This is a genomic window from Spirosoma pollinicola (assembly GCF_002831565.1).
In the GTDB taxonomy this organism is placed as follows: domain Bacteria; phylum Bacteroidota; class Bacteroidia; order Cytophagales; family Spirosomataceae; genus Spirosoma; species Spirosoma pollinicola.
On sequence record NZ_CP025096.1, the window covers coordinates 6,141,307 to 6,198,977 of the forward strand.

The 57,671-nt window shown below is 48.9% G+C and carries 57 protein-coding genes and 1 tRNA gene (2 of these 58 only partly in view); 29 read left to right on the forward strand and 29 right to left on the reverse strand.

The features are described from left to right. On the forward strand, positions 1-1,247 hold the 3' portion of the coding sequence (locus CWM47_RS25720) for a heavy metal translocating P-type ATPase (RefSeq protein ID WP_100991260.1). Its footprint begins 1,105 nt before the window's first position; the window shows 1,247 of its 2,352 coding nt (coding positions 1,106-2,352); the start codon falls outside the window, past its left edge; its stop codon occupies positions 1,245-1,247. A 139-nt stretch (positions 1,248-1,386) separates the two neighbouring features. On the opposite strand, the gene CWM47_RS25725 is transcribed toward CWM47_RS25720, so the two are convergent. Together CWM47_RS25725 and CWM47_RS25730 are read right to left on the reverse strand one after the other, a co-directional pair. After that, positions 1,387-1,953 (reverse strand): 50S ribosomal protein L25/general stress protein Ctc, encoded by a 567-nt coding sequence (locus CWM47_RS25725; protein ID WP_100991262.1) that lies wholly within the window; start codon positions 1,951-1,953, stop codon positions 1,387-1,389. 70 nt (positions 1,954-2,023) lie between these two features. After that, on the reverse strand, positions 2,024-2,965 hold the full coding sequence (locus CWM47_RS25730; protein WP_100991264.1) for a ribose-phosphate pyrophosphokinase: 942 nt from the start codon (positions 2,963-2,965) through the stop codon (positions 2,024-2,026). Between the two features lie 179 nt (positions 2,966-3,144). Here CWM47_RS25730 and CWM47_RS25735 point away from each other — a divergent pair, with 179 nt between their 5' ends. From CWM47_RS25735 to CWM47_RS25745, 3 genes are read left to right on the forward strand one after another with little or no spacing between them, the layout of a single operon-like run. Continuing rightward, complete coding sequence (locus tag CWM47_RS25735; RefSeq protein ID WP_100991266.1) at positions 3,145-4,320, forward strand: acyl-CoA dehydrogenase family protein; 1,176 nt, start codon at positions 3,145-3,147, stop codon at positions 4,318-4,320. Beyond that, on the forward strand, positions 4,304-5,068 hold the full coding sequence (locus CWM47_RS25740; RefSeq protein WP_100991268.1) for a PIG-L deacetylase family protein: 765 nt from the start codon (positions 4,304-4,306) through the stop codon (positions 5,066-5,068). The genes CWM47_RS25735 and CWM47_RS25740 overlap by 17 nt, the downstream gene beginning before the upstream one ends. After that, positions 5,061-5,648 carry a class I SAM-dependent DNA methyltransferase gene (locus CWM47_RS25745; protein ID WP_100991270.1) on the forward strand — a complete coding sequence of 196 codons (588 nt, stop codon included), beginning with the start codon at positions 5,061-5,063 and terminating at the stop codon, positions 5,646-5,648. The genes CWM47_RS25740 and CWM47_RS25745 overlap by 8 nt, the downstream gene beginning before the upstream one ends. On the opposite strand, the gene CWM47_RS25750 is transcribed toward CWM47_RS25745, so the two are convergent. The 4 genes from CWM47_RS25750 to deoC form a co-directional block, all read right to left on the reverse strand. After that, a complete protein-coding gene (locus tag CWM47_RS25750) occupies positions 5,587-6,795 on the reverse strand; it encodes a glycosyltransferase (RefSeq protein WP_100991272.1) in 1,209 nt (402 codons plus the stop codon). The two genes, CWM47_RS25745 and CWM47_RS25750, sit on opposite strands and share 62 nt — an antisense overlap. 108 nt (positions 6,796-6,903) lie before the next feature. Further along, a complete protein-coding gene (locus CWM47_RS25755) occupies positions 6,904-7,479 on the reverse strand; it encodes a phosphatase PAP2 family protein (RefSeq protein ID WP_100991274.1) in 576 nt (191 codons plus the stop codon). Positions 7,480-7,482: 3 nt separating this feature from the next. Next, positions 7,483-8,397, reverse strand: a complete 915-nt coding sequence (locus tag CWM47_RS25760) for a sugar phosphate isomerase/epimerase family protein (protein ID WP_100991276.1) — start codon at positions 8,395-8,397, stop codon at positions 7,483-7,485. A gap of 109 nt (positions 8,398-8,506) precedes the next feature. Continuing rightward, positions 8,507-9,274: a deoxyribose-phosphate aldolase gene (gene deoC, locus CWM47_RS25765; protein WP_100991278.1), complete on the reverse strand. Its 768-nt coding sequence runs from the start codon at positions 9,272-9,274 to the stop codon at positions 8,507-8,509. Positions 9,275-9,454: 180 nt separating this feature from the next. Here deoC and CWM47_RS25770 point away from each other — a divergent pair, with 180 nt between their 5' ends. Continuing rightward, entirely contained in the window at positions 9,455-10,483 is a 1,029-nt protein-coding gene (locus CWM47_RS25770; RefSeq protein ID WP_100991280.1) for a hypothetical protein, read from the forward strand. Between the two features lie 33 nt (positions 10,484-10,516). Here CWM47_RS25770 and CWM47_RS25775 read toward each other — a convergent pair whose 3' ends face one another. The 5 genes from CWM47_RS25775 to CWM47_RS25795 all read right to left on the reverse strand — a co-directional run bounded on the left by CWM47_RS25775 (position 10,517) and on the right by CWM47_RS25795 (position 15,766). Beyond that, on the reverse strand, positions 10,517-10,750 hold the full coding sequence (locus CWM47_RS25775) for a response regulator transcription factor (RefSeq protein ID WP_100991282.1): 234 nt from the start codon (positions 10,748-10,750) through the stop codon (positions 10,517-10,519). A gap of 109 nt (positions 10,751-10,859) precedes the next feature. Then, on the reverse strand, positions 10,860-11,837 hold the full coding sequence (trpS, locus tag CWM47_RS25780; RefSeq protein ID WP_100991284.1) for a tryptophan--tRNA ligase: 978 nt from the start codon (positions 11,835-11,837) through the stop codon (positions 10,860-10,862). A 94-nt stretch (positions 11,838-11,931) separates the two neighbouring features. Further along, entirely contained in the window at positions 11,932-14,199 is a 2,268-nt protein-coding gene (locus CWM47_RS25785; protein WP_100991287.1) for an NADP-dependent malic enzyme, read from the reverse strand. Positions 14,200-14,275: 76 nt separating this feature from the next. Next, a complete protein-coding gene (locus tag CWM47_RS25790) occupies positions 14,276-15,304 on the reverse strand; it encodes a hypothetical protein (RefSeq protein WP_100991289.1) in 1,029 nt (342 codons plus the stop codon). 45 nt (positions 15,305-15,349) lie between these two features. Further along, positions 15,350-15,766 (reverse strand): hotdog fold thioesterase, encoded by a 417-nt coding sequence (locus tag CWM47_RS25795; protein WP_100991291.1) that lies wholly within the window; start codon positions 15,764-15,766, stop codon positions 15,350-15,352. A 68-nt stretch (positions 15,767-15,834) separates the two neighbouring features. Between CWM47_RS25795 and CWM47_RS25800 the strand changes: the two genes are divergently transcribed. The 5 genes from CWM47_RS25800 (at position 15,835) to CWM47_RS25820 (ending at position 19,779) form a co-directional block, all read left to right on the forward strand. Then, positions 15,835-16,470, forward strand: a complete 636-nt coding sequence (locus tag CWM47_RS25800; RefSeq protein WP_100991293.1) for a histidine phosphatase family protein — start codon at positions 15,835-15,837, stop codon at positions 16,468-16,470. Positions 16,471-16,644: 174 nt separating this feature from the next. Next, positions 16,645-17,733, forward strand: a complete 1,089-nt coding sequence (locus tag CWM47_RS25805; RefSeq protein ID WP_100991295.1) for a sensor histidine kinase — start codon at positions 16,645-16,647, stop codon at positions 17,731-17,733. A 66-nt stretch (positions 17,734-17,799) separates the two neighbouring features. Further along, the gene (locus tag CWM47_RS25810; RefSeq protein ID WP_100991297.1) at positions 17,800-18,537 is read left to right on the forward strand and encodes a LytR/AlgR family response regulator transcription factor; all 738 of its coding nucleotides are present in this window, start codon (positions 17,800-17,802) and stop codon (positions 18,535-18,537) included. A 67-nt stretch (positions 18,538-18,604) separates the two neighbouring features. Then, positions 18,605-19,402: a DUF3298 and DUF4163 domain-containing protein gene (locus tag CWM47_RS25815; protein WP_100991299.1), complete on the forward strand. Its 798-nt coding sequence runs from the start codon at positions 18,605-18,607 to the stop codon at positions 19,400-19,402. Positions 19,403-19,491: 89 nt separating this feature from the next. Further along, positions 19,492-19,779, forward strand: a complete 288-nt coding sequence (locus CWM47_RS25820; RefSeq protein ID WP_100991301.1) for a hypothetical protein — start codon at positions 19,492-19,494, stop codon at positions 19,777-19,779. Positions 19,780-19,785: 6 nt separating this feature from the next. On the opposite strand, the gene CWM47_RS25825 is transcribed toward CWM47_RS25820, so the two are convergent. Next, the gene (locus CWM47_RS25825) at positions 19,786-20,268 is read right to left on the reverse strand and encodes a group II truncated hemoglobin (RefSeq protein WP_100991303.1); all 483 of its coding nucleotides are present in this window, start codon (positions 20,266-20,268) and stop codon (positions 19,786-19,788) included. A 93-nt stretch (positions 20,269-20,361) separates the two neighbouring features. After that, positions 20,362-21,492, reverse strand: a complete 1,131-nt coding sequence (gene ald, locus CWM47_RS25830) for an alanine dehydrogenase (protein ID WP_100994051.1) — start codon at positions 21,490-21,492, stop codon at positions 20,362-20,364. Between the two features lie 175 nt (positions 21,493-21,667). Here ald and CWM47_RS25835 point away from each other — a divergent pair, with 175 nt between their 5' ends. The 8 genes from CWM47_RS25835 to CWM47_RS25870 all read left to right on the forward strand — a co-directional run bounded on the left by CWM47_RS25835 (position 21,668) and on the right by CWM47_RS25870 (position 27,636). Next, the gene (locus CWM47_RS25835) at positions 21,668-22,132 is read left to right on the forward strand and encodes an Lrp/AsnC family transcriptional regulator (protein ID WP_100991305.1); all 465 of its coding nucleotides are present in this window, start codon (positions 21,668-21,670) and stop codon (positions 22,130-22,132) included. A 175-nt stretch (positions 22,133-22,307) separates the two neighbouring features. After that, the gene (locus CWM47_RS25840; protein ID WP_100991307.1) at positions 22,308-23,273 is read left to right on the forward strand and encodes a Kelch repeat-containing protein; all 966 of its coding nucleotides are present in this window, start codon (positions 22,308-22,310) and stop codon (positions 23,271-23,273) included. A gap of 127 nt (positions 23,274-23,400) precedes the next feature. Continuing rightward, the gene (locus tag CWM47_RS25845) at positions 23,401-24,300 is read left to right on the forward strand and encodes a 3-keto-disaccharide hydrolase (protein WP_100991309.1); all 900 of its coding nucleotides are present in this window, start codon (positions 23,401-23,403) and stop codon (positions 24,298-24,300) included. Positions 24,301-24,399: 99 nt separating this feature from the next. After that, the gene (locus CWM47_RS25850) at positions 24,400-25,572 is read left to right on the forward strand and encodes a DUF1624 domain-containing protein (RefSeq protein ID WP_100991311.1); all 1,173 of its coding nucleotides are present in this window, start codon (positions 24,400-24,402) and stop codon (positions 25,570-25,572) included. Between the two features lie 70 nt (positions 25,573-25,642). Next, positions 25,643-26,224: a Uma2 family endonuclease gene (locus CWM47_RS25855; RefSeq protein WP_100991313.1), complete on the forward strand. Its 582-nt coding sequence runs from the start codon at positions 25,643-25,645 to the stop codon at positions 26,222-26,224. A 105-nt stretch (positions 26,225-26,329) separates the two neighbouring features. After that, positions 26,330-26,836, forward strand: a complete 507-nt coding sequence (locus CWM47_RS25860) for a hypothetical protein (protein ID WP_100991315.1) — start codon at positions 26,330-26,332, stop codon at positions 26,834-26,836. Positions 26,837-26,893: 57 nt separating this feature from the next. Beyond that, positions 26,894-27,082, forward strand: coding sequence for a PLDc N-terminal domain-containing protein (locus tag CWM47_RS40340; protein ID WP_394342025.1), 189 nt, complete (start codon positions 26,894-26,896; stop codon positions 27,080-27,082). Positions 27,083-27,096: 14 nt separating this feature from the next. Further along, entirely contained in the window at positions 27,097-27,636 is a 540-nt protein-coding gene (locus tag CWM47_RS25870) for a GNAT family N-acetyltransferase (RefSeq protein WP_240625476.1), read from the forward strand. Between the two features lie 80 nt (positions 27,637-27,716). Here the strand turns inward: CWM47_RS25870 and acs are convergent, their stop codons facing one another. From acs to pdxH, 10 genes are all read right to left on the reverse strand, one after another. Continuing rightward, positions 27,717-29,627 (reverse strand): acetate--CoA ligase, encoded by a 1,911-nt coding sequence (acs, locus tag CWM47_RS25875; protein ID WP_100991319.1) that lies wholly within the window; start codon positions 29,625-29,627, stop codon positions 27,717-27,719. Between the two features lie 116 nt (positions 29,628-29,743). Beyond that, positions 29,744-31,657, reverse strand: a complete 1,914-nt coding sequence (locus CWM47_RS25880) for a propionyl-CoA synthetase (protein ID WP_100991321.1) — start codon at positions 31,655-31,657, stop codon at positions 29,744-29,746. A 25-nt stretch (positions 31,658-31,682) separates the two neighbouring features. Further along, positions 31,683-32,072, reverse strand: coding sequence for a response regulator transcription factor (locus tag CWM47_RS25885; RefSeq protein ID WP_100991323.1), 390 nt, complete (start codon positions 32,070-32,072; stop codon positions 31,683-31,685). Positions 32,073-32,116: 44 nt separating this feature from the next. Beyond that, positions 32,117-34,870 (reverse strand): ATP-binding protein, encoded by a 2,754-nt coding sequence (locus tag CWM47_RS25890; protein ID WP_100991325.1) that lies wholly within the window; start codon positions 34,868-34,870, stop codon positions 32,117-32,119. Further along, a complete protein-coding gene (locus tag CWM47_RS25895; protein WP_100991327.1) occupies positions 34,863-35,075 on the reverse strand; it encodes a hypothetical protein in 213 nt (70 codons plus the stop codon). Before CWM47_RS25895 ends, CWM47_RS25890 begins: the two co-directional genes overlap by 8 nt. Before the next feature lie 135 nt (positions 35,076-35,210). After that, positions 35,211-35,429 carry a DUF6814 family protein gene (locus CWM47_RS25900; RefSeq protein WP_100991329.1) on the reverse strand — a complete coding sequence of 73 codons (219 nt, stop codon included), beginning with the start codon at positions 35,427-35,429 and terminating at the stop codon, positions 35,211-35,213. Between the two features lie 48 nt (positions 35,430-35,477). Further along, a complete protein-coding gene (locus CWM47_RS25905; RefSeq protein WP_100991331.1) occupies positions 35,478-37,058 on the reverse strand; it encodes an MFS transporter in 1,581 nt (526 codons plus the stop codon). 115 nt (positions 37,059-37,173) lie between these two features. Beyond that, entirely contained in the window at positions 37,174-38,529 is a 1,356-nt protein-coding gene (locus CWM47_RS25910) for a hypothetical protein (RefSeq protein WP_206170543.1), read from the reverse strand. A gap of 114 nt (positions 38,530-38,643) precedes the next feature. Then, positions 38,644-39,066 (reverse strand): IS1/IS1595 family N-terminal zinc-binding domain-containing protein, encoded by a 423-nt coding sequence (locus CWM47_RS25915; RefSeq protein ID WP_100991333.1) that lies wholly within the window; start codon positions 39,064-39,066, stop codon positions 38,644-38,646. 171 nt (positions 39,067-39,237) lie between these two features. Continuing rightward, positions 39,238-39,885: a pyridoxamine 5'-phosphate oxidase gene (gene pdxH, locus CWM47_RS25920; RefSeq protein ID WP_100991335.1), complete on the reverse strand. Its 648-nt coding sequence runs from the start codon at positions 39,883-39,885 to the stop codon at positions 39,238-39,240. Positions 39,886-39,979: 94 nt separating this feature from the next. On the opposite strand from pdxH, the gene CWM47_RS25925 reads away from it, so the two are divergent. The 10 genes from CWM47_RS25925 to CWM47_RS25970 all read left to right on the forward strand — a co-directional run bounded on the left by CWM47_RS25925 (position 39,980) and on the right by CWM47_RS25970 (position 50,184). Next, the gene (locus tag CWM47_RS25925; RefSeq protein ID WP_100991337.1) at positions 39,980-42,343 is read left to right on the forward strand and encodes a DUF349 domain-containing protein; all 2,364 of its coding nucleotides are present in this window, start codon (positions 39,980-39,982) and stop codon (positions 42,341-42,343) included. 178 nt (positions 42,344-42,521) lie between these two features. Beyond that, positions 42,522-42,605: transfer RNA gene (locus CWM47_RS25930), tRNA-Thr, on the forward strand. A 241-nt stretch (positions 42,606-42,846) separates the two neighbouring features. Continuing rightward, entirely contained in the window at positions 42,847-43,020 is a 174-nt protein-coding gene (locus CWM47_RS40680; RefSeq protein ID WP_240625477.1) for a hypothetical protein, read from the forward strand. Positions 43,021-43,027: 7 nt separating this feature from the next. Continuing rightward, entirely contained in the window at positions 43,028-43,360 is a 333-nt protein-coding gene (locus tag CWM47_RS25940) for a sensor histidine kinase (protein ID WP_100991338.1), read from the forward strand. Positions 43,361-43,481: 121 nt separating this feature from the next. After that, positions 43,482-45,482, forward strand: coding sequence for a hydroxysqualene dehydroxylase (locus CWM47_RS25945; protein ID WP_100991339.1), 2,001 nt, complete (start codon positions 43,482-43,484; stop codon positions 45,480-45,482). 18 nt (positions 45,483-45,500) lie between these two features. Beyond that, on the forward strand, positions 45,501-46,166 hold the full coding sequence (locus CWM47_RS25950) for a transmembrane-type terpene cyclase (protein ID WP_100991340.1): 666 nt from the start codon (positions 45,501-45,503) through the stop codon (positions 46,164-46,166). Position 46,167: 1 nt separating this feature from the next. Continuing rightward, complete coding sequence (locus CWM47_RS25955) at positions 46,168-47,571, forward strand: sensor histidine kinase (protein ID WP_100991341.1); 1,404 nt, start codon at positions 46,168-46,170, stop codon at positions 47,569-47,571. Between the two features lie 63 nt (positions 47,572-47,634). Further along, entirely contained in the window at positions 47,635-48,690 is a 1,056-nt protein-coding gene (locus tag CWM47_RS25960; protein ID WP_100991342.1) for an alpha/beta hydrolase family protein, read from the forward strand. A 70-nt stretch (positions 48,691-48,760) separates the two neighbouring features. After that, on the forward strand, positions 48,761-49,141 hold the full coding sequence (locus tag CWM47_RS25965) for a response regulator (RefSeq protein ID WP_100991343.1): 381 nt from the start codon (positions 48,761-48,763) through the stop codon (positions 49,139-49,141). After that, on the forward strand, positions 49,138-50,184 hold the full coding sequence (locus tag CWM47_RS25970) for an adenylate/guanylate cyclase domain-containing protein (RefSeq protein ID WP_100991344.1): 1,047 nt from the start codon (positions 49,138-49,140) through the stop codon (positions 50,182-50,184). Before CWM47_RS25965 ends, CWM47_RS25970 begins: the two co-directional genes overlap by 4 nt. A gap of 80 nt (positions 50,185-50,264) precedes the next feature. On the opposite strand, the gene CWM47_RS25975 is transcribed toward CWM47_RS25970, so the two are convergent. From CWM47_RS25975 to hemC, 3 genes are all read right to left on the reverse strand, one after another. Beyond that, on the reverse strand, positions 50,265-51,473 hold the full coding sequence (locus CWM47_RS25975; RefSeq protein ID WP_100991345.1) for an ABC transporter permease: 1,209 nt from the start codon (positions 51,471-51,473) through the stop codon (positions 50,265-50,267). A 159-nt stretch (positions 51,474-51,632) separates the two neighbouring features. Further along, entirely contained in the window at positions 51,633-52,070 is a 438-nt protein-coding gene (locus CWM47_RS25980; RefSeq protein WP_100991346.1) for a GNAT family N-acetyltransferase, read from the reverse strand. Beyond that, a complete protein-coding gene (hemC, locus tag CWM47_RS25985; RefSeq protein WP_100991348.1) occupies positions 52,067-52,996 on the reverse strand; it encodes a hydroxymethylbilane synthase in 930 nt (309 codons plus the stop codon). Before hemC ends, CWM47_RS25980 begins: the two co-directional genes overlap by 4 nt. A gap of 283 nt (positions 52,997-53,279) precedes the next feature. Here hemC and CWM47_RS25990 point away from each other — a divergent pair, with 283 nt between their 5' ends. Further along, positions 53,280-53,690 carry an Hsp20/alpha crystallin family protein gene (locus tag CWM47_RS25990; RefSeq protein ID WP_100991350.1) on the forward strand — a complete coding sequence of 137 codons (411 nt, stop codon included), beginning with the start codon at positions 53,280-53,282 and terminating at the stop codon, positions 53,688-53,690. A 128-nt stretch (positions 53,691-53,818) separates the two neighbouring features. Here the strand turns inward: CWM47_RS25990 and CWM47_RS25995 are convergent, their stop codons facing one another. From CWM47_RS25995 to CWM47_RS26005, 3 genes are all read right to left on the reverse strand, one after another. Next, positions 53,819-55,192 carry a PhoPQ-activated pathogenicity-related family protein gene (locus tag CWM47_RS25995; RefSeq protein WP_100991352.1) on the reverse strand — a complete coding sequence of 458 codons (1,374 nt, stop codon included), beginning with the start codon at positions 55,190-55,192 and terminating at the stop codon, positions 53,819-53,821. A gap of 45 nt (positions 55,193-55,237) precedes the next feature. Further along, positions 55,238-56,509: a hypothetical protein gene (locus CWM47_RS26000; RefSeq protein WP_100991354.1), complete on the reverse strand. Its 1,272-nt coding sequence runs from the start codon at positions 56,507-56,509 to the stop codon at positions 55,238-55,240. Positions 56,510-56,651: 142 nt separating this feature from the next. Continuing rightward, positions 56,652-57,671 carry the 3' portion of a SusD/RagB family nutrient-binding outer membrane lipoprotein gene (locus CWM47_RS26005; RefSeq protein ID WP_100991356.1) on the reverse strand. 624 nt of this gene lie beyond the right edge of the window, so only the last 1,020 of its 1,644 coding nucleotides appear in the window; its start codon lies off the right edge, out of view; it ends in the stop codon at positions 56,652-56,654.

The following is a 57,671-nucleotide window of genomic DNA, read 5'->3' on the forward strand; positions in this document are numbered from 1 at the left end:
TCCCTGTCGTATTGGGCATCGCTGTATTGACCTTTGTCGTCTGGCTGGTTTTCGGGCATTATTTAGCTCCTGATAGCGACCCGTTAACAACGGCTCTGTTAACATCGGTAACCGTATTGGTCATTGCCTGCCCATGTGCCTTAGGTCTGGCTACACCCACCGCCATCATGGTGGGCGTGGGGAAGGGAGCCGAAAACAACATCCTGATCAAAGACGCCGAAAGCCTGGAAATTGCCCATACGGTCAATGCCGTTGTACTGGACAAAACGGGTACGATTACCGAAGGTAAACCGCTTGTTACAGACCTGCACTGGACGGTTGACTCAGACGAACAGGTGTTCTTGCCGCCGATTCTTTATTCGTTGGAAAAACAGTCGGAACACCCGCTTGCTGAAGCCGTAACAGCCTTTTTGAACAGCCGTGAATCTGTTTTGCTTGATGCGTTTGAGAGCCTGACAGGCCGGGGTGTGAAGGCGAGTTATCGAAACGATACCTACTTTATTGGGAATCAGCGGTTGTTGATAGAAAATCAAGTCGACTTACCCGCCGGGATGGCTCAACAAACCGAAACATTACGGGCACAAGCCAAAACGGTCGTCTTCTTTGCCCGGCATGGAGGTGCCCGGCATGGAGGTGCCCGGCAAAAAGAGGGCGGCCTGAGTGGACAGGTCCTGGCCGTAATTGCCATTGCCGACCCTGTGAAAGCGACTTCGAAACAGGCTATAGCCACCTTGCTGAGTCGGGGGATTGAGGTGTACATGCTCACCGGCGATAATATACAAACGGCTGCAGCAGTGGCTAAACAGGTAGGCATTAACCAGTACAAAGCGGAAGTGATGCCGACTGACAAAGCTGATTTTGTGCGTCAGTTGCAGGCTGCCGGTAAGGTAGTGGCCATGGTAGGTGATGGAATTAATGATTCGCAGGCGCTGGCTCAGGCCGATGTAAGTATTGCTATGGGGAAAGGCTCTGATATTGCTATGGATGTAGCCCGAATGACATTGATTACGTCTGATCTTACCAGTGTTCCAAAAGCGATTTACTTATCAAAGCAAACCGTACGTGTGGTGCATCAGAACCTGTTCTGGGCGTTCATTTATAATCTCATCGGTATTCCCATCGCTGCCGGGGTATTGTTTCCTGCCTTCGGTTTTCTACTTAGCCCAATGATTGCTGGAGCTGCTATGGCCTTAAGTTCGGTTTCTGTAGTGAGCAATAGTTTGCGGCTGCGGGGTATGAAGTTATAACTGATTTCCGTTTACTGGCTGCGATCAATCAAGCCAATAGGCATTTACAAAAGTCATAAAACAAAAAAAATGCCCGCCAGATATCTGGTGGGCATTTTTACTAGATCTATTAGCCTTGATAATTGGTAAATAATACCAATTATTTGCCCACCGTACCACGCAACGCACGTGGAATTTCGATGCTGGCAACTGGGTTCGATGCTTCTTCAAGCATCTCGATGTTTTTTACTGTAATCTGGCCAACACGAACAGATTTGCCAAGGTCAAGGCCCGATACATCCACATCAATAAAGTCAGGGATGTTTTCGACCGTACCTTTCACACGCAGTTTCCGAACGCGGGTTACTAATTTACCACCTTTCTGAACACCGGGAGCTGTACCGATCAACCGAACAGGAACGGCAATCTTAATGGGCTTTTTGTCGGTGATCAACAGGAAGTCAGCGTGTAGTAACACGTCGCTAACCGGGTGGAATTGTGATTCCTGAAGGATGGCCCGGTACTCTGTACCTTCGATGTTTAGCAACACTTCAAAAATATTGGGCGTATAGATCAAATCGCGGAAAAGGATCGCTGGTGCATAAAAATGCACTTGATCGTCTCCACCATATAACACGCATGGAACATTGCCCTCGGCCCGAATCGCCTGTGATTCCGTGCGGCCGAGATTCGCTCGTTGATACCCTACAATCTCGAGTTTTTTCATGATAAATAGTGCCGAACGTCCACATCCGGCTAAAAGATGAATGATCCGGACGTGGACGTCCGGTACTTTGTTAATGCTTTATAAACAATGAACTAATAGATTCATGATCCCGAATGCGGCCTATCGCTTTGGCAAATAACTCAGCCACCGACAGCACTCTGATTTTGTCGTTTAGCTGCTGCATCGGCAACGTATCTGCAACGACTAATTCTTCTAATACCGAATTGGCAATGTTTTCGTGAGCCTTGCCCGACATGATCGGGTGCGTACATACAGCCCGGACAGACAGTGCCCCTTTATCCATAATAATCTGGGCGGCTTTGGCCATTGTACCACCTGTGTCGATCAAATCATCTACAAGCACTACGTTGGTTCCTTCCACATCGCCAATAACCTGCATGGATGCAATTTCATTGGCCCGTTTCCGGTGTTTGTCACACAGAACGATATCGGCGTTGAAATGCTTGGCAAACGTACGGGCGCGGTTGGCACCACCCACATCCGGCGAGGCTACCACCAGATTTTCCAGGTTCAGGCTTCGGATATACGGCACGAATACCGAAGTACCTTCCAGGTGATCGACCGGAAAGTCGAAAAAACCCTGAATCTGTCCGGCGTGAAGGTCAATGGTCATTAACCGATCGGCACCCGAAGCCGCCAGCATATTGGCAACCAGTTTGGCCGCAATGGATACCCGTGGTTTATCTTTACGATCCTGCCGGGCGTAGCCGAAATACGGAATTACTACGGTTACATAGTGAGCCGAAGCCCGACGGGCCGCATCGACCATGAGTAACAACTCCAGCAGATTGTCGCCGGGAGGAGGTGTCGACTGAATCAGAAAGACATCACAACCACGAACCGATTCCTCAAAACTGGGCGACATCTCACCGTCGCTAAACCGGCGGCAGGTATAACCACCTAGGTCTTTACCGTAATAGTGGGCAATTTTTTCTGCCAGATAAGTTGATTGACTACCAGAAAAAATCTTGACGGGGTTAAACGAAGCCATGAGTGCCGGACAAATTTCCCGCAAAGGTACGAAAAAAAAGGCCCTCTTGCTGGAATGCTCTCAACTTTCTTTAATCAATAAAGTCGTTAGCTTCCTATTTGACAGGAAATGAACCCTGAGTTGGCTATTTCATACGATAACTACAGAAAACAATTCGCCTTCCAACGGCTTAGCTACGTATGGATACGCTTTTACCGATGCCCCCAATTGGTTCTACGTCAACGTTGGCAGTAGATTTGGAATCAGACCAACTGAATAGCTTACTGGAAAAGATTGCTGATGCTGCCTCTCTAACAGATACGGATAAAACATTTCCCGAAGATGCCTTTGGCTGGATGGCTGATGCTGGTTTGCTGAACGTTACCCTTCCGGGCCATCAACTTGATAATCAACTTCCTAAGACAGACCTTTTACTACACCTGCTGAAACGGGTTGGCGCTGCAAATCTGGCTGTTGGGCGAGTCTATGAGGGACATATCAATGCTGTGAATCTGATTCATTTATACGCTACTCCGACGCAGAAAGAAGCCTGGCATGCCGATGTAGGTGAGCATAAACGATTGTTTAGTGTTTGGAACACACAGGCAGGCGACGGGGTGAAAATTCACGCAATTGGGCATGGCCGCTATCGGCTGGAAGGAGCGAAAACGTTCTGTTCAGGAGCCGGGTATATTCATCGGCCACTGGTAACCGGCCAATTGCTTGGCGCTCAGAAACAAGGGTGGCAAATGTGTATCATCCCAACCGAACGGGTGAAGCCGATACCGCAGGACGATAGTTTCTGGCAACCGCTGGGCATGCGGGCTTCCGTGAGTTATAAGCTTGATTTTACGGGTGTTGAACTGGACGAAAACGATCTGTTAGGACAACCTGATGACTACTATCGGCAGCCGTATTTTAGCGGGGGAGCTATCCGTTTTGCCGCCGTTCAATTGGGTGGGGCAGAAGCTCTTTATGAGGCAACACGGGCATTTCTGGCCTCGATGGGTCGTACAGACGATTCGTTTCAGCGTACCAGATTGGCCGAAATGGCCTGGCTTATTGAATCGGGAAATCAGTGGCTCAATGCCGCTGGTTCGAGAACGGATGCCTGGCAGGCGAGTGGAGACGAAGCGGATAAGATCGTTGCGTATGCCAACATGACCCGAACGGCCATCGAAGAAATCTGTCTGCGGGTCATGCCCCTTGCCGAACGTTCTGTAGGAGCGCGGGGTCTTATGCGCCCGCTGCCTTTTGAGCGTATCCACCGCGATTTAACCTTTTACTTACGACAACCCGCTCCCGATGCCACCATTCTGGATATTGGACGGTATGTGCTCGATACTAAACAGCCTGCAAATGACCTCTGGCGTTGATAAAGCTCACTATTTAGACGACATGGCGCGTGTGGCCGAATTAGCCCAGATCGGCAACGCGCTGGTGATTGCCCCGCACCCTGACGATGAATCGCTGGGATGTGGCGGCACGATTGCGTTGCTACGACAAAGAGGCTATTCCATCCATGTGCTGTTTGTGAGTGACGGCACCATGTCGCATCCAAACTCACCGGCCTACCCGGCTGAACGGTTGCGGAAAGTACGGGAAGCCGAAGCATTAGACGCACTAAAGTGCCTGGGCGTACCCGCCGAAAATGCCATATTTATGCGGCAAAAAGATACGCAGGTGGCCACACCAGAGCAGGCTGATTTTGCTAAATTGGTCGATTTTATCCATGACCTGTTGCTAACCCTTTCGCCCACATCGGTACTTGTACCCTGGCGACGCGATCCACACCGGGACCATCGGGCGTGCTGGCAACTGGTGAATGCTGCGCTCAGCAAGCTCTCGGTAAAACCTCGTTTGCTGGAGTATTTAATTTGGCTTTGGGAGCTTGGTAAGGAGCAGGATATGCCCAAACAAGATGAGATGTTGGTTTGGAGCGTACCAATAGAGTCGGTTATGAAGCAACGGGATCAGGCAATTGCCGCCCATCGGTCGCAGGTGAGTCGGATGATTGACGATGACCCATCGGCTTTTTATTTATCGCCGGAGTTGCTCACGCACTTTGACACACCCAGAGAGTTGTTTTTAGAAGAACTAGTTAACGAACATAATCATGCCTGATTCCAGCTTGCCTCTCGCGTATTTTGATGATGTTTATCGCGCCAACGACGACCCCTGGTCTTTTGAAACCAGTCCTTACGAGCGGGATAAATATCAGGCCACAATGGCCGCTTTGCCAAGGAATAAATACAGCAATGTGTTTGAAATTGGTTGCTCTATTGGCGTATTAAGTGAATTGTTAGCCAACCGGTGCAATCATCTATTGGCTGTCGATGCCAGTGAGTTGCCCCTTGGGGCAGCCCGAAAACGTCTGGCTGCCTATCCGCACGTGACCGTCAGGCAATTGAGTATTCCCAATGAATTTCCGGATGATCAATTTGATTTGATCCTTTTATCGGAAGTTGGTTATTACTTGGTGCTGGACGATCTAAAATGTGCCCGGCAGCAAATGCTTGACCATCTCACCGATAAAGGTAATCTGTTGCTGGTGCACTGGACGCCTTTCGTTCCTGATTATCCGTTGACGGGTGACCAGGTTCATGAGCAGTTTCTGGAAATAGCTGGTGAAGGCAAACCACTTACTCATTTACTGGGCCAGCGAACGGATAAATACCGGTTGGATTTGTTCCAAAAGCAGTAGTGAGGTAGTTGCGCAAGTCCCGAATAGCCAGCGTGATGGGCACGGCTGGCCAGCAACTTGCCCATTGTCCTGTTCTCATTTTTTCGTCGACCTTTTCCCAAACTTCGCCAAAAAAGCGACTTTGGGCTACTTCTTTTATAAGCCAGTTTGGATCGACCATCAGGTCGCGCGCAATTTGTTCAACCCTGGTTTCGTCGGGCCACTGGTGGCGCAGTGGCCAGTATAACCGTAGTCTCTGTCGATTTTGAAGTTGGATGATAACCGCTTTGGCGGGCTCCGCCAGTTGACATTGATTTGCCTGATTCATGTTGGCCCAATACCGCAGCTGCTCCGAAAAACCAACCGCCACACGACCCTGCATTCGGGTTGAGGTGTAGACTTTTACATGGGGACTTTTTCTGACCTTGGCATCCATTCGCAGCAACGCCCGGTAAAAAGCTTCATCTTCCAGACATGGGATTTCGGGTAAACGGCCAGCCTGTTCATACATCTGGCAGGTAACGGCAATACTGGCCCCAAAATGTTGAAAGTGACGCGGCCAGGGATCATGAGCGCGCGGGTCGAAGAGTGCTTCGGCTTTGGCCACCAGGCTTCGGTACATCACATCCCGCAGGTGATACAAACGAACCTGACTTCGATCAGGCCGGGTCAGGATACGCCCGCCAACGGCATCGTTCCCATTGGCTATTTCGAGCATGATCGCATTAACCCACCGACCGTCGACCACTGTGTCGCCGTCAGTCGATGCAATAATTCCATCCGAACGGCCAAGGCTGGTCAGGCGTCGATGCGCTTCGTCCATGAGCAACCTGCGAACAGTTCCGATGTTTGCTTTGGCAGCCGGTAAGTGAATTTGAGCAATATGTAGGGGGAAGTCCGGATGTTGCAGCTGATAGTTTCGGGCAACCTCAAACGAGTAATCGGTACAGTTATTTGCCAGTAACAGCACTTCGTACAGTGCTGGATTTACTGGTAATCCGTTGTTATCCTGTTGCTTCCGGAGCGCGTTGAGCGTATCTTCCAGATGGTGCGCTTCATTCCTTACCGGCACAATTACGCTAAGTCGTACGAACGGGGAGGGCGGGGTTTCATTGAACAAATAGTGATGTATAGTCGTACAGGCTATATCCTCAATTTCGGTTTGCATGGGCTAATCCTCGCCCGGATGACTAAATTTCCAACCGGACGTTTCAACGTCTACAACTGAATGCGGGCATGATTGTTACTGTTTAGCGGTAGTTGTTGGGGAAAGGTATCAGATCAGTTTTTGAGCTTCTGAACGAGTCTGCCATTTGTTCAGAACAAACACGCAGAGGGTAGCCGATAAAATACCAACACCGGTTCCGGCAAGCACGTCAAGTGGATAGTGAGCGGCCACATAAATTCGGCTATACGACACGGTGGCCGCCCATAAAAATCCCCATCTCAGCCAGGAGTGTTGTTTGCCCAGCATTAACCAGAGGCTTGCCGCCAGAGCGAACGTAGTGGACGCGTGAGACGAGCAGAAACCGTACTGTCCACCACATTCGAGCACGGGATGAATCAGTTTTTGCAGTGACAGTTCGTGGCAGGGACGAAGTCGGTGGGTGAGGGGCTTAATCACCGACGAGGCTAGCTGATCGGCAACCGCAACCGAAAAGATGATTGTCAAAATATACCCGACAGCCTGTTTTCTATATCGGTAGATGAGCCAGCCGATTAGCAGCGCATACAGCGGAAACCAGCTGTTACGCTCTGTAATCCAGATCATTATCGGATCAAGCCAGGGTGTATAACGACCATTGAGCCAAAGAAACAGGTCGATGTCGAGTTGGTTAAGCGTATCAATCATGAATTACAATACCAAAAACTGACTCAAGTAATTCCGGGCGGTCAGAATGGCCGTTTTAACATCCTGGGGATGGCTTTCATACGCTTTATCTTCGACCTCAATACAAACGGGTCCACGGTAGCGAACGTCGGTCAGAGCCGCAAAAAAGTCACGCCAGCGCACGTCGCCCAGACCCGGAAGTTTGGGGGAATGATACTCCAGCGGGTTCGCTATAATACCCACCCGGTTCAACTTGTCGCGGTATAATTTTACGTCTTTCAGGTGGATGTGATGCAGACGGTCGCGATAATCATAGATGGGTTTTACTTCGTCCATCATTTGCCAGATCAGGTGGCTTGGGTCGTAGTTCAGGCCCAACGCCCGCGAGGGAATGATCTCGAACATCCGATCCCAGATGGCGGGAGTGGTCGCGAGGTTTTTGCCGCCGGGCCATTCGTCGTCCGTAAACCACATCGGACAGTTTTCAATACCAATTTTAACGTTACACTCTTCGGCTACTTTGACGATAGCGGGCCAGTGCTCAGCATATAGTTTCAGATTATCGGCAATGCTCAGCGAGGGATTCCGACCAATAAAGGTGTTTACCACCGGAACGCCCAACTTGGCAGCCGCCCGGATAATCTGTTTGATGTGTTCGCGATAGAATTCGGCCTGTTCCGGGTTGGGGTCTAGTGGATTTGGGTAGTAACCCAGTCCTGAAATCGAAACATTGTAAAGTCGGGTTAGCGTATGGACCTGATCGACGTGCAGGTTATTAACGTCAATATGGGTCACGCCCGCATATCGGCGTGCATCGGCATTGCCCGACGGCCAGCACATGAGTTCAACACAGCTAAACTTATGCTCCGAGGCAAATTTCAACACACCATTGAGATCATAATCGGCCAGAATGGCCGAAACAAAACCGAGATTAAGCATAAACAGAGGTACGATTTATGGATTTACGAAGTACGATTTTGAGGGAATAGTAAGCTGATGCGGTAGATCGGGAACGAATAAATGTAGCTGCTGAAAACCACAAATTGGCTCAATACCCTGTTGATTCGATCCTGAATGAGGTAGGCGTGTGCTCCGGGGCAATTCCGGCCCGGCGATTGGCCTCCCGAATGATCGCAGCCGTTGATGAAGTGCCTACACGAGCGACTCCCATGTTGCATACCGCCAATAGCTCATCCAGCGTGCGGATTCCTCCCGATGCTTTGACCTGAACACCCAGACCAACATGGCTGAGCATCAGCCGCAAATCATGTTCTATAGCGCCTTTATACTCATATTTACCATCAGCACCCTTCACGAAACCGAAACCCGTAGAGGTTTTTACGAAGGCTACGCCCGCATCTGTGCAAATCTGGCAGAGTCGTATTTTGTGAGTGTCGTCGGGTAAATAATCGGTCTCGAAAATGACCTTCAGAATTGCCCCTTCGGTCTGGCAGGTGTACTGTATGGCCTGGATCTCATTCGTTATATACGACCAGTCTTCGCTTAGCACCTTACCTATGTTCACAACCATATCGATTTCAACGGCTCCATCGCGGCAGGCCTGCACCGTTTCGGCAATTTTTACCGGCAGGGCATTACTGCCGTGTGGAAAGCCAACAACCGTACCTACCCGAACCCGCGAACCGGCCAGTATATCGCGTGCCAATGATACGGCATAGGGTTTAATGCAAACCGAAGCTACTTCATAGATCAATGCCTCTTCGCAGCCCGCCCGTAATTCGGTATCGGTAAGGGTAGGATGCAGCAGGGCATGGTCAATAAGACCGGCGATTTCGTGAATGGGTGTTGAGCTCATAGCTGGGTAGAAATTGTGGCTGCGAAGATACACGCCAGGATAGTATTTGAAACGACATTAAGGTAAGAGTTGACGTATTGGCCAAGAAAAATCCCGTATTTACGAGGTTAACGTATTGACAATGAAATGCTTCTCTGTTAATAATTAACTTTAGAGGCACATCTTAAACCACCTTTTGCCATGAATATCAACATCTCTACCCTGCTCGATGTAGCAATAGGACTCATTTTCATCTTTTTCGTTTTCAGCATGTTTGTCTCGGGAATTGTTGAGCTTATCAACAGCCTTTCTGAGCAACGTGCCAGCCTGCTTCGTAAAGCCCTGACTAAAATATTGGGTGGAAATGCTACTGATTTCTTCAACCACCAGCTTACTAAAGTGAAAGAAGATAAGTTTTGGGGATTTAATAAACCTGTGAATTACCTGTCTGCCGATTCATTTTCGACCGTGGTGATTGATCTGCTGGCAAAAGCCGATGGCTCTCCGCTAGTAGGCGACGGAAAGCCGACGGAGCAGGTATTTGAAAAGATTAAGCAGGCAGCCCTAAATCATAAGGATGAGGCTGTAAAGGAATTGATTCGGCCAATACTCGCCAAGTCCGATGATTTTAAAACGTTTAAAGCTGAGTTGGAAAAGTGGTACAATGGCTATATGGAGCAAGTTTCCGGCTGGTTTAAACGATATGCTCAGGGAGTAGTATGGGTAGTAGCTGCACTCGTTGCCATCGCCTTAAATGTAGATACAATTCATTTGACGAACAGGCTTTTTAATGACAATGGCCTACGCGACCGGGTTGTAGCTCAAGCAATAATGACGACAAAAAATGGCGGAGAAACCTTTGCCAAAGACATAAAATTCGTTGAGTATCTTCATACGAATGACGTGACATTGGTAGATACTACTGATTCGAAAAAGTTTGTAGTTAAACCAAACCTGACCGGACTTGACAGCATAGCGGTACAAACGGCTTATCTACGCTTTGTTCAGGAAAACGTTGCCGAACTCAGCTTGCCAATTGGCTGGGTATCGGGCGAAGGGAAATCTCCATTTCAACCTGGTCAATCCTGGTGCTTGGCCATTTTAGGCTGGGTATTAACTACAGCGGCCCTTTCCTTTGGTGCTCCCTTCTGGTTTGATCTGCTGCTTAAACTGGTAAACATCCGGAATACGGCCCGCCGGCCACCCGGGAATCCTAATCCGTCAAACTAAAAAGAGGTGTCCTTTTCAAAAGGACACCTCTTTTTATAGAGAAACGATACCTGTTTTTACGGCCCACAGAGCCAGGCCAACCCGACTTTTTATATTGTATCGTTCAAATAAAGCTTCGCGATAACCGTCGACAGTGCGGGGGCTAACGCACATTTTGTCGGCAATTTGAACGTAGGTTAGCTCGGAACAGGCCAATTGTAAAAAATGGCGTTCACGATGATTTAGCTGAACAGAGTTCAGATTGTAGGTAGAGGATAGGCTGTTCATTGTGTGGGGTGTTAATAGTGGTCATATAATCAGCTAGCAAGCTGAAAGTAAGCTAATATGCACACCCTTCCCAAATGAACTGAGTTAACGGTAGTTTTCTGGCTAACAGCTAGTTAAAGCCGAGTTTTTTCCTAACACGCGCTATGGTTTTACCCGCTACTACCCGTGCCTTTTCTTCGCCAGCCCGAAGCTCGGCCTCAAGAGCGTCATTGTTCGTCATATAATAATCAAATCGCTCGCGCTCGGCAGCAAACAGCGTTAAAATGAGTTCGTAGAAGGCTTTTTTCGCTGTACCGTAGCCAAAATTACCGCCTTCATATAACCCGCGCATGTCGGCAATCTGTTCGTCGGAGGCCAGTAACGAATACAACTGGAACGTGATGTCAGTATCCGGATTCTTTGGTTCCTCGAGGGGCGTAGAATCCGATTTAATCTTTTTGATTACTTTCCACAATTCATTTTCGGATAGGAAAATGTCAATATAGTTGTTGTATGACTTGCTCATTTTCGCTCCATCAATGCCGGGTATCGTCATCAGGCGGTTGTCGATTCGGGCTTCGGGCAGTACAAAAACCTCGTCGTCGTACTGCCGATTGAAAATACTGGCAATATCACGGGTCATTTCGATATGCTGACGCTGGTCTTTTCCCACTGGAATTATTTCGGCGTCGTACAGCAAAATATCGGCCGCCTGCAAAACCGGATAGACGAACAAACCCGTATTGACCGGGCCGCTGGAGCGCTCCGATTTTTCCTTAAACGAGGTCGCGTTATTCAGCATCGGAATGGGCGTGAAGCAACTCAGATGCCAGGACAACTCCGTGTGCTCGGCCACGCGAGACTGCCGCCAGAATGTGTTTTTCTCCGTATCCAGGCCAAACGCCAGCCAGGTCGACGCTACCGCCCGTGTAAACTCCCGACGCATAGAACCATCCTTAATGGTGGTGAGGGAGTGAAGGTCAGCGATGAATAAAAAGGACTCATTGTCAGGGTGTTTCGACAAGTCGATGGCGGGTTTAATTGCCCCCAGAATATTGCCTAAATGCGGTCGCCCGCTGCTTTGAATACCGGTTAAGATTCGTGCCATATTTTGGTTGGGGAGGATGGAAGAAAAGGAGGAAGGAGGAAAGGTATTATTCCTCTCGTCCCTTTTCTCCCTTCTCCCTTTCCTCCTTTTATAGTTATTTTCCCTGTGCTTCGACCACCGCAATGGCGACCATATTAACGATTTCTCGTTCCGACGAGCCTAACTGCAGCACATATACCGGTTTGCGGATACCGAGCAAAATAGGCCCAATGGCATCGAAACCGGCGGCTTCGCTCATTAAGTTGTAGGCGATGTTTGCCGCCGACAGGTTCGGGAATATAAGCGTATTGGCGCCTTCGCCAACCAGCTTGCTGAACGGGTGATTTTGTTGTAGTAGTTCTGTATTAAAGGCTAAGTGAGCCTGAATTTCACCATCAACAATCATGTCGGGGTGTTTTTGTTGCAGAATCTCAACCGCACGGTTCATCTTCTCGGCATCTTCGCCCTGTGCGCTCCCAAAGTTCGAGTACGTGACCAGGGCAATGCGTGGCTTGATATTGAACCGTTCAACAGTTTGAGCCGTTAGCTCGGTTATCTCGACAATTTCTTCGGCGGTGGGGTTGAAGTTGACCGTTGTGTCGGAGAAGAAAAGCGGCCCGCGTTTAGTGAGCAGAATGTACATACCGGCAACCCGCTTAACGCCCGGCTCTTTACCAATTATCTGCAGCGCGGGTCGGATCGTTTCGGGGTAGGAACTCGTCAGACCCGAAATCAAGGCGTCGGCTTCACCCGTTTCGACCATCATCGCACCGAAGTAGTTGCGGTAATACATCATCTTCCGAGCTTCGGTAACGTTAACGCCTTTACGCTTACGCTTATCGAAATAAACGCTCGTAAAGCGATCGATCAATCCTACCTGATCGGGCGAACGAGGGTCGAGAATTGGAATCTGGCCCAAGTCGAGGCTATTCTCCTGAATAAGCTGCTCGATTTTTTTTCGGTCGCCCAATAGAATTGGACGCGCAATACCTTCGTCCCGCACTTGTTGGGCGGCTTTCAGTACTTTCAGGTTTTCGGCATCGGCAAAGACAACCCGTTTTGGATTCGCTTTCGCTTTCGTTAATATAACCCGCGAAATCTGATTATCCTGTCCCAATCGGCGGGCAAGCTGTTGTTCATAAGCGTCCCAATCGGTGATGGGCAACCGAGCCACCCCGGAGTCTATAGCCGCCTTTGCTACGGCTGGTGCTACCGTCGAAAGTAGTCGAGGATCAACAGGCTTAGGCAGAATATAGGTTCGCCCAAAAATCATATTCGATTCGCCGTAGGCCAGATTGACCAGATCGGGCACGGGTTTCTTGGCTAAGTCGGCCAGTGCGTAGGTAGCCGCCAGTTTCATCGCTTCGTTGATTTCGGTAGCCCGAACGTCCAGCGCACCCCGAAAAATGTAAGGAAAACCAAGCACATTGTTCACCTGGTTGGGGTAGTCTGAGCGACCCGTTGCCATGATAATATCGGGGCGGGCAGCCATCGCTTCGTCATAGCCGATTTCGGGCGTTGGGTTTGCCATCGCAAATACAATCGCGTTGGGAGCCATCGCCCGAATCAGATCCTGATTCACGATACCGCCTTTCGATAAGCCAACGAATACGTCCGCTCCGGCAAAGGCATCGTCCAGTGAGTTTATATCCCGCGTGGTAGCAAACGGACGCATGATCTCGCTCAGGTCGGTGCGGTCGGCGCGAAGCGGCCCGTTCACGTCGAACATCACAATGTTCTCGTGTTTGGCACCTAATGCCACATATTGGCGGGTACAGGAAATAGCGGCTGCTCCAGCGCCCAGAATTACAAATTTGGCTGTTGCAATAGGTTTGTCGACCAGTTCGAGCGCGTTAAGAAGTGCCGCCCCGCTCACTATGGCCGTACCATGCTGGTCGTCGTGCATGACCGGGATATTCATATCTCGTTTGAGTCGCTCCTCAATTTCGAAACATTCCGGCGCTTTTATGTCTTCGAGGTTGACCCCGCCAAAAGTCGGTTCCATAATTTTGACCGTGCGGACAAACTCGTCGATGTTTTTGGTATTCAACTCAATGTCGAACACATCGATATCGGCATAAATTTTAAACAGCAAGCCCTTGCCTTCCATGACAGGTTTACTGGCTGCGGGGCCAATATCGCCCAGCCCCAGAACAGCCGTACCATTACTGATAACCGCTACTAGGTTTCCCTTGGCGGTGTATTTAAAGGCATCGTCGGGGTTGGCTTCAATTGCCAGGCAAGGTTCGGCTACGCCGGGGGAGTAGGCTAATGACAGGTCGCGCTGGGTGCTGTATTCTTTTGTGGGAATGACTTCTAATTTACCCGGACGCCCTTTGGAGTGATAATCAAGGGCATCTTCGCGCCGGATTTTCTGATTCATACTAGTGTTGCTGAGGTGATATTGGTCTCAACGTTTGGGAGCGCGAAGGTACGGAAAAAGTAAGCGGGGTTCTGTATCAATTCGCCCCGATAACCTTGTGGCGGTCGATATAAACCCAGCCTGTCCAACAGAAAAGCAGCAGAATGCCGAACAGGAATGCACGTTGGGTTGGATTGGTATAGGTGGTCTCATAAACCGGTTCGGGCGTTTGGAGGTGAACGGTATTTCCCTGCTCAACGCCAAAAACTAAAATCTGCTTGTAATTAATATACTTGTCGCCAATAGTGAGTGCTTCTGTTCTGGCTAGTTTTTTGCGAAAGTCGCTGGCCCGAATTAGTAGTTGCACCGGGCGCTCAGAAGCTATTGCTGACTTTAGCCCATCTAAACGGACATCGTAATTTTTACGGGAAACTAAAAACGAGAAATCCGGGAAGGCATGCAAGGAGATAGTTACACCTGTTAGTTTGCCTTTATTCCTGTTTTCCCTCACCTGGGTAATGGTATCTATTACTGAAACAAGTTGGGCGGGATTTTTATCTATAGGCTCATACGCAACATAGCCAAAGACGATGTTTCCTATGCTTAACAAGGCTAGCCCGCCCGTAAGCCAGCGGATTCGGTTCCTTTCCGACAACGTCACTACTTTGACAAAAGGGACGGGTTCCCCATACTGACATAGGTGATCCCTTAACTGCTCATACGCTTGAAAATCACTTGATTTAACGATGAAATAACTATCGGTCATATACACGGTTAGCACCTGGAAGGAGCCATTTTTGCCAACTTCCATGTGCTCATTGTGGGCGGTAATAGTGCTGTATGGAAACCGTTCCGGCCTTTGCAGAAATTTTTTAACGACGAACGGGTCACGTTCGAGTCGGACAAATACCGTATGGCGACCGAATTCAAATACAATCATCAACCATATAAAACCAGTTGCCGAGGAGAATGTCAATACTATATTGAGATCAGGATATAACTGCCCGGCAGTAGCAACTAGGAAGGGAATGAAGATCGTCGATATAAAAAGCAACGAAAGTATTAACCAGTGGAGCCACTGAGACTTGGAGCTAATACGGAATGAAGCATCCTGGTGAATGACCATCTGGCAACTGTTTATGGGAGTAACCGCTATGTACGCTTTTATACGTTAACTCCCAATAACGGCAATGGTTAGCCGACTTACACAGACCAGTTTGCCCTGCTCATCGGTAATACGGATATCCCAGATGTGGGTTGTGCGGCCGATATGAATGGGTGTGCAGCGCCCGTAAACCCAACCTTCACGCACCGAGCGAATGTGATTGGCATTGATCTCAAGACCAACTGCCCGTTGTTTGGTGGGGTCGTCCAATAGCATAAAAGACGCTACACTGCCCAGTGTTTCGGCTAACACCACCGAGGCTCCCCCGTGCAAAATGCCAAAAGGTTGATGCGTTCGTTGGTCAACGGGCATGCGGGCAATCAAATACCCTTCGCCCGCTTCAATAAATTCAATACCAAGAAGTTTACTGATTGAATCGGTATGGAGAAAATCAAGTGCAGTCAGATCGAAGTCAGCTTTCATTAGGCGCGTGTTTTTTGTAATTTCGCACTCAAATTTGGAAAAATTTGCCAATAGGCAAGCCAATACGTTTGATGCAAAAAACAATTTATCTGATTCGCCACGGCGAAACTGACTACAACCGGCGGGGCGTCGTGCAGGGAAGTGGCGTTGATTCAGACCTCAACGATATGGGACGGGCGCAGGCTCAGGCTTTTTTTCAGGCCTATCAGCATGTGCCATTCAGCAAGATTTACATTTCTGGACTGAAGCGAACCTACCAAACCGCCGAACCTTTTATTGAACTGGGATTACCGTTCGAAAAGCTGACCGGCCTCAATGAGATAAGCTGGGGTGTTATGGAGGGCAAAGCGCCCGGTAATCTGGACAATGAGTATTACCGCGATCTGATCGAAGCCTGGGAGTCGGGCAACACGGCCAAAACAACCGATGGGGGTGAAAGCCCCGAACAGGTGGCCGCCCGACAAAAAGTGGCTGTAGATATTATTTTGTCGCATCCAGAGGAAGAGACCGTGCTAGTGGCCATGCACGGACGCGCCATGCGTATTTTGCTATGTTGGATCACCAACCGGCCGCTCTCGAAAATGGATCAGTTCGAGCACAGTAACCTCTGCCTTTATAAACTCCAATACGATTACGATTCGGCCCTGTTCACAATAGAACTGGCCAATGACACCGCCCATTTGCTGTCCCTGGCATTGGCCTGAAAAACTGGAAGGGCGATGAGTCAATAAGATTTTTCGTCCTTCCCGTTTTCTCTTCGACTAGTTAGTTTTCCGGCCTTCCTCCTTTTTTTCCATTGGTGTAGTATATACCGCCCGGCCCGGCCCTTAGTCTGTATATTCGTTTACCAACTGGTATAAGGACCGTAACAGAAAGGCATGTCTAAGCAAAAAATATATTGGTTTTGTCAGTTATTCGGCTGGTCGCTCCTCATTTTGGTGGAGTATCTGGCCTATCTGTTTGAAGATGGTTTCCAAGCTGATGAACTGTACTTAGCCATTGTCAATATTTTTCTTGGCATTTCCCTAACGCATCTCTACCGGCTCATGATCAGGCGGTGGAACTGGGTGCAGCTACCGTTTTTTCGACTTGCCCCACGCGTTTTACTGTCCGTTTTTGTGCTTGCCCTGATCATGACCATGGTGAATTTGCCCATGGACCGGCTTATCGTTCCGCAACATTTGATGGGCGAACCCTGGCTATTGTTTGGCTACATTATGACTTGGGGTAAAACCATGCTTGCCTGGGTGTTGAGCTATACCGCTTACCATTATGTGGAAGAAAACCGGAATGCCGAGATCGAAAAAATCCTATTAAAAACCAGCATTCGCGAAACAGAGGCCAAAGTGTTGCGGTCGCAGTTGAATCCGCACTTTGTCTTTAACGCCCTCAACAGTATTCGGGCACTGGTGTATGAAAATCCCACAAAAGCACAGCAAAGCATTACGCAACTCTCTAATTTACTGCGTAACTCACTACTGGCCGACCGGCGGAAAACAGTTGAGTTACGCGAGGAAATTAAAACGGTAGAGGATTACTTAGACCTCGAAAAAGTCCGTTATGAGGAGCGGCTGGTTTCGCACATTGAGCTTGATGGCAGAACTTTATACTGGCAAGTGCCGCCTATGATGCTGCAAACACTGGTCGAAAATGCGATCAAACATGGGGTATCAACGGCGGTGGGTGGCGGCTTTATCGAAGTAAAATCCAGCCTGGTAGCCGATAAACTTCACATAATTATTCGAAACACAGGTGTTTTGGGAGATAAGGAAGCTTCCGGGGGCTTCGGCTTAGCTAATACGGCACAGCGTCTTGAACTGCTGTACGGGCCTGATGCGAAGTTTCATATTTTCCAGGAAAACGAACTCCAGAACGGTAGCCCTGTTGTTTGTGCCGAAATCACTATTCCCGCCCAGTCGGAGGGCATATTCCGTCGAAAGGAAATAGGGGTCAGGAGTTTAAAATGAAGGCTGACATACGCTAAATGACATCTTTTTATACCTCCTCTCGTCCAACGTCTAACGCAAATAAAAATGAAAACCCTTATCATTGACGACGAGCGACTGGCCCGCAACGAATTGCGTCGGCTGCTTGAGAATTTCCCCAAAATCCAGATTATTGGCGAAGCCGCCAATGCAGATGAAGCCCTTCCTATGATTGAAGAGCTTGAACCGGACCTGTTATTTTTAGACATTCAGATGCCCGGCAAAAATGGCTTTGAGTTGCTGCAGTCTATTGAAGGCAAAACGCCGGAGGTGATCTTTACCACGGCATTTGATGAATACGCGATTAAAGCGTTTGAGTTTAACGCGCTCGATTATCTGCTCAAGCCTGTTGAGTTAGCGCGACTGTCGGAGGCTATCCATCGGGTAGAGGAGGAGCAGCATAGCCAGGAAACATCCGGTGGTGCTTCATCAGGAATTTCAACAAAAATATTAGGCGAAAATGACCAGGTATTTGTGAAGGATGGCGAAAAATGCTGGTTTGTTAAACTGGGTAAAGTGCGGTTGTTCGAGTCGATGGGTAACTATGTCCGGCTGTATTTTGATGATCAAAAGCCACTGGTTCTCAAGTCGTTGAACGCACTGGAAGATCGTCTGAACCCCGCTACGTTTTTCCGGGCAAACCGCAAGCATATCATTAATTTGCAGTGGATTGAAAAAATTGAGCCCTGGTTTAGCGGGGGGTTATTGGTCACGCTGCGAGGAGGAGATAAAATCGAAATTAGCCGCCGACAGGCTATTCGGTTTAAAGATTTGTTAAGTTTGTAGTGTTGTGGCACTTGGTTTGTAGAATAACTTACCTCGAAACCAGGTGCCACGATTACGACAACGGTCTATGAAGAATACGCTGGCCATCCTTCTCTTTGGCTTAATCAATATAGTTTCGGCTTGTCAGTCTACGGATTCAGAGCCACCCGTTTTGGATAAACAGAACTTTACCTTTACCGGATCGAGCCGCTGCGATACCACTAAAAATGCGGGCGTAGATGTTTCTGTTGCATATGTACTTCTGAAGAGTGATACAGAAGGCGACCGGAAAATAAATGATAGTTTGCGCCGTCTTGCCGTTAACAGTATTGTTGGCTGGCTCGACAATGAAACCGTAGCCGAGCACCCCGATGTACAGACTGATTTAGCGAAAGCAGCTACCTTATTTGCGACCGATTACGAAATCGTGCGAAAGGATATGGGTAATTTAAGTGGTTGCTGGGAAGTGAAAACTACCGCTGACACACTGCATGCCGGTCCCAAAACCTTGTCGGTTAAATACGAAACGTTTGCTTACACAGGCGGTGCGCATCCAAACTCCAGTGTATCTTTTTATAACTTCAATCGGGAAACAGGAAAAATAATTACCCTGGCCGATATGGTATCGGACACGACCGCTTTGCTCAGGGTCGTTGAAAAAGCGTTTCGGAAGCAACAGGACTTACAGCCACAGAATAATCTTGAAGAGAAAGGTTATTTTCTTCATGACGGCCGATTCTTTTTACCGGCCAACATCGGTATGAGTACCAGCGGGCTGATATTTTACTATAACCCTTACGAGATAGCTGCTTACGCCGTCGGGCCGATTCAAGTCACGGTTCCTTATGCCCAACTGAGCGGGATCCTTCACGAAAATTGGTTGTAAAAGGCTTCCTGTTATTTACCGTAGCCATCTTACTGTATACCACCAGTTTTTGCCTTTAACGCTTCTATACCAGCTAAATTTGCTACAAAATGACATTCGATCAATTTACGGCCACGCTTTCACAAGCCCAACCCCCGGCCGACTTGCATCCGGTGGTACAGGGGCTTTGGTACGATGCCAATGCTAATTGGGAACAAGCGCACAACATTGCCCAAAGCCGTGAGGGCGAACAGACGTATGATCGATTACACGCTTATCTGCACCGCAAAGAAGGTGATCGATTCAATGCGAATTACTGGTACCGGCGGGCTAAAGCACCCTTTTTTGAGGGCTCTCTGGACGAAGAGTGGCGTACCCTGGTGAAACAATATTTGTAGGCCCACCTACGGAATGTAAGGTCCGCCTGTTTCGCCCCAGCCCCAGGTTGGCATAGGCGCATCTACCTGTTCACTCACGATATTCTCTCGTGAATTAATAACGGCAAGCCTGGAACCCCACTCCAGATAGCCAACCAGTGCAGAACGAAATTCCGGATCATCGGGTAAGCCAACTATGTCGGCCGTGTCCAGAATCAGGCCAATCCAGCGTTGGCGTTGCTGTTCGGTTAAGTTTTTTCCCAGATGATGATGGATCATTTCATAATGACTGCCTTCTTCTGTGCTGTATGTCGATGGCCCCCGGAAGACCTCGGCAATAAAATGAGCCACATGACGCGTATGTTCGGGTGACATACCCCGAAAAACGGGCTCAAGTTCAGAATCCTGGTGAACCCGCTGGTAAAATAAGTCGGTCCAGGCTTCAAATTTCTCCATACCCCCCGCCCATTCATAGAGTGTGGGAATACCTGTGTTCGGTTGTGTATTCATATGACAGAGAGATAATTGCCATTAAACTACAAAAAAAAGGCCGCACTCTTGCGAATGCGACCTGCGTCTGTCGATGAATAAGTAATATTTTTATTAAGCCATTTCTTCTTCGGTAAGCACCGTGCTTACGTCAGTCAATGGCAAATTGAATGCATCAGCAACACCTTTATACACAATCTTGCCATCGACTACATTCAGGCCCAGTTTCAGGTCAGAATTGTCGCGGCAGGCTTGCTGCCAGCCTTTGTTGGCTAATTGAAGTGCATAAGGCAACGTCGCATTGGTCAAGGCCAGCGTGCTTGTGTATGGAACAGCACCCGGCATGTTGGCAACGCAGTAATGAACGACACCGTCAATGATGAAGGTTGGATTTTCGTGGGTAGTAGGCGAGCAGGTTTCAATGCAACCGCCCTGGTCAACAGCTACGTCTACCAGCACCGTACCGGCACGCATCAGTTTCAACATCTCCCGTGTAATAAGGTGTGGCGCTTTAGCCCCTGGAATCAACACCGCACCAACGATCAGGTCACAGACTTTGATCATCTCCCGAATGTTGTATTCGTTCGACATCATCGTTTGCACGTTTGGTGGCATAATGTCTGACAGGTAACGTAAACGGGCCAGGCTGACATCCATGATCGTAACGTGTGCTCCCAGACCAGCAGCCATTTTAGCCGCTTGGGTACCTACAATACCACCGCCTAAAATAAGAACGTTGGCAGGTTTCACACCCGGAACGCCACCGAGCAGAATGCCCCGGCCTTTCAATGGTTTTTCTAAATATTTAGCACCTTCCTGAACCGCCATCCGGCCAGCTACTTCCGACATGGGAACTAGCAACGGCAAGCTGCGGTCCGGGCGCTCAACGGTTTCGTAGGCCAGGCAAACAGCCCCTTTCGCCAGCATGGCCTGCGTCAGTTCCTCCGATGAAGCGAAGTGGAAATAGGTAAACAGCAACTGGTCTTGCTTGATCAAATCGTATTCGGAAGCAATAGGCTCCTTAACCTTCATGATCATTTCGGCGATGTTATACACTGCTTCAATGGTTGGCAGCATAATGGCACCAGCCGCGATGTACTCTTCGTCCTCGAACCCACTACCTTCACCGGCATTTACCTGTACATAGACCGTGTGGCCATGCTTACGTAGTTCGGTTACACCAGCGGGCGTTAGTGCCACACGGTTCTCGTTGTTTTTGATTTCTTTTGGAACACCAATGACCATGACGAATGAATGCGTTTGGAAGATTTCGCGATTAAGCATTACAAAGGTATGTTCACCGTTGTTGTTTTCTAATAGAATGGTATTTTTTAGGAAAAATACCTAATTATGTGCTTATTTAACGGAAATAAATCTAATGATTGCCAGATAAACGAGAATAAGCCGTAAAAATGCCTTTATGGAAATTTTAGATAAAACGGATCGCCGAATCCTTACTTTACTACAGCAGAATGCTCGACTAACCATACAGGAAATAGGTCAAAAGATTAATTTGTCTAAGACCCCCGTTCATGAGCGCATAAAAAGACTTGAACGAGAAGGCATTATCGAGCGCTATGTAACGATCCTTGACAAGAAAAAACTCGGGAATTTACTGATCGTTTTTTGTCAGGTAACACTCGACCGGCAAACCCGCGACGCCTTCGCCGATTTTGAAACGGCTGTACGCGTTTTGCCGGATGTGCTGGAATGCAACCGGGTTTCGGGGACGTTCGATTACCTGATCAAAATCGTTAGCAAGGACATGGAGTCCTATAATTATTTTTATCAGGAGCAATTGTCGGTCATTCCCGGTACACTACACATTAGTAGCTTTTTTGTCATGGCCGATGTTAAAAATTCGACGGTTATACCGGTCGAGTAAAAGGGTAAATGCTTCCGTAAGGGATACATAAGCCGCTTGATGTTGTCATTTTGATCACTTCCTGCTTCCCGGAGATTCACTATACAGGTCAGCAAAGTGATAACAAGTTAGAGTAGTATCGGGCAAACTTCTGGTTTGTTAACCAGTCACTTTATTCCTCTATATATTGGCATTTATGAAGGTGCATTACCTCTGTTTTCTGGGTCTGGTCGGCATCAGCCTTACCGCAAAAGCCCAAACCTGGGAACCCGTTACCACGCAAAATACATGTTCAACCCGCCACGAAAATGCGGCTACGCTCATTGGCGATAGTTTGTATGCGGTAGGAGGTCGTGGTATCAAACCGTTAGAAGCGCTGAACCTGAAGACGCTGGTTTGGCAAACACTGCCCACTCCACCGCTCGAAATGAATCATTTTCAGGCTATTACCTATGGCGGGGAGTTGTATGTTATTGGCGCTTTTCAGGGTAAATATCCACACGAAACGCCTATTCCGAATATTTACATCTATAGTCCTAAGCAGGGAAAATGGCGAATGGGACCGGAAATTCCGAAAGAGCGGCTTCGGGGATCGGCGGGCGTGGTCGTTTATAAAAACAAAATCTATGTGGCCTGCGGGATTATTGATGGCCATTTTGATGGTCATGTCGCTTGGTTGGATGAGTATGACCCAAAAACGAACACCTGGAAACGCCTGGCCGATGCCCCCCGCACCCGCGACCACATTACAGCCGCCGTTGTTGATGATAAGCTATACTTGGCTGGCGGACGTAATTCGACAGCTCGTATCAATAAGGTGCTGGAGACAACTATTGCTGAAGTCGATGTTTACGATTTCAAAACAGGACGTTGGGAAACGTTACCCGCTTCATCGAATATCCCGACTCAGCGAGCAGGTGCTACAGCCGTAACGCAGGGCGGAAAAGTCTGGATTATTGGTGGTGAAACCGTGCAGTTACTGGCCCATAACGAAGCCGAAGCACTCGATCCAAAAACCAATAAATGGACAACAGGCCCAACCCTGAAACAAGGTCGACATGGTACGCAGGCCGTTGTTCATGATGGTAAAATCTACATTGTGGCAGGCTCGGCCAATCACGGTGGCGGTCCTGAATTAAATACCGTCGAAGTGTTAAATTAAGTTATCGGAACACAGATGGAACGGATTGAACAGATCAACACAGATTTGTAACGTCAACTTTATCTGTGCTAATCCGTCCAATCCGTTCCATCTGTGTTCCTATTTTTCCCACTATCTATCTTCTTACATGAAAATCTCACTTAACATACTTCTCCTTTGTTTGACGACCTTCACGATGGCTTTTGCCCAAAAAGCTGCCAGTAAAGAAGAATGGGTGTCGATTTTTAATGGGAAAGATTTGAAAGACTGGGATATAAAAATTGCTGGTCGACCGCTCAACGACAATTACCAGAACACCTTTCGAGTCGAGAATGGTATCATGCGTGTTGTGTATGACCAGTACAAAACGTTTGATTTTAAATATGGGCACATATACTATAAAAAGCCCTACTCATACTATCGCGTACGGTTCCAATATCGGTTTTTAGGCAATCAAACGCCCGGTGGCGACTCCTGGAATGTACGGAATAGCGGTATTATGCTTCACTCCCAATCGGCAGAAAGTTTATCGCTCAATCAAACGTTCCCTGTCTCTCTGGAAATGCAGTTGCTGGGTGGCCTAGGTAAAGGTGAGCGCCATACGGGTAACCTGTGTACGCCGGGTACGCAAGTGTTTATAGGAGATAAACTCCGCCCCGAACATTGCACGGACTCCGATTCGAAAACGTATGATGGCGACCAATGGGTTACCGCTGAAGCGATCGTGATGGGCGATTCGATTGTGCACCATTTGATCAACGGCGACACCGTGTTGACATACCAACGACCACAAGTTGGTGGCGGATTCGTAAGCCCTACCAGTGACTGGGATTCAGGACGATTTGGAGCAACTGCCGCAAATCACTGGATCAGCCAGGCCAATACGCCACTTGGCAGCGGGTTTCTGGCGTTACAGGCCGAAAGCCATCCTATTGATTTTCGGAATATTGAGGTGTTAGATCTAGTCGGCTGTATGAACCCTAAAGCGTTGAATTACAAATCGTATTATGTAAAAGCTGACAATACAAAATGCCGGTATAAGAAATAGCTTGTAGTACCGACCGTCCCGGTCGGGCGTGTGTTCTACCGTTCCTCGCCCGACCGGGACGGTCGGTACTACGGCATCACTATAATGACCAATCAATACATGAAGCGCGTAACCGCTATTGACATAACACGTGGGCTGGTCATGGTTATAATGGCCCTTGATCACGTTCGTGACCTTTTGCACACACCCGCCCTTACGCAAAATCCGACCGATCTGGCGACAACGACACCGGCCATTTTTATGACCCGGTGGATTACCCATTTATGTGCGCCCACGTTCGTTTTTTTATCGGGTACGTCGGCCTATCTTTCCTTACGAAAGCAAAGTGCGACTGGTACAGATAGTGCATCGGGCCGACGGTTTCTGCTGAAACGAGGTTTGGTTTTGATTCTACTCGAACTTACGGTTGTCAACTTCGCCTTCTGGTTCGACATTCATTTTCAATCCCTGATGCTACAGGTTATTTACGCCATCGGTGGTGGATTGGTTGTTCTTTCACTACTGGCGAAACTTCCCGTCAAATGGGTGGGTATTATAGGGGTAGCCATTGTATTCGGACATAACATACTGCAGGCCGTTCCTCCGTTTACCGAACCCGTACCTAAACTGTTGTGGGCCTTATTTTTCCGAACGGATTTCTTGCCTATCAGTCCGCACTTTGCCCTGTTAGCTGCGTATCCGCTGATTCCCTGGCTGGGTATTATGCTCGTTGGCTTTGCCTTTGGCCAATTAATGGAGCGACCGATGGAACAGCGGAAACCATTTGTGCTGCGTATCGGATTTGGGGCGCTACTCCTGTTTGTATTGTTGCGTTACCTGAACTTGTATGGCGATCCGGCGCCCTGGTCTGTTCAGAAAACAGAGCTATTCACTTTCTTTTCGTTCATCAACGTCACCAAATATCCGCCTTCGCTGTTGTACACATTGCTCATGCTTGGCCTGATGCTGGTATTCCTATCAGCTATTGATGGGAAAGAGAATGCGCTTACCCGCATTTTTACCGTGTATGGTAAAGTGCCTATGTTTTATTACATCATCCATTGGTATCTGGTGCATTTGTCCATGATTGGCATGAGTTTGCTTCAGGGATATTCGCTGGCCGATCTGCCGTCTGGCCCTCTTAACTTCGGCCGGCCTGAGCACGCGGGTATCTCGCTGGTGGGCGTCTATGCCGTCTGGCTCGGGCTGGTCATTCTGCTATACCCGCTCTGCAAATGGTATGGGAAGTACAAGGCCGCTCACACTGAAATTGGTTGGCTACGCTATGTGTGAAGCGGGTCATTCGTTTTGATTGCATAGTATGATTCAGTAGATTTGGTATTAGCTGATAACACACCTGCCCATGCAACTCCCATTGCACATACCTCAACTCGACGGTTTTACCGATGATGAATTAGTCCGGTTCTGTCTGGCTAATCCTGAACTAACCATTGAACGCGACGAGAACGGTATTTTGTATATTAATATGTCTCCCACCCACCTTTTAACGAGTACGAATAATAGCGAGTTGAATGGCGAGTTCGTTATCTGGAACCGCAAGACAAAAGCCGGTAAAGTCATTGACTCGAACGGTGGGTTTTTCCTGAAAGACAAATCCATGAAAGCACCCGACGTGGCCTGGATACGGCGCGAACAGTGGGATGCGTTGAGTAAAAAAGAGAAACATTCCTTCCCGCATCTGGCACCGGATTTTGTCCTCGAATTAGCTAGTGACTCCGATAATCTTGACGTTGTTAAAGAGAAGATGGAGAAGTGGCTCAGCAATGGTGTCCGGTTGGCATGGCTGATTTCACCTGAAGAAAAACTAACCTATATCTACCGCCCAGACCAAACGGTCGAAACAAAAACCTTTACTGAAACGCTGTCGGGCGAGGAGGTCATGGTTGGATTTGAGACTGTATTGGCCGAGATTCTGGAAGAGTAACGGTGAGGAGAATACCCTTATGAAATGTTTTGCCAAATTGGAGCTGGTTAACGTTTCTGGCAGTTTAGTAAAGGACTAATTATAGTACAGTTTCTAAACCATAGTATGATTTTAGATCAGCTGGATAAAGAGGAAAACAATTTACTTTCCCAAATCAATAACATAGCAGGTTCGATAGAAGAAAAAGTAAGGCAATCAGAAATTAAGGGAATAGTTGATGCTTACAAATCAATACATGCACGGTATGCTGAGCTTGCAAAAAAAAATAGCGAAGCTTTAAAGCGAGGTTTGTTTTTACAATGGTACGTCCTTGTAGAGCCTTCTTACTTGAGCGGTATTAGTGATATTGATACGAGGTTAGAGAAAGTAATAATAGATGCTCTGGATGACAATATTGGCCAGAATAAAATTGATCCTGAACTGTATGCAATGGTGAGTTATTATTCAGACTTGGAATTTGTATTTGATCGTTTTGAAGACTGCGTCAATCTTCAGAAATTTCTTGAAAGTAGATTAGACTATGGTACAATCATTCGCCAAGTTGAGCAAAGTGACTTGAATCACAGAGGTCAAATGGGAATCTATTGGCAGTCAATTATATCCCTTGATTAATTTAATGAAAAAGTCAAAACCTCTTACTATATGCTACTAACCCCTGACTTAGGTTTGATGCTCTGGCAACTTGTAAATCTCCTGTACCTACTTGGGGTTATTTTTGCTTTGGTTCAGCTTTACAAACATCAACTATCTTTTCAGACAAAGACGTTGTGGTGCTTTATTAGTTTAATTATTCCGTTTGGATGGATTATCTACTTGATTTTTAGAGGACAGTTGCGCCAAACAAAAGCTTTTGATTAGTAGTATCAACAGGCATGAAAATAACTGTTATGGCTATGTCAATTGACTGCGAATTATGCATCATCCGTTCCTTTCAACAGAGCGATGAACGGACAATAGCTCAACACGCTAACAACAAAGAGATCTGGCTGAACCTGCGAGATCACTTTCCACACCCTTACACGCAGGCCGATGCTCAACAATGGCTTGAATCTATCGTGGGTGCCATTCCTGAAATAACCTTCGCGATCAGTGTTGACGGAAAAGCCGTAGGGGCTATAGGTTTAGTACTCCAAGAGGACATCGAGCGTTGTTCGGCTGAAGTGGGCTACTGGTTGGGACAAGCCTATTGGGGGCGTGGCATACTTACGGCAGCACTAAAAACCTTCACCCGCTATGCCGCTGATGAATTTAAGCTAACGCGCCTGTATGCCGTTCCCTTTCTTCGCAATACGGCGTCAATGAAAGTGCTCGAAAAAGCAGGCTACCAACGCGAGGGCATCATGCGTCGAAGTGCCATCAAAGATGGTCAGGTCATAGACCAGGCGCTCTATGCTTATATTCCTGCCTACTAACTGAACAAATTTGCGCAGAAACAAAAAAAGCGTCGGACGTTTCCGCCCGACGCAATTGAAAACAACAAATCACAAGTTTTTTATAAAGCCCCTTTCATTATGTCCTCCACTACGGCAGGATCGAGCAGGGTTGAGGTATCTCCCATATTACTGGTTTCGCCTTCGGCAATCTTGCGCAGAATCCGGCGCATGATTTTGCCGGAACGGGTTTTTGGTAAGCCTGTTACGAACTGTATTTTGTCAGGCTTGGCAATGGGCCCGATAACGCGGGTTACCGTCGCCAGGATATCCCGTTTGGTAAGGTCGGCATCGTGACCTTCAGGGAACTGCTCGGCAATAATGTAGGCGTAAATGCCCTGTCCTTTAATGTCGTGCGGGTAACCCACCACCGCGCTTTCAACCACACCCGTGTGCATGTTGATTGCGTTTTCGACTTCGGCAGTGCCAATGCGGTGACCCGATACGTTCAGTACGTCATCCACGCGGCCTGTGATCCGGTAATATCCATCTTCATCACGCATGCAACCGTCGCCGGTAAAATACAGACCCGGATAAGTCGCGAAATACGTCTGGCGGCAACGTTCGTGGTCGCCGTAGGTTGTCCGAAGAATACCCGGCCAGGGGAACTTCATACACAAGTTTCCACTAACGCCATTGCCTTCAATCTCGACGCCATTTTCGTCCACCAGAATTGGTTGGACACCAGGCAAAGGAAGCGTTGCGTAACTTGGTTTTGTTTTGGTAATACCGGCCAGGGGCGAAATCAGGATGCCTCCCGTTTCGGTCTGCCACCAAGTATCGACAATCGGGCAGTTGTTCTTGCCAATGTGATCGTCGTACCAATGCCAGGCTTCTTCGTTGATTGGTTCGCCTACAGAGCCAAGCACCTGCAAACTGCTCAGGTCGTGATTTTCAACTTTATCTAATCCAAAACCCATCAGCGAGCGAATCGCCGTTGGAGCGGTGTAAAGCGTATTTACTTTATGCTTGTCGACAATATCCCAGAAACGTCCGGCATCAGGGTAAGTAGGAACACCTTCAAAAATCAGCGACGTGCCCCCACAGGCCAGCGGGCCATAAACGATATAGGAGTGCCCCGTGATCCAGCCAATGTCGGCAGTACAGAAGAAAACCTGCCGACCCGTCGGACCGTCCTTCTCATACTGAAACACATTCTGGAATGTATAAGCGGCATAAACCATGTAGCCTCCACAGGTATGCACAACGCCTTTTGGCTTGCCGGTTGAGCCGGAAGTGTACAAAATAAACAGCATATCTTCGGCATCCATCACCTCGGCGGGGCAGTCGGCGGTTACCTGCTTGAGTTCCTGCTCCCACCATACGTCGCGTCCTTTGAGCATCGACACTGGCGTACGGGTACGGGTAAGTACAATAACTCGTTTAACACTTGGGCAACCGATCAACGCATCGTCGACCGTGTTTTTCATTGGAATTTCTTTATTTCCCCGGTAGGCACCGTCCGACGTAATGATGAGTTTACATTGAGCGTCATTGATGCGGTCGGCAATGCTTTGCGCCGAAAATCCGCCGAATACCACCGAATGGATCGCCCCGATCCGGGCACAGGCCAGCACGGCAATGGCCAGTTCGGGCACCATTGGCATGTAAATACATACTCGGTCACCTTTTACAACACCATTCCGTTTCAACACATTGGCAAACCGGCAAACCTGATCGTGAAGCATCCGGTAGGTGAGCGTTACGCCCGCTTCATTGGGGTCATTCGGCTCCCAGATAATAGCGGGTTCATCGCCCTGCGTGGCTAAGTGCCGGTCGAGGCAATTCTCCGTAATGTTAAGTTTACCGCCAACGAACCACTTTATGTTCGGTTCATTGAAGTTCCATTGAAGGGTTTTGGTCCATGGTTTGGTCCACTGAAATTCCTGGGCTATCTCGGCCCAGAAAGATTCTGGGTCTTCAACACTTTTTTGGTAGGCTGTTTGGTATTCGTCAAAGGTTCGGATACGCATGGGTTTGTGACGTTATTGGGGAATTATTGCATTCGACCGTTAAAGGTAAAACGGTCTGTTGAATTTTAGGGCACTAGAAGCCGGTAATGTTGCTTATTTGCTATAGATGGCTCTTTTTACGCAAAGGCAAGCCCTATATGACGTTCCTGCAAGCTGGCTTTTATCTCGTCCAGAATAGCCGGATCGTCGATGGTAGGAGGGAGTGTGAAAGCTTCGCCATCGGCTAACTGCCGAATCGTTTTTCGGAGAATTTTTCCTGAGCGGGTCTTCGGTAATCGCTTCACAGTCAGGGCTTGCTGGAAACAGGCAATGGCGCCAATCTGTTTACGAATCAACGCGATCAATTCTTTCTCTACCTGATCGGGGGTGATGGTCTGGCCGTCTTTCAGGACCACGAAACCAATTGGGCGCTGCCCGCGCAAGTCGCAGGCGATACCTACCACGGCACACTCGGCAACTGCCGTATGACTGCCAACTAATTCTTCCATCTCACCGGTAGATAATCGGTGCCCGGCCACATTAATGACATCATCGACGCGCCCCATGATAAATACATACCCGTCGTCGTCAACATAACCTCCATCGCCCGACAAATAATAGCCCGGAAACCGACTCATATACGATGAGTGGAAACGGGGCGTATCGCGCCATAGGGTAGGCAGGCAGCCTGGGGGAAGCGGCAGCTTTAGACATACATATCCGGTTGTAGTGGGACCAACCTGCTGCCCGTGTTCGTCCAGAATCTGTAAATCGTAGCCTGCCGTAGGCCACGTTGCCGATCCGGCTTTGACTTCCTGTAATTTAATGCCCACCGGATTGGCCACAATTGGCCAGCCTGTTTCAGTTTGCCACCAGTTGTCAATAACCGGAACACCCGTTGTCTGTTCGAGCCAGTTAAGCGTGGATGGGTCGCAGCGTTCACCAGCCACGAATACATACCGCAGCGTGGAGAGGTCGTACTGGTGGCGCAGCGATGCCTCGGGGTCTTCTTTCCGAATCGCACGGAAAGCGGTTGGTGCCGTAAACAGGACATCGACCTTATAGTCACTGATAATTCGCCAGAACGTACCGGCGTCGGGTGTCCGGACGGGTTTGCCTTCCAGAATAACCGATGTGCAGCCCCTTAGCAAGGGTGCATACACCGAATAACTATGGCCAACTGCCCAGCCGAAATCAGATGCCGTAAACATCACATCGCCCGGTTTGAGGTCATAAACAGCCACCATACTATAGACCATAGATACTGCATGGCCCCCGTTGTCGCGCACAATTCCTTTGGGTTTGCCCGTGGTGCCCGAAGTATATAAGATGTAGAGTGGATCGGTAGCCTTGACCGGCACGCACCCGGCTGGTTCGGCCTGCGAAACTGATTCCTGCCAGTCGAGATCGCGACCAGCCTGCAACGTTGCCGTACATTGTGGGCGTTGTAAGATCAGAGTATGCGCGGGCTGATGGGTTGCCAGAGAAAGGGCTTCATCAAGCAGTGGTTTATAGGGTATAACGCGGTCGATTTCAATGCCACAGGATGCCGATAACACGACTTTAGGTTGTGCATCGTCAATACGGATGGCTAGTTCATGGGGAGCAAAGCCGCCAAAAACAACCGAGTGAACAGCCCCTAAGCGAGCGCAGGCCAGCATAGCAAAAGCTGTTTCGGGGATCATGGGCATATAAATAACCACCGTATCGCCTTTTTCAACGCCCATTGAGCGGAGGGCACCTGCCAGCCGCGCGACTTCATCGCGAAGTTGCCCATAGGTGAAGGCCTGTTTTATGCCCGTTACCGGAGAGTCATATATAAGTGCATTCTGGTCGGCGCGGCCATTGTCGGCGTGATAATCTACGGCGGCATAGCATGTATTAAGAACACCATCGGTATACCAGCGGGTTAGCCCTTCCTCATCTGTGGTCAGGATTTGGGTGGGCGTTTCGTACCAGGGGATTCTGTCAGCCTGTTCGGCCCAGAAGGCAGTCGGGTCTGAGAGGCTGTAGGTGTGTTCATTAGCGTAGGTACGGGTGGGTGTATTCATGGCACTAGGGATTGATAGGTCCAATTCAGGTATTATTTGCGGGCAATTCAGCAGGTATCAGGTCACGAACCTTAGCAACCAGTTCACGGGTAGAGAAGGGTTTGGGCAAGTACAGGTCCGCTCCGGCTTCGTACCCGAGTTTTACATCGCTCTCTTTACTTTTCGCACTCAGGAAAATCACTTTCGTTTGTTCAAAGCCGGGGGTTTTGCGAACGTATTTACACAACTCATAGCCATTCATACCCGGCATCATAATATCAAGCAGCAGTACAGTAGGGCGATGTTGCTGTATTAAGTCAAATGCTTCGCTGCCATCGCGGGCTATCAGTACCTGATAGCCTTGTTTCTTCATTAAAAACTCTAATGACAGCAGTATACTCGGATCATCGTCGGCAATTAAAACGTGAGTAGGCATTCTATAGGCGGTTAATAATTTGTTTGTCAATTGAGCTTGGCGGCTCAGGATAAATAAGGCGTTTGGTTATCCTTCCCTACTGAATTGTTTATAAGTAAAGGTAAATGAAATGTGAACGTCGACCCCTTGCCGGGCTCACTGTCAACAAGTAGCTTACCCTGGTATAGTTCGATTAGTTTGCGGGAAATGGTCAGCCCCAGGCCACTGCCTTTAGGCATTACTGTTTCATTGGTCTGTGCGCGATAAAATTTCTCAAAAATAAGCTCCAGATAAGCGGGTGCAATACCCATGCCTTGGTCAGTGACCTGCACACGGCAGCTATGTTGACTCCGATCAACCCGAACCCGAATCGGTTCGCCACCGGCCGGGCTGAATTTAACGGCATTCGATACAAGGTTGATCATAACCTGCATAAGCCGGTCGGGGTTGACCATAATCGAAATTGGGCTTTCGGGAATTTCGGTAACAATTATAAGTTGTTTATCCGTAGCCAGGGGTCGTACTGTCTCGACCGAGTCCCGAACGATTTCGGCCAGCGATACCAGGGCAAGGTCGAGCGGTTCCCGACCCGACTGAATGCGTTCGAGTTCGAGGATTTGGTTAATTAGTCGTGTCAGCCGTTCTGATTCCTTCGTAATCGTACTCAGAAACCGCTGGCGGGTATCTATGTCCAGATCAGGCTCATCGTGCAGAATTTCTATCAGTGCCCGAATGGACGTTATGGGGGTTCTGATTTCATGACTTACCGTCGATAAAAAGTCGTCTTTCTGCTGATCGGCCGTTTTGAGCAGTTCGTTAGCTTCGCTTAACTGCCCCGTCAGTTGCTTTAACTCTGCCGATTGCCGGGTCAATTCTTTATTTGCGACCATCAGCGCCTGCGAGCTTTTTAAAATCTGGATTACTTCATTGGCAGTGATGGGTTCCTCTTTGGCTACCGAGGCAACCAGAATCCGGGCTGAAGCAGCGCCAACAGCTCCGGCCAGCAACCGTTCGGCGTGGGCTACCAGACGTGGGTCGGCATAGGGTTGGTTCGCGTCAATTCGATGCCGCCGAATATACCGACCTACCACATGATCGGCCTGGGGCGGGCCAAAAAATGTAGCCAGTAATCCCTGAACATCGGTTAACAGGGCGGTACCTTTCCAGACAACCGGGTTTTGGCGGGCGCGGTTCAGGTCAAAAACATCCACAAACAAAACTGCCTGATTGGCGTCGATAGCGCTTTGGGGACTACGAAGCGATCCCCAGACATACAGGCTGGTATTTATGAACAATGACCAGAAAGCCGAGTGCGAAATGGGATCGTATTGATGAAGGCCGAATAAACTTTGTGGAGTCAACAGACTCAGGCCAAATGGTCCGTCGGTCAGTAACGAAGGCGGTAAAATAGCCGGAACCAGCGTGGGAATAATGAGCGTATAGAGCCAGATACCACTACCCGCCAATAGTCCCAGACGGGCACCCTCTTTAGAGCCTCGCTTCCAGAACAGCCCACCAATAATGGCTGGTGCAAACTGAGCGACGGCCGCGAATGAAATCATGCCAACCGACACCAGCGACAGTCGATTCGATACTTCCCGGTAATAGCTATACGCAAACAAGAGTAATAACAGAATAGACAGTCGCCGGATGTTCAATACAAAAGCGCCGGGGCGTATTCGGCGTTGTCGCTGCCAGCGTGGTATGGTGACCAAAAGTGGCATAATCAGGTTGTTGCTGATCATAACGCTCAGGGCCGTCGTTTCTACGATAATCATACTGGCAGCCGCCGAAAATCCGCCCAGGTAAGCGAGTACGGCCAGGCCCAATTGTCCGTGCTGAAGCGGTAACGACAGTACATATTCGTCGGTGTTCGTATGATTACCGAGCAGCAACTGGCCACCAAATGCCATGGGCAAAACAAACAAACTGATGAGGAACATATAGAGTGGAAACAGCCACATGGCTTTGTTGAGGTGTTTCTCATCTCCGTTTTCTACGACCGCTACCTGAAATTGCCGGGGTAAAAAAAGTACGGCCAGACCAGATAATAAACACTGCCAGAACCAGTCGCCCGAGCTATGGCCAGGCCCGAAACTATACTCAGAGCTTAGAGCAGGAACCTTAGCTGCCTGCCGAAAAATGTCGGCAGGCCCATTGAATAAACTGAATGAGACAAATATGCCTACGGCCACAAAGGCCACCAGTTTCACCAGCGACTCAAAGGCAATAGTTGCCACCAGTCCCTCGTGTCGCTCAGTGGCTTCGAGTTTACGGGTACCGAACAGAATGGCAAACAGGGCCAGAACGAGGGTGATCAAAAAAGCCTGATCGCCCAGAAAGAAGGGCTTGGCAGTAGCTGCACTTTGTCCCGACAGGGTGGCAAAACTGCCCGCAATGGCTTTGATCTGGATAGAAATATAGGGGATGATACCGACGACGCAGAACAGGGTGACCAGTACACCCAGTTCGCGGCTCTTACCGTAACGGGCCGAAATAAAATCGGCAATGCTGGTAATATTCTGTTGTTTGCAAATGCGGATCATCTTGCGCAGCAGAATCCACCAGAGAGGAGCCATGAGGGTAGGGCCAACATAGGCCGACATAAACTCAACACCTGTTGACGCAGCCTTACCAACACTCCCATAGAACGTCCAGGCGGTACAATAAACTGCTAACGAAAGGGCATAAACGTATGGATTACTGACAACACTGCGTTTCGGCGAGGATTTAAGGCCGCGCCGTTCTGCCCTATCGGCAATTACGAACAGCAGAGCCAGGTACAGCAGCGAACACAGTATGAGCGTCAGGCTATTCATCGTCGGACAAGGAATTGTCGGGTAGCGAGGAGCGATGAATCACGTAAGCCAGCATGCCAATGAGCAGCGCCCACACCAGCAGGACGTATAAATACAGAACAGGGATGCCCCCTATCAACTCGGCATCACTCACGATCGAAATGATCGGCTCATTGAGCAGTAGTAGAAACAACGCGCTAAGGAGTAGCAAACGGACATTTTTCACGGTTTTTAAGGTAAGGAACGGTGGGTGAACAGGGTATTGTCGGGTACAGGTAATAACAAAAGCGGTTGCCCCTTATTGGGAACAACCGCTTTGTATCGGGCCGGGTGTAAACCAGCGGTCGACCCAGACCGCGTGTCAGTCGTCGTATTCGCCTTGTAAAGCGTATAGACCGAAACGTATTAAACCACCAACAATCAGGGGCATAAGTACGATAACAATGATAAGACCGAAAACCAGGTCATCTGTTTTACCGGAGGCAAGTTTGGGTAAACCCAAGGAGGTGAGGCCAAAGTAGCCTGCCAGTGCTGCCAGACCGAGCCAGACAACGCCCATGAATCGTTTTACTGTGTTCATAATCGACTAATGTTAACGAGTTTATTTTAGAGAAATGTCTGAAGCAGGTTAATCCACTACCTGCGCTTTGTTCTTGATGTAAATCAGTCCGATGGCAAGGCTGACACCCGCCACAATGATTGGATACCAGAGACCTTCCAGGTAAGGGGCTGCATAGGGGAGGGCCGTACCCGCTTTATCGGCAAGCGTATTGGCCTCTTTAGCGCCCGTAGCCAGATAGGTAGCCACGGCTGGCAACAGGCCACCGAAGATACCATTACCGACGTGGTAAGGCAGTGACATGGACGTGTACCGTATCTTGACCGGGAACATCTCGACAAGGAAGGCCGCAATTGGGCCATAAACAAGGGTCACAAAAATCACCTGGATGAACACCAGCCAGATCAGCGACCAACGATCGGTATCCGTAATTTTTACTGTCCTTTTGATTTCAGGTTTCGCTGGTTCAGCGGAGGGATCAGCGGCAATTTTCAGTTTTGTCACTTCGGTCAGTTCTGTACCGTCTGTGTAGGCACGTGTAACGGTTTTCGTTTTGATCGAACCACCGGCAACTTTAGGATCAGACGCTACTGTAGAATCAGCCGTGAAACTGGCGACAACTTCCTGTTTGTTTTTCAGGTTGGTGGTCTGGTACATTTTCTCGTAGATAGTCCGGTAGGAGAGAATAGCTACCAGCATCCCGAACATCATGATACCCTTCCGGCCAATTTTATCAGACAGCCAGCCGAACACAACGAAGAAAGGCGTACCCATCAACAGCGCAACGGTCATTAACTCATCCGACTGGATAGCGTCAACATTACAAACCGTTTTGATAAAGTTCATGGCATAGAACTGGCCTGTATACCAAACCACACCCTGCCCCATCGTAGCACCAAACAGCGCCAGCAACACAAATTTGAAGTTGTATTTGTTGCCAAAGCTTTCTTTGAGGGGATTCGTCGATGTTTTTCCTTCTGCTTTCGCTTTAGCAAACAACGGCGATTCGTGCATATTTTTCCGGATGATGTACGAAACCAGTACCATCAGGATCGACACCAGGAACGGCACGCGCCAGCCCCATTCATCAAACTCTTCTTTCGACATTGACTTGCGGGTCACCAGGATAACCAGCAGCGAGATAAACAGACCGATGGTAGCCGTTGTCTGAATCCAGGATGTCCAGTAACCGCGCTGACCAACGGGCGAATACTCCGCAACATAAGTTGCCGCACCACCGTATTCACCACCCAGGGCCAGACCCTGTAAAAGCCGAAGGACCAGTACCAGGAAAGGAGCCAGATAACCAATAGACTCAAAACTTGGAATCAAGCCAATCAGAAAGGTGGCACCACCCATCAGCATGAGGGTAACCATGAACGTATATTTCCGGCCAATGAGGTCACCTAAACGACCAAAGAAAAGCGCACCAAACGGGCGAACAATGAACCCGGCGGCAAACGTAGCCAGTGTCGATAAAAAAGCCGCAGTAGGATTACCCTCCGGGAAAAACTTGGTGGCAAGTACGGTAGCCAGCGATCCGAAGATGTAAAAGTCGTACCACTCAATGAGCGTGCCGACAGAGGAGGCCCCAATCACGCTTATCAGGCTGCGTGTGTTGGAGGTAGCTTTAGGTGCTTCTGTAATCATGTAAGGAAGAAATTTAGGAAAATGAATGTAGGTACTTGTACGATGGGAATCAATAGGACATTTGTTGCCTGAAAAGAAACGAATACCCAATTAATTACTTGAAAAATTAATAATCTTAGAACGCGTAGGTTGTGGTAAGCAACAAACGCGTATTTGTAAATGACTCGGTATCAGAAACTTTAGCGTCGCTCGTTGAGGTGCCGTAAGCCGCCGATGTGATTTCCAGCTCGGTGCCAATTTTAAATTTACCAGCGATGAACTCAACCCGGGGAGAAACTCGCATCAGATCATTGATAGCCCCACGACCTGACAGTGCAATACCGCGGCCATAGGCAGCAATGGCGTTTATGTCGGCACCCGATGTTGTGCAATAACCGAAAAAGATACCCGGTACCACTACTTTGCCATTGCCCGACAGATCAGCCCAAACGGAGGTGATTTTCGTAGGTTTGTACGACGTTTCGATGCCGTTTACACCGTAGGCCAGATATCCGCCCAGCATAACATGGTCTGTCATGTTTGAGCCCGTCATGGCTTCGGCTTTAAAAGTCACTGACTTACCCACTGCTTTCATATAAACCATCATGGCCGTGCTTCCTACTGTAGCGTTGCTAACACGAAGTGTAGCCCCGGAACCAACCGACAAACGGGGCTTTAACAGCTTGTAATCAAAGGCTGCGCCTGCCACAAATCGATCACTTTTGTATTGTAACTGGGCGTGCATGTTCGGTACGGCCGAGTTACGCAGGTATTCAGATGAACCGGCATTGATACCTATGCTCGTAAAATCGCGCTGAGCAATGGCAGCAATAATCAAATGTACATTTTTGCTCAAATGCTCTGTCAAACGAATTTGCGGGCTTCGGTTAAATGGCTGAAATGGGATACCCGTGTTGAAGTTAATAACGCCGGGAAATACTTCAGGTACAAATAACGGGTGCCAGAACTGACCGAAAGCGATCTGCCGCTTCGACCAGTCGAGTTTGGCCCAGGCGTGACGTAAACGAACAGCACCAACGGCAGCATCGGACGGGCCGAAGAATTCCATTTCCAGTAATCCCGAAACTTTAGCACCAAAGGCATCGGGTCCGCTAAAGGCCATACCCAGGCGGCTATTGATGGCCAGCATGTTAGTATTAGTTACGGCATTTATGTCTTTTCCGTCAATATCCAACTGCTTGTCTTTCGGATACAGATCAACCGAAGCTTCACGTAAAAGAGTGTTTTGACGGGAATCAATCGAAAAATCATTCCGCACAAAACCACTGAATTTAAGCGAAAACGCTGTGGGTGCCGGTGTTTCGGCTGGCTTGGCAACTGTTACCGGTGCAACATCCGCCGGAGTGGCTACGGCAAGGGAGGTAACTGTTGTTGAGGCTGGAACCGTGGCCTGACCTTGACTGAACGCGGGTAGCGTTGCAGTAAGGCAGGCCAGGGCGGTTAGTACGTTACGGGTAGATAATCGATGCACGGTATAAATTTAGGTTTAGGTAAGTGGTAGTTTTTTGACAAGACAAAAGTCAAATCATTCACGCACTCTGCCTAATACCCGATATAGCTATGCAAAATCAGTATAGATGACGCTCTAATCGCTCCGAAAACGTTCCCACTTAATGAGCATAAACTTATCTCCCAGCTCGGTAACAATCATACCAGCCCCTGTTACATTGTCGCGATTACTGAAGTACGCTGCCAATTCGCTCTGATTGAGGATTTTATAAGTAGGATGGTATGAGTTTTTTGCTGGGACCCGTATCTGATATTTCTTCACCCAGTTCATCACCGACACGTGACTAACGCCCAGTAAACGCTCGATTTCCCGGAAACTGACGCCCTCTATGTATAGCTGAAGTGCCTTAATTACGTAATAAGTATCTATACCCTTGCCAACCTTCTGAACCGTGAAATTATAATCGCAGTTTTTGCACCGAAACCGCTGTCGCCCCCCCACAACACCGTTGCGGACGGTTTCCGTATTCTCACATTTAGGACATTTTGAAGAACTCATATACGGTGGGTAATTTTATCTATACATTCTTAGCAAATATATAGTAATTTAGCAAAATCACCCAAATTTATCTATATATAAGTCAATTTCTGGTTTTTTTTGATCAAATGCGGTGGGTTAATTCTGGTATTGCATCAGACAGCAGGGATACTGTCTGATACGACGGTTACATTACGGCGACAGTCGGTCGATTTGCCAGGCCTGACCAATAGCTGTCCGGCTGTACCGAATCCGGTCATGAAGACGGCTGGGTCGGCCCTGCCAGAATTCCAGCGCGTCGGGCACCACCCGATACCCGCCCCAATGTGGTGGGCGTGGCACGGGTTTATCGGCAAACTGAGCTTCGAGTTCATGCTGACGGGCTTCCAGTACGGCTCTATTGTCGATAATAGTGCTTTGGTCTGATACCCATGCCCCGATCTGGCTGCCGCGCGGGCGGCTGTTGAAGTACTCGTCCGACTCCTCTGCACTTACTTTTTCGACAGTTCCCTCAATACGGATCTGGCGTTCGAGTTGGGGGTAAAAAAAAGTAAGAGCGGCAAACGGATGGTCGCTTAACTCGCGCCCTTTACGGCTTTCGTAATTCGTATAAAAGACAAAGCCGGCATCCGACATATCTTTGAGCAGTACAATTCTTCCATCGGGGCGTCCACCGGCAGTTACCGTGCTAATGTGCATGGCATTTGGTTCTGGAACAGACGCGCCGAGTGCCTCATCGAACCATTGCCGAAACTGAGTAAACGGATCGGGTGAAACATCGGTAGTATCTAACCCGTTTAGGGTATATTCATTTCGTAAGTCGCTGATTGCTGACGGCATTGGATGAGTTGTGTTAATGGCTTTTCCATGACTGTACTACAAGAAAATCCGCATATTGTCGTACTTTTGCAAAAGTAATCGGTACGTTCCCAACATGGCAAACCAAGAACAGGAAATTAACCAGCAGCCGGAAACCCAAAACCAGGCTACTGACTCGCTGGCAGTTAATACTCCCGAAGATATCAACAACGAATCGGAGGCATCTGTTACAGCACCCGCTCCAGAACCTACGGTCGAGGATAGCGCTGCAACAACACCCGAATCTGTAGAAGCACCCGTGGCTTCTGCAGACGAGACACAGCCCGAAGCTGTTGGTATTGACGGCACAAATGAAGTACCAACCGCCACACCGGTTGACGAACCCACACCGGAGGCTGCTCCCGTGGAGGCTACATCTGCGCCCGAAGAATCAACTCAGGTTGAAGCCACTGCGCCGGAAACAACGCAGGAGGCCACCCCGGAAGTGAGCGAGCCAGTTGCCGAAGCAGAGGTTGCCCAAACGGACGTTGCCCCAACGGAGGTTGCCGAAGCAGAGCCCACAGCCGATGCTCCCGCAGAGCCGACGGCAGAAGCTGTTGCCAGCGAAGAAATGACAGCACAATATGCTGATGTTCAGGAAGCTGAAGACGAAAGTCCGGTCGCTTCGGTCGCTGACTACAGCCAGTTTTCGAAGGCTGATTTCGTTAATCTTCTCGAAACGCAGATGGCCGCCATCAGCGTCGCTTCAGTTACGCCCGGCGATTTCAAGAAAGCCGATCTGACATTGAAAGAGGTGAAGCCGCTGTTCGACCAGATGAAGCGGGCCGAGCGTGAAGCCGCTTTGCAGGCTTACGTGACGGAGACTGGTGCCGAAGAAGGATTCGAATACAAATACGACGAGTCCGTTCAGCGGTTCGACGAATTATATAAGTTAATCAAGAGTCAGAAAAATACGTATTTCCAGAACCTGGATAAGGCAAAGGATACCAACTTTGCCTCGAAGACGGACTTGCTGACCCGCCTGCGCGAACTGGTCGAAACCGACGAGAACAACGCTGGTGATCCGAAGGTTAGCTGGAACGAGTTTAAGAAAATACAGGACGAGTGGAAAGCTGCCGGGAACATGAACTCCCCGCACAATGCCACACTTTGGGCTACTTACCACGCCCTTGTCGACCGGTATTACAGCAACCGCAATATTTATTTTGAATTAAAAGAACTCGACCGGAAGCGCAACACTAGCCTGAAAACGGAGGTGATCGAGAAAGTTGAAGCCATGGCGAAAGCATCGGAAGAAACGCCGGTAACGCGCCAGACGATCGACGAAGCCAACGCCCTGTTCGAGGAATATAAGCACATTGGTCCAGCCCCTAAAGCTGAGCAGGAAGTGTTGTGGGGACGCATGAAGGCGGCTCTGGATGTACTGTACGATAAACGCCGGGGTCAAACCAATGAGCAGCGGAAAGAGTCGGCACAGTTATACGAAGAGAAGTCGGCTATATACGAAGAATTAGTGCCCATTACCTCATTTGCGTCGAACAGTATTAACGACTGGAACGACAAAACGAAGGCGGTAATGACGTTGCAGGATCGCTGGAATGCCATCAAAGGGCCAATGCCACGCGAAGAAGGCAAGGAACTGAGCAAGAAGTTCTGGGCAGCGTTGAAAACGTTCTTTCACAATAAAGGCGAATTCTTCCGTCAACTCGAAAGCAAGCGGGAAGAAAACCTGCGGGCCAAAGTCGACCTGTGCGAACAGGTAGAAGCTATCCTGGCAGCAGGGGAGGAGTCGCCTGAAATCACGCAGACGGTTATCGAACTGCAACGTCAGTGGAAAAATATTGGTCAGGTGCCTGAAAAGCAGAAGAACAGCATTTTCGACCGGTTCAAAGCGGCCTGCGATGCGTTCTTCAATAAAAAACGCTCCAAGAACCAAGAAACCGAACGCGAATTTGAAGGTAACCTAGCCAACAAAATTGCGTTGATCGAACGGATCGAAGCGGCCGCTACGGCCAACGCCGACCTATCCCAACTGAATGAGTTCAAGAAGGAGTGGAACAGCATTGGGTTCGTGCCGAAAAAAGATATGCAGTCTACCCAAAAGCGGTATATCAATGCGGTGAACGCACTGGTTGGCTCAACGGGTAAAATACCGGCAAAAGATAAAGAGCGCATCATGCTGCAAAGCGAAGCCGAAGCAACCCGTCCGGGTCGCAGCGATCGTGGTGACCGGGGTGATCGTGGCGACTACAATCGCGGCAATCGCGATGGGGGTAATGTGGAGAACAAACGCGAAAGTGATATTCGTCGGCGCATCACATCCATCGAGAACGACATTGCAACTTATCGAAACAACATTGAGTTTTTTGCCCGGTCGAAAAACGCCGATAAACTCCGCGCCGACATTGACCGGAAAATTGCCGACGCCGAGAAACAGCTGGATGACCTGCGTCATCAACTGCGTGTGGCTCAGGCATAGTACCTAACCACAAAGACGAAAAGGTATGGCGTAACGAGCGCAAAGAAGATAATTAATTGCGCTCGTTACGCCATACCTTTTCGTCTTTGCGTTAAAAAAAATAGTGCCTCCACTTGCATAGAAAAGCGAAAAAGCCTACTTTTGCATCATGATTCGGAAACGAATCAAGTAAAGAGTTGCCAGTGTCGGATAGCGGTCGATTCCGCCTGATTTGTAATCAGGATGCGCAAGCGCGTCGGGGGTTCGAATCCCTCCACTGGCTCATTGATTATTAAGCACTTACAGAAATACTGTAAGTGCTTTTTTTATGTGGTTGCAAAACATTTTTGATAGTTGCCGTGGGATGTAACGTCTACGGATCAATTCCAAAAGTTGGGATCAATTCCAAAAGTTGTGGAGAGCGTTGTATTTTTCTAGGTTTGTGTTCTTAATGGATCAATTCCAAAAGTTGTGGAGAGCGTTGTATTTTTCTAGGTTTGTGTTCTTAATCAAACCTACTTGCTTTGGAGAGTTTCTTACCCATCATCCAGTTCCTGTTGCCTGAGTTTATTCTGGAAAATTTCGAATTGACATCCATTGACCGGCTCCAGGGCGTCTTTCACGTTCATATCGAAGAGAAAAATGCCGATCAGCGGGATCCGGAACGTAAAAACCTACTCTCCAAAGGTTTCTTCTAGCTAGCTAGTGCTGAACCTGTTCACCAATGCGTTTTATGCGGTTCAGCAGCGCCAGAAGCAGGCGGGCAGTGAATCGGGTTACCAGCCCACGGTGAGAGTGAGCACGCGCTGTGCCGGTAGTGAAGTGGTGATCAAGGTGATCGACAACGGGACGGGTATGTCGGAGGAGGTTCAGCAGAAGATTTTCCAGCCCTTTTTCACCACCAAGCCCACGGGGGAGGGGACGGGGTTGGGTCTGTCGCTGGCTTATGAGATCATCACCAAGGGGCATCAGGGCAGCCTGAAGGTAGCCAGTAAAGAAGGAGAAGGAACAACGTTTCTGTTGAAATTGCCGGGTTGAAAGAGATTCGGCTGAAATGCCCACCTTTTAGTTGGCATACTATTGACTACCAGTAGGTTACTTTTGGGATTTTAGATAAATAACGTACATTGTCTTTCCTCTAGTCCTATCCTCTTGATCTATGCCAAAAGTTGTAATACTCGGTGGTGGCGTTGCCGGTATGAGCGCAGCCCATGAATTAATTGAACGCGGCTTTTCGGTCGATGTATACGAGAAAAAACCCTATTATCTTGGCGGCAAGGCCCGTAGTGTAAATGTTCCCGGATCGAACCCCGCCGATCCCAATGGAATGAACCCTACCGCTCCCGGCAGCAGTAAGCATTCGCTACCCGGAGAACATGGCTTTCGTTTCTTTCCGGGTTTCTACAAGCACATTACGGATACCATGAAACGGATACCGTACACAAACGCGGCTGGTCAGAAAAACCGCCAGGGGGTGTTCGATAACCTTGTGGATGTAACCCGTGTTGGTATCCTCCGCAATGGCAAAAAGCCTATCATTACGATTGTTAGTTTCCCAAAGTCACTGGCCGACATTGAAGCAGCTATTGGCGTATTGCATACACACGATACCGGTTTGCTGCCGGGCGAAGCCAGATTCTTTGCCGGTAAGGTTTGGCAGCTTATGACTTCCTGCCAGAGAAGGCGCGACCTGGAGTATGAAAAAGTTGGCTGGTGGCAGTTTATGGATGCTGACGGCCACAGCCATGCCTACCAGCATCTATTGGTAGAAGGTCTTACACGCACACTCGTGGCGGCCAATGCCAAATTTGCCAGTACGAAAACCGGGGGTGATATTTTTATTCAGCTCCTGTTCAACATTGCCAATCCCGGCATGCATACAGACCGCGTTCTGAATGGGCCCACAAACGATGTGTGGTTGGACCCGTGGGAGGACTACCTGACAAAAAAGGGCGTTCGATTCTTTAAAGGGGCGTTGATTGAAGAGGTCGTTTGCGACAAGGGTCATGTTACGTCCGTACAGATTCAGGACTGGCAAAAAGCACTGGCTGCCGAGAATCCGTCGGCCGTACCCGTACCATCCAATGCCTCCCCTAAGACTCAGGCGGCTCAACCCGTACCGGATCGGTTTGCCTACGATCCGCCCGCTGTTGGCGACTACTACTTGCTGGCCACACCCGTCGAAGTAACAGCCGTGCTACTCTCCAATGAGGTTAAGAAAAGTATTGGTAGTCTTGAACACATCGACGAATTAGCTGCCGATGTGGCGTGGATGAATGGCATTCAATTCTACCTGAATCAGGTGGTTGAGGTGGTGCATGGGCATTGTATTTACGTCGACAGCGAGTGGGCCCTGACATCTATTTCGCAATTGCCTTTCTGGGGTGATTTCGATATAAATAAGCGAGGGGATGGGCTTGTAAAAACTATTTTTTCGGTAGATATCTCAGATTGGGAGGCTGCCAGCCCCGCCGAGCCAGGGTTGCCGTCCCTGAAAGCCAGAGAATGCCAGACTTTCGATCAAATAGCCGACCGGGTATGGGCGCAACTCAAGCGAAGTTTGAACGTGAATGGCACGGTAGTGCTCACCGACGATATGAAGCAGGGCGTTTATATGGATCATGACGTACCTTATCGGGGCTATTACCTTGACCATGACCTAAACGAGCAAGTACCCCCCAATGTGGCCGACCCAACCGCTTCGGCTGTGGGGAAGCAGAAGGAAGGAAAACGGGTGCTGGTCGATCACGAGCCGCTTCTGGTCAATACCGTTAACAGTTGGGCCAACCGCCCGGATGCCTTTCTGCCGGGTTTGTCAAACCTGTTTCTGGCGTCGGATTACGTGCGCACCAATACAGATTTGGCCACCATGGAAGGTGCCAATGAAGCAGCCCGGCGAGCTGTTAACTGCATCATTGACTTATCGGGCGTCGATGCGTCGCCCTGTCGTGTCTGGAATTTGCACGAACCGGTATTTTTTGCGCCCTTCAAGTGGTATGATGCCTGGCGTTACCGGCTTGGTATGCCTTACCGAAAAACACCGGGCTGGTTCGATGCGCTCATGGTGGTCTGGGGCGTGGCCTATGCCGCCGGATTTCTGCTCTACACCGCCTGGACGGCCGTTACGTCCTGGATAAGCCAGCTTACTAAAAATTCCTGACGTTCACGATAACCTCCTATGAATCAACCTTTACTGAACCTTCGCGATTATACTCCTCTAGAGCTTATTACATTTGGCGCCGGCTGTTTTCTCTGGATCGTTGTCTATTTTTTTACCCTTCGAAGCATATTTAAACGTCAATTTGTCGAAATTCCGATTGTTACCATCTGGGGCAACATTGTGTGGGAGTTTTTATGGAGTTGGGTGTTCGTGCCGGATATCGGTAGTTTGTTTATGTGGGGCTACCGTGTCTGGTTTTTTATGGATTGCCTGATCGTATATGGAGCATTTCGGTATGGCCACAAACAGGTTACACTACCCCAGATTAACAGACATCTTGGCCTGTTGAGCGTATTGGGTATTCTGGCATGGGCGCCATTACTTTATTTTTATATTGACATCTACGACGCTCCACTGAGCAAAATGGGGGCCTATTCGGGCTATTTGTTGAACATACTCATCTCGGCGCTTTATATTCCCCTGGCGCTTCGGCTAAATGACTGGACATTATTTTCGTACCCAACTGCCTGGTGCAAGGGTATTGGCACCCTGCTCATTTCTGTGTTTTGCTTCCTTCATTTTACAGATGGCTTCCTATTGACCATGTGCGTTCTGACGGCTTTGCTCGATGGGGTGTATATTTATCTATTTTCGCAACAGCGCAACCAACCACTCGTGTCGTAGTATGAAAAAAAGCCTGTTCAAAAAGGGCGAGATATGGAACCTGTTCGGGTTCGATGGGTTAGATGCTGAAGAGTTCAAGAAGCGAACGACGGCCGTACAACTGGCTATTTTTACGGCTGCATCGGGCGTAGTCTATGCGCTGATCTATGTTTTTCTGGGCTTTCCATCGGTAGCTTATGTCATCTACATTTACATTCCTATTTGTCTGTTAAATCTGATCTACCTGCGTATCTCACACCGATATGATGTCTTTGGGGTTGTTCAACTGGCGCTGATTTTCCTGTTTCCGCTGGTCACTCAGTTAACAATTGGTGGGTTTGTTGAAGCTAGTGCCGTTGTGTTCGCTGTCTTTCTGGCTCCTGCGGGCGCCCTGCTATATACCCGGCGTAGTGTAGCCCGGATTAGCTTTTATCTATTTGTGATCGTAATTATCGCAGCCGCTGTCTGGGAATATCAGTATGGGCGGCAGGAGCCAGTGCTGCCCCGTGGTGTGATACTTACGTTTTTTGCCTCTAATCTGGTCACAATTTGCGGAATCGTTTATTTTCTGCTCGAAAGCTTCCTGCAAAAACAGGAAGAGTTACGGGCCGAGTTGCGGCAATCGCTCGATACACTCCGCACCACGCAGGACCAGTTGATACAGGCCGAAAAAATGGCTAGTTTGGGGGAATTGACCGCTGGCATAGCCCACGAAATTCAAAACCCGCTCAACTTCGTCAAAAATTTTTCGGAAGTTTCAATTGAGCTGATCCAGGAACTAAGCGATGAACACGCAAAAGGAGATCAACGCGACCAAGTGCTGGAAGCGGACCTAATGGCCGACCTCTCGCATAATATGTCCAAAATCAGCCATCATGGAAACCGGGCGTCGAGTATTGTCAGGGGTATGCTGGAGCACTCGCGGCAAAGTTCCGGGCAAACAGTGCCGACTGATTTGAACGCTTTATGTAATGAGTACATAGGGCTGGCCTATCATGGTTTACGAGCCAAAGACAAGTCATTTAATGTTGATCTGGTCAAGGACTTAGCGCCCGATTTGGGACTGGTAAACCTTATTTCGCAGGATGTAGGTCGGGTTTTGTTGAATTTGTGTACAAATGCATTCTACGCCGTTCATCAACGCCAGAAGGTAATGGGGGAGCTTTATAAGCCTCGTGTACAAATCAGTACAAGGCGGATCAACAATAAAATTACGATTCAATTGATTGACAACGGAACCGGTATACCCGCCGACATTCGTCAAAAAATTTTCCAGCCGTTTTTTACGACTAAACCACCCGGACAGGGTACAGGTCTGGGCTTGTCATTAGCCTACGACATCATTACAAAAGGACATGGAGGAACGCTCACCGCAGAGAGCGTAGAAGACAAAGGGACAACTTTCACGATTACATTACCCGCTTAACCTGATAATGAATACAAATTACCTGAACTGAAATGAAGTAATTAATTAACCATTCATCAACTCATGCGCAACCTGTATCTGGTCTTTCTAACCCTCATTCTTCACTGTGTTACCTATGGGCAAAGTACGCCACCAAGCCAAACAACGGCTTCGCCAACGGATCTGAATGAACGTATTCGGATGCTGGAGGAAAATCTCCGGTTAGCGAATCAGGGGTTGGCTAAAACCGTTGACGACCTGCTTTGGTACCAGAAGCTGGGCGATGTGGCTGCCATTGATAAGATTCGGTATGGCAGCAAGCCGCCCCATGTTGTCAAGAATCCGACAGGTCAAGGAGCGACAAACCCGGTTGTCATTCCGGCTTATACGTTTGTGCCAAAGAAGTTTACGTCAGCTAAAAAACTGCCGCTTTTGATTTTTGTACATGATGGGATTCATGGCGATTTCAGTACGCTTTATGCACACGTTGTTCGTGAGCTACTCGATCAGGGATACCTGATTATCGCCCCAGAGTACAGGGGAAGTGCTGGCTATGGCGGTGAGTTTTATAAACAGATCGACTACGGGGATTACGAAAACGACGATGTACTGGCCGGGAAACGATGGGCGGTTGAAAACATGCCGCAAGCAGACCCCGATCGCGTAGGCATCATTGGCTGGAGCCATGGGGGCATGATCTCGCTGATGAATATTTTCGATCACCCCGACGATTATAAAGTGGCCTATGCCGGTGTGCCCGTTACGGATATTATTGCCCGGTTAGGCTACAAGCCGCAGGCATACCGAACCATTTTTTCGGAGGCTACCCACATTGGCAAAGACCCGTCCGATAATGTAGCCGAATACCGCCGTCGGTCGCCGGTCTGGAACGCCCAGAAACTTAAAACGCCCCTTCTGATTCACACCAATACAAACGACGAAGACGTAAACGTGCTGGAAGTTGAGTCGCTGATCAACGCATTGAAAGCGCATGAGAAAAAATTCGAGTACAAAATCTATCAGGATGCACCCGGCGGGCATAGCTTTAACCGACTCGATACGAAGCTGGCCCGCGATTCGCGCGAGGAAATTTACAAGTTTCTGGCCCGTTATCTGACCCCGCCAAGCCCGTTGAGATAAAAAGGAACATAGACAGTTTTAAAGAAGGCACGAGTCAAATTTCTATATTTGATGTATACCTCACTCTTTTATGAAGAAAATTTTAGTGGTTGACGACGAAACAGACGTAAAAGACCTATTTCTCCAACGCTTTCGTCGCGAGATTCGTAATGCCGAGTTCCAGTTAGCATTTGCCAATTCGGGCGAAGAAGCATTGACTTATCTGGCCGGTCATACATCGGAAGTTATCCTGATTTTATCCGATATTAATATGCCCGGCATGAGCGGTTTTGAGCTGCTGCGGCACATACGGCAGGATTTTCAGGCACCTCCACCCCCCGTTGTCATGATGATTACGGCCTATGGCGACCCCGACTCGGAGCGGCAGGCCGTTTCGTTGGGCGCGAACGATTTTTTAACAAAACCCCTCGACTTTACAGTCCTCAAACAAAAACTTCACGATTTAGCATGAAGGCCAAAATATTGGTGGTTGATGACGAGACAGATCTTGAACTGCTTATCAAGCAGAAGTTTCGACGACAGATACGGGAAAAACAATACGAATTCATCTTTGCGCACGATGGTGTAGAGGCTTTGGAGGTTCTGGCGCAGGAGCCGGATACAGATATGGTGCTGACCGATATCAATATGCCCGGCATGGATGGTCTGACGCTGTTGATCAAACTTCACGAAAACAACCCAATGCTCAAGGCCGTCATTGTGTCGGCTTATGGGGACATGGACAATATTCGCACTGCCATGAACCGGGGGGCATTTGATTTCGTGACCAAGCCTGTCAATTTTGAGGACCTGGAGTTGACAATGCAGAAAACGATGGAGTATGTGATGCAACTTCGTAAAACGCTGCAAGCCATTAAAGAAAACAACATTTTGCGGATGTATGTCGATGAGTCGGTGTTGACGTTTATGAATCGGCCCGAGTTCGAAACATCGTTGTCGGCAAGCGAAACTGTTGTAGCTACCGTTCTTTTTATTGATATCTGTGGTTTTACTGCCATTTCAGAACGCGAATCAGCCGATACGGTCGTGCGTCTGGTGAATCGCTATTTCGACGTGATGGTTAAGGAAATCATTGCGCAGGGAGGCTACGTCGATAAGTTTATGGGCGATGCTGTGATGGCCGTTTTTCGGGGGGAGTATCACTTCGACCGGGCCATTGAAGCGGCACTTGCTGTGCGAACACAGGTAACTACGCTTGAAGACAACCTGCCCAATCACCCAAACTATCACCCGCAGGTATCTATCGGCATCAACACCGGCGAAATGGTGTCGGGTAATATTGGTTCAGCCACACTCCGGCGTCTGGATTACACCGTAATTGGCGATGCGGTCAACATGGCTCAGCGTTTGCAATCGGTGGCTCAGGCTGGCCAAATTGTCATTGTCGAATCGGCACAACAGCAAATCGCCGAGTCGTTCACCTGCGAACGCATCGGCGAAGTAACCTTAAAAAACAAATCCGCCCCCGTGGTGATCTACAATGTGGTGGGATGAATTGATTTACGATGTACGAGTTACGATGTACGAGTGGGGCTAACGCATAAGAAATCGTACATCGTAACTCGTACATCAGTCTATTCTTCCGCCAGCGTTCTTGAGATGTTCATGCGGTAAACGCCCAGAGCAGGTAGAGCAGCCGCCAGAAGGCCAATAAGGATGGCAACGCCTAACAAAATCCATTCTTCGGGCAGGATACCGAAGGCCGCCAGATTGTAATGATATTCTGAGGAGACACTACTCGAAAATAGCCATAATCCAATACGGCTGAGGAGAATGCCCAAAACAAATCCTATCAGTGCCAGCACCAGCCCTTCCAGTAGCAGCATACCAAAAAGCTGGGCGCGGGTTGCACCCATAGACAGCATCAGAGCCATTTCATAACGTCTTTCCTTCAACGAGTTATAGAGGGAGACAAATACGCTGATGCCGGAAATAAGCATAATGACAATGGCCAGCCCCCGCAGGGTTTCGACACCCACGCCGAGTAACGAGAACAGCCTATTAATTTCAATATTGGGTAGGGCGGCCTGAAGTTTGGAGTTGCTGTTGATACCCCGTGCCAGCATCATACCCATCGGATTCCGAAATTTGATAAGCATGCTCGTAATCTCGCGGGGTTCTTCCGGGCCTTCCGTAGCATCGGCGGCTGGTGCTTCATGTTCTTCGTGATGCTCATGAATGGCCCAGATGCTGGAAAGTGGTGTAAGAATGAGTTGGTCGGTAACGGTGTTTGTACCACTCAAAATGCCAACAACTTTGTATTTCGTATCGGCATGTACTTCGCCATCCTTGTCGAGGCCGTGCGAGCCGGAGAAGGTATCCCCAATTTTCAATCCTGTAACAGCCGCCACACGGGGTCCGATAACGGTCTCTAAATCCTGTTGGAATAGCTTGCCCTGGGCTACGGTAGCTCCAAAGTGATCGAGGTATTTTTTGCTGGTGCCAACAATACGAAACGACTGGTAATTATCGCCCATCGACAGGGGGATGGCCGTTTTGATCATTGGGTTGCGCGTTAGCCGTTCGGCTTCATCAAGCGAAATATTGCCGACCGGCGAGTCGATCTGGTATATACTGGACAGAATCAACTGGAGCGGGCTTCCTTTAGCGCCCAACACCATATCGATGCCCTTTATATTTTTGCGAAACTGATCATCGAGTTGCTTGTTGAGCAAGAGTAGCAGCGAAATAATCGTGATGCCAAATGTCATCAAAAGCCCACTCAGGAAACTGCTTAGTGGTTTGTCTTTAAGATTACTCCAACTAATTCTGAACAGATTCATAGTATTTTAAAGATAAACGCAAAAGCCGCCAAGTATAGGGTAAAGAACGCAAAGAAAGGTTTTTTTGCGTTAAGTAGCGCGGACATCCTGTCCGCGTAGCCGAAGGCTAATTAGCGCAATATTAGCTTTCGGCTACGCGGACAGGATGTCCGCGCTACATTACAAATCCAGCTTAAAATGATGACTGGTGATGTTAAATCCTTTCTTTAAATAAAGTCGATGGGCATCGTAACGGGCCGGGTTCTGGCCCGAGTCGAGCGATACGCACTGGCAACCAGACTGGCGAGCCTGCTCTACCACAAAATCGACCAGCATACTTGCATATCCCTTGCCTCGCGCACTGGGAAGTGTAGAAAGATCGTCGATATAAATGGTTTTGCCGCTGTACAGAAAATTCAATGTTCGGTAGCCCATCACTGCCGAAGCGGGTTCTGAGGGGTCTTCGGCAGGTACAAACGCCAGTACAAAACCTTCGTTGGCTTGTTGAAAGCGTATTTGCTCGAAGGCTTGCTCAGAGGTCAAGTGCGGACGAAGGGCCAGCATAGCGGGTAAACACAGCCGAATATCAGCGTCTGATTGGGCAATTGTTGGGATCATAACTGTGCGCGAATGTCAAGTAATAGAGCGTCGCCCCCACGAGCCAGAATGGCTTCGGCTAGTGAATGTCCCAGCAAATGAGATTCTTCGGGTGGGCCTGTAAACGTTTCTTTTAACAACTGACTGCCATCCAGGCTCACCAGCCCACCGCTCAGGCTAATGGTTTGTTCATCGGTCCATTGGGCAAGGGCAAACGATGGAATACTGCAACCACCCTCAAGTCGTGCCAGAAAGGCCCGCTCGGCCCGCAGGCAGGCGGCTGTTGGGGCATGGTTGATGAGCCGCGTGATGGCTTCGCTAAGGTCGTCGCTCAAGGATGGTGTGGCAACTTCGATGGCAATACTTCCCTGCCCAACGGCGGGGGTAAATTCGGTAAGAGGCAAGCGTTCCACAATCAGATCGTCGTAGCCCATACGGTGAACACCGGCATAGGCCAGTAACAGCGCATCGCAGTGCCCCTCGTCGAGTTTACGAAGCCGCGTTTGCAGATTCCCGCGCATATCAACGGTGGTCAGGTGCGGGCAGTAATGTTTCAGTAACGCCACCCGCCGGGTAGAAGACGTGCCAATCCTGAACGACTCTCCACCCATCAGGGAAAGATTTTTGTTACGGCTGACAAGGACATCGTTGGCTGGTTCGCGCTCAGTGAAGGCAATAATATGAAGATCGGGAGGGAGGATGGACGGCAGGTCTTTGGCACTATGAACGGCAATGTCAATGGCTCCTGTCCGCAGTTGATCTTCCAGTTCCTGCGTGAAAACGCCTTTGCTGCCAATCTTCGAGAGTGACCGGTCGAGAACCAGATCACCCTTTGTTTCGATGAGCACTAACTCTGAAGTCAGACCGCCTTGTTGAAGTAATGTTTGTATATGTTCTGCCTGCCAAACCGCTAGTCGGCTGCTCCGTGTTCCAATTCTGATATGCATGATTTAACAAAGATACAGCATGAAAACCGGCTTTTCGAACTTCAGGCAGATTGTGGTAATGTGTAGAAAGACAACCACATACAGACCATAAATCGCAACACTATTGCTTCTGTATAAATAGACAATAAAAAATGGCGAAACAGGGGTTCATCGTGTCAAAACGGCATAATATAGCCAATATGTAAGCTGTTTGGCTGACAAGCTGGCCGAAAAAACGGTTACAATCTGGTTAGGCACGACGTTTGTTTATTAACTACTACTTGAACAGTAAATAAAATCCACTATGAAAGCGATAGAAAATGTGTTTAAAGGAACAGGCGGTCAAATCGACTTGCTAAACACGCTCTACGGTGGTTCGACTCAAACGACCATGAACGTGGACAAGGAAGACGAGCGCCTTGTTATAACCCTGTCTGCTCCCGGAGTAAGCGCCAATTCATTTAACGTGCTGGTTGAGGGCAGTAAACTCGTTCTCTATACGTTGTTGGTCAGCACGTCCACTAATCAGCTACAAAACGATGGTACTAGTCAGCGGCTGGCTGTCCCTATGTTTTTGCGGGTGCTGGACATTCCCTCTTTTGTTGATGTCGATCATATCGAAGCCGTTCATGAACATGGCCGGGTATTGGTTATGCTGCCCTTTAATGACAATGAATATATGCACCGTAAAATTGACATCAAAAATCTCTTTTAGCAGTCTGTGCATCTCTCCCGGAGCCTCAATTTGGTTCTGTATCCTATAGATCAGTTCGAAGCCGCTTCTACGGAAGTGGCTTTTTGTTTGTTCTCAAATGAACGGTCAGGAGTTGAACTTTACGCTGCTTATTTCAGGAATACCTCATCCGTATCGGTCAAAAACATCCGGGTGCTTTCGGTGTAAGTGCCACCCGTGGGGGCTTTATAGGTTAAGTCTACATAAAACGCCCGGTAACCCGAGGCAGGATATAATTCATTGACTGAAAACGTTGCTTTGTTTTTGATTCCCAAACTTTTCCCCGACCATTTCTCATCCTGAAAAATCATGTCTGTCGAATTGGCCGACCAGACTATAACGTTCTCCAGCTTATCGGGGGTCGCTTTTAGTGTGAGGTCTACACCCTTTTTAGTCGTCGATATAGTCCATTGACACTTTGGATAGGGTTGCTTGTTCAGGGTCATGCCGAAGAAAGCACTTAATGCTTCCAGCGCCTGTCGTTTGTCGCCCAGATCATGCCCAACATTGGGGACGTAATGAATGAAATTCTCGCCCGGAATCTGGCCAATATAATGCTTCACCGCGTCGACCGTCCAGTACTCATCGTTGGTGCCCATAAAGAGCATTTTGGGCATGGTTAGTTTTTTTCGGTATGAGTACGGATCAATCATTTCGTTGATAGCTATTCCCTCTTTTGTGTGAACTGTTTGCGGTATACCGATTTTCACATAGTCTTCAATCTGTTCGCTGTACTTATTCCAGATTTTCATCTGATAATCCAGATTGACCGGCATATTCAGAATATCAATGACCATAGGGGCAATGGCAACGGCCCGTTTGTCGCTTGCACCCGTGAGCCAGGTTGTCCAGCCGCGCTTGGACGCGCCCGACACAACAAACCGATTCACATCTTTATGGAGTGTCTGTTTGGCCAGTTCCTGAATGGCGTCCATTGCCCGAACGGCACTTTTCACCATCGGAAAAAGTAACGGCCACGAATAATCACCATCTTTTTTGAACTGATACAGCGTGTACGTAATCAGCGCGTCTTCGGTCAGGTTATCATAAAGCGGCTGATTGGGTGTTTGCCGGAGTACGGCCACAATAGCTTTGTTTTTTGTCGCCAGCGTACTCATTGCCCGATTAAACCCATCTTCGTGTCCGTTCCAGCGTGGTTCGCCATCTTTTATTGATCCGCCAGTAATGAATAGCAAGGCACCATCCTGGTTAATTTCCTTCGGAACCATTACCGTGAGTTGATGTTTCCAGATGTGCTCCCGCCATTTTTGAGATGTCAGCAGTACCTCATAGGCGGTAATATCGCCATAGGTATAGGTATCTTTTATTTCCCATTTAAACGACTGATCGCCATTTTTCAGGTAGCTTTCCAGTGCCGTGGCGGGTGTGATGCCATCGGTTGGTTTCGGGAGGATAAAGGAGAAAAGGGCAATGGAGCTGATCAGGCCTACAAGGACAAGCGTTTTAAGGAAATTCGGTTTCATCGATTGTGAGGGGTTTAGTTTGAGTAACGTGAGTGAAAACCCGCGCTACTTTTTATACGAATCAGCCTGCGGTGACTCAGCAATTAATTTCAGGGCTTCGGGCATATAGATTTCGGCGGTGTTTTCGCCAAGGCTTGTGCGGCTGATGTACTCGTACCGTTTGAAACTATTAAAATCTACTTTAGTGAGCATGTAGCCAAACGCGTCGTTTGTCAGCCCGAATAGCAAAGGGACATTGGCTTGCATGTGGCGTTTGATATAATACCCGATATTCGGCAGGGCTTCGCCTGGAATGGTCAGAATTTGTGCGGTGCCGATGTTGAGTAAATTCACCTGAGCCACAACCTTGTCTCCGGCGGCTACGTCATAGTTCAACGGGGAGTTTTTGACAATATATTTCATTATATCCGACTCAATAGGAAACGAGACACGACGAACGGCACAGAAAAGCGTTGGGTTTGGTTGTGGGTTGGCGGGGCTCAGGATGCGTAAGGCTTCGTCGGCCAGCAACTCGCCAATTCGGACACATTCTTCCCAAGTGTTTGCTTCCTTCGTATTTTCCCGCCGATTGTCGGCCGTTACCATACCGCCCTGGGCGCTGTTCATGAACAGGGCCACTCCCCCCACTTTCGATTCCAGTCGGCTGCAAAGCGGACCGCATAAATCAGGGCTGAGAATGCCCCGATCCGAGCCAATTACTTCTGGATGGATAGCATAATTGACGAGTGTGACAATGGGTTTGCCTGCATTCTCGCCAGATGTTGCCGTGGCCTGGATAACTCCGCAGCGAGGGTCGTATAGCTCGGGGGCGTAATAGTTATAGGCAATTTGGCCTTTCGCATCGCCAACCGCGATTTTTAGTGTAGCCGGGCTTACAGTAGCTAAGGCTTCATTGACAGCGTCGGCTATAGCCTGTACGCATTTGTTCAGATAAGCAAGGTCAGCAAACGATTCGCCTTTCTCATTCGGGAAACCGTAGGCATCGGGGCCGCTGTGTGTATGCGTGCAGCCAATAAGGATATTTTCGGGTGGAATGCCCTTTATCAGTGCTCTCGATTTGTTGCCAAGTACGGATGGCCACCCCAGGTTGTCGACGCTAACGATGGCAATACGCGTAGCGCCTTTTTCGAAGACACAGGCTCTCACATAGAGTTCCCCTTTTTTCTCGACTGCTTTTTTGGGCGTACCAATACCCCCCGAAACCGGTAACAAAGGATTGGGCGTGATAAGCCGGACGGCGGCTCCCGCTTTGAAGTCCTGTGCCAAAGCGGGAAAGATCAGGCCTAAAAAAGTAACTAGCAGAAGGAGTTTTTTCATACTTTGATAGCACAAGGCTCTTGCCTTGTGCTGTTATCATCCGGCCTCTGGCCGAATAAACCCGATGTTGTCTATTCGGCCAGAGGCCGGTTAATTATAGCACAAGGCAAGAGCCTTGCGCTATCAGATCATAACAAATTAACTACCACGGCTTCCCTGTTCCCTGAACCAGCCACGGTTTTGACCAGGCACTGTTTTTTCCGTCAGACTGTGAGTTGGCGGTTACTTCCAGTTTGTCTATGGCCGTTCCGGCGTTGGCTTTGTTGAGGTTCAACTCATCCCGCATGTAATAAAAGCGCAGGGGAAGCGCCTTTCGTTTTGCCGCATAACCTGCCGAGAGGGCCGGTAAACCCGTACGTCGGTAATCGAACCACGCTTCCGTAGCGTTTGTCCAGCTGGCAATCCATTTCTGGCCGATGATCTGTGCCAGCGTACCATCGTAGGCAACACCTTTCTGAGCAATGAAGGTCGTGTAGCTACTGGATAACCCCCAGGCGGTAAGTGAGGCTTTAACACCTGCTTCGTACTGCGTTTTTGCATCACCGGCGGCCCAGCCTTTCGATGAAGCCTCGGCCAGAATAAACCGCACTTCTGCCGCCGACATCAGCCGGGCTTTCAGCAACGGGCCTTTCGCCTGCGTGTATATTTCATTCAGGTACGAAACGTGTGGATTGACCGATGTCTGGCCCGGTGTCGGGTTGAAGTTGTAGCCCGATGGGAGCTGCGAAACACTTGGTGGCAGCCCTACATAATTCGGATCGGTATCAATCTGAGTCGTACCTACTTTATCCGGCGACAGATACCGTACACCGTTTATGATTTTATCGGTACCGGCAGGCAGTGAGGCATCGACAGAAAGGGGGATTTCTACCTTTTTTGCCCAAATAGCGAGCCGTGGGTCTTTGGTAGCCTGCATGGGTTTAAGCAGGGTCGAGCACATTTTTATCCGGCGGTAGTTGCTGCCGCTGATGTCGAACACCGTATTGGCTGGCCAGGAATCACCGGCATTGTTGCCCGCAAACGCCATTGTTGCATCGGCTGACGCATCGTCGATGATTGGGTACTGGGCAGGATTGGCAACAATTTTTTCAATACCGGCTTTAGCTACATCGGGCTGCTTAGCCGAAATGCGCATCAGGTATCGCAGCTTGAGTGAGTTGGC

Bases quoted from the DNA above. Each gene is read 5' to 3' on its own strand.
- CWM47_RS25725 (WP_100991262.1), bottom strand. From the start codon at position 1,953: ATGAAAAAACTCGAGATTGTAGGGTATCAACGAGCGAATCTCGGCCGC.
- CWM47_RS25730 (WP_100991264.1), bottom strand. From the start codon at position 2,965: ATGGCTTCGTTTAACCCCGTCAAGATTTTTTCTGGTAGTCAATCAACT.
- CWM47_RS25735 (WP_100991266.1), top strand. From the start codon at position 3,145: ATGGATACGCTTTTACCGATGCCCCCAATTGGTTCTACGTCAACGTTG.
- CWM47_RS25740 (WP_100991268.1), top strand. From the start codon at position 4,304: ATGACCTCTGGCGTTGATAAAGCTCACTATTTAGACGACATGGCGCGT.
- CWM47_RS25745 (WP_100991270.1), top strand. From the start codon at position 5,061: ATGCCTGATTCCAGCTTGCCTCTCGCGTATTTTGATGATGTTTATCGC.
- CWM47_RS25750 (WP_100991272.1), bottom strand. From the start codon at position 6,795: ATGCAAACCGAAATTGAGGATATAGCCTGTACGACTATACATCACTAT.
- CWM47_RS25755 (WP_100991274.1), bottom strand. From the start codon at position 7,479: ATGATTGATACGCTTAACCAACTCGACATCGACCTGTTTCTTTGGCTC.
- CWM47_RS25760 (WP_100991276.1), bottom strand. From the start codon at position 8,397: ATGCTTAATCTCGGTTTTGTTTCGGCCATTCTGGCCGATTATGATCTC.
- deoC (WP_100991278.1), bottom strand. From the start codon at position 9,274: ATGAGCTCAACACCCATTCACGAAATCGCCGGTCTTATTGACCATGCC.
- CWM47_RS25770 (WP_100991280.1), top strand. From the start codon at position 9,455: ATGAATATCAACATCTCTACCCTGCTCGATGTAGCAATAGGACTCATT.
- CWM47_RS25775 (WP_100991282.1), bottom strand. From the start codon at position 10,750: ATGAACAGCCTATCCTCTACCTACAATCTGAACTCTGTTCAGCTAAAT.
- trpS (WP_100991284.1), bottom strand. From the start codon at position 11,837: ATGGCACGAATCTTAACCGGTATTCAAAGCAGCGGGCGACCGCATTTA.
- CWM47_RS25785 (WP_100991287.1), bottom strand. From the start codon at position 14,199: ATGAATCAGAAAATCCGGCGCGAAGATGCCCTTGATTATCACTCCAAA.
- CWM47_RS25790 (WP_100991289.1), bottom strand. From the start codon at position 15,304: ATGGTCATTCACCAGGATGCTTCATTCCGTATTAGCTCCAAGTCTCAG.
- CWM47_RS25795 (WP_100991291.1), bottom strand. From the start codon at position 15,766: ATGAAAGCTGACTTCGATCTGACTGCACTTGATTTTCTCCATACCGAT.
- CWM47_RS25805 (WP_100991295.1), top strand. From the start codon at position 16,645: ATGTCTAAGCAAAAAATATATTGGTTTTGTCAGTTATTCGGCTGGTCG.
- CWM47_RS25810 (WP_100991297.1), top strand. From the start codon at position 17,800: ATGAAAACCCTTATCATTGACGACGAGCGACTGGCCCGCAACGAATTG.
- CWM47_RS25815 (WP_100991299.1), top strand. From the start codon at position 18,605: ATGAAGAATACGCTGGCCATCCTTCTCTTTGGCTTAATCAATATAGTT.
- CWM47_RS25820 (WP_100991301.1), top strand. From the start codon at position 19,492: ATGACATTCGATCAATTTACGGCCACGCTTTCACAAGCCCAACCCCCG.
- CWM47_RS25825 (WP_100991303.1), bottom strand. From the start codon at position 20,268: ATGAATACACAACCGAACACAGGTATTCCCACACTCTATGAATGGGCG.
- ald (WP_100994051.1), bottom strand. From the start codon at position 21,492: ATGGTCATTGGTGTTCCAAAAGAAATCAAAAACAACGAGAACCGTGTG.
- CWM47_RS25835 (WP_100991305.1), top strand. From the start codon at position 21,668: ATGGAAATTTTAGATAAAACGGATCGCCGAATCCTTACTTTACTACAG.
- CWM47_RS25840 (WP_100991307.1), top strand. From the start codon at position 22,308: ATGAAGGTGCATTACCTCTGTTTTCTGGGTCTGGTCGGCATCAGCCTT.
- CWM47_RS25845 (WP_100991309.1), top strand. From the start codon at position 23,401: ATGAAAATCTCACTTAACATACTTCTCCTTTGTTTGACGACCTTCACG.
- CWM47_RS25850 (WP_100991311.1), top strand. From the start codon at position 24,400: ATGAAGCGCGTAACCGCTATTGACATAACACGTGGGCTGGTCATGGTT.
- CWM47_RS25855 (WP_100991313.1), top strand. From the start codon at position 25,643: ATGCAACTCCCATTGCACATACCTCAACTCGACGGTTTTACCGATGAT.
- CWM47_RS25860 (WP_100991315.1), top strand. From the start codon at position 26,330: ATGATTTTAGATCAGCTGGATAAAGAGGAAAACAATTTACTTTCCCAA.
- CWM47_RS40340 (WP_394342025.1), top strand. From the start codon at position 26,894: ATGCTCTGGCAACTTGTAAATCTCCTGTACCTACTTGGGGTTATTTTT.
- CWM47_RS25870 (WP_240625476.1), top strand. From the start codon at position 27,097: ATGAAAATAACTGTTATGGCTATGTCAATTGACTGCGAATTATGCATC.
- acs (WP_100991319.1), bottom strand. From the start codon at position 29,627: ATGCGTATCCGAACCTTTGACGAATACCAAACAGCCTACCAAAAAAGT.
- CWM47_RS25880 (WP_100991321.1), bottom strand. From the start codon at position 31,657: ATGAATACACCCACCCGTACCTACGCTAATGAACACACCTACAGCCTC.
- CWM47_RS25885 (WP_100991323.1), bottom strand. From the start codon at position 32,072: ATGCCTACTCACGTTTTAATTGCCGACGATGATCCGAGTATACTGCTG.
- CWM47_RS25890 (WP_100991325.1), bottom strand. From the start codon at position 34,870: ATGAATAGCCTGACGCTCATACTGTGTTCGCTGCTGTACCTGGCTCTG.
- CWM47_RS25900 (WP_100991329.1), bottom strand. From the start codon at position 35,429: ATGAACACAGTAAAACGATTCATGGGCGTTGTCTGGCTCGGTCTGGCA.
- CWM47_RS25905 (WP_100991331.1), bottom strand. From the start codon at position 37,058: ATGATTACAGAAGCACCTAAAGCTACCTCCAACACACGCAGCCTGATA.
- CWM47_RS25915 (WP_100991333.1), bottom strand. From the start codon at position 39,066: ATGAGTTCTTCAAAATGTCCTAAATGTGAGAATACGGAAACCGTCCGC.
- pdxH (WP_100991335.1), bottom strand. From the start codon at position 39,885: ATGCCGTCAGCAATCAGCGACTTACGAAATGAATATACCCTAAACGGG.
- CWM47_RS25925 (WP_100991337.1), top strand. From the start codon at position 39,980: ATGGCAAACCAAGAACAGGAAATTAACCAGCAGCCGGAAACCCAAAAC.
- CWM47_RS25945 (WP_100991339.1), top strand. From the start codon at position 43,482: ATGCCAAAAGTTGTAATACTCGGTGGTGGCGTTGCCGGTATGAGCGCA.
- CWM47_RS25950 (WP_100991340.1), top strand. From the start codon at position 45,501: ATGAATCAACCTTTACTGAACCTTCGCGATTATACTCCTCTAGAGCTT.
- CWM47_RS25955 (WP_100991341.1), top strand. From the start codon at position 46,168: ATGAAAAAAAGCCTGTTCAAAAAGGGCGAGATATGGAACCTGTTCGGG.
- CWM47_RS25960 (WP_100991342.1), top strand. From the start codon at position 47,635: ATGCGCAACCTGTATCTGGTCTTTCTAACCCTCATTCTTCACTGTGTT.
- CWM47_RS25965 (WP_100991343.1), top strand. From the start codon at position 48,761: ATGAAGAAAATTTTAGTGGTTGACGACGAAACAGACGTAAAAGACCTA.
- CWM47_RS25970 (WP_100991344.1), top strand. From the start codon at position 49,138: ATGAAGGCCAAAATATTGGTGGTTGATGACGAGACAGATCTTGAACTG.
- CWM47_RS25975 (WP_100991345.1), bottom strand. From the start codon at position 51,473: ATGAATCTGTTCAGAATTAGTTGGAGTAATCTTAAAGACAAACCACTA.
- CWM47_RS25980 (WP_100991346.1), bottom strand. From the start codon at position 52,070: ATGATCCCAACAATTGCCCAATCAGACGCTGATATTCGGCTGTGTTTA.
- hemC (WP_100991348.1), bottom strand. From the start codon at position 52,996: ATGCATATCAGAATTGGAACACGGAGCAGCCGACTAGCGGTTTGGCAG.
- CWM47_RS25990 (WP_100991350.1), top strand. From the start codon at position 53,280: ATGAAAGCGATAGAAAATGTGTTTAAAGGAACAGGCGGTCAAATCGAC.
- CWM47_RS25995 (WP_100991352.1), bottom strand. From the start codon at position 55,192: ATGAAACCGAATTTCCTTAAAACGCTTGTCCTTGTAGGCCTGATCAGC.
- CWM47_RS26000 (WP_100991354.1), bottom strand. From the start codon at position 56,509: ATGAAAAAACTCCTTCTGCTAGTTACTTTTTTAGGCCTGATCTTTCCC.